The following is a 56,356-nucleotide window of genomic DNA, read 5'->3' on the forward strand; positions in this document are numbered from 1 at the left end:
GGTGAGGCCCGCGAATGAAGATCGCCATCGCCAACGATATGCCCCTGGCCGTCGAAGCCATGCGCCGCGCCCTGGCCGGCGACGCCCAGTACGAACTGATTTGGGTAGCTGAAAACGGTGAACAAGCCGTGCAACGCTGCCAGGAAGCGCTCCCGGATCTGCTCCTGATGGACATGCAGATGCCCGGTATGGACGGCGTGGAAGCGACCCGCCGGATCATGCAGGAGACCCCCTGCGCCATTCTCATCGTCACCTCCGACGTCGAGCGCAACATGACCCAGGTGTTCGATGCCATGGGCGCTGGCGCACTGGACGTGGTCGCCGTGCCATCGCTCGGCCCGCAGCAGACGCCCGACTCGGCGACGCTGCGGCGCAAGATTCACAACATCTCCTGGATGGTCGGGCACAAGACCTCGCACTCGGCAAAGGCCGCGCCCTTGCGCCAGACGGGGAATCGCGGCAACCGCCTGGTAGCCATCGGTGCCTCGGCGGGTGGCCCGGCCTCACTGGTGGAGTTGCTGCGGGAAATTCCTGCGGACTTCGCCGCCAGCATCGTCCTGGTTCAGCATGTCGACGAAGTGTTCGCCACCGGCATGGCGCAGTGGTTGGCCAGCGAGTCGCACATGCCCGTGCGCCTGGCGCGCGATGGCGAAACGCTGAAACCGGGCGCCGTGCTGCTGGCCGGCACCAACAATCACCTCTACCTGACCCAGCAGGGGCATCTGGAATATCGCCGCGAGCCTCTCGACCAGATCTATCGTCCCTCTATCGATGTATTCTTCGAAAGTGTGGCCAACCACTGGCAGGGTCACGCCGTCGGCGTGCTGCTGACGGGCATGGGCCGCGATGGCGCACGCGGCCTGAAGCAGATGCGCGAGCGAGGTTTTCATACCATTGCGCAGGATGAAGCCAGCAGCGCAGTCTATGGTATGCCCAAGGCTGCCGTGGCAATCGAGGCCGCAGCCGAAGTATTGCCGCTGAACCGAATCGCGGCACGCCTGGTCGAGCGACTGGGCCGAACTCATTCACATATTGGCGGAGACAGGTAATGCAGCGGCCCCAAGGGAGTCCCCCTAACCAGTACCGACAGCACGAGCAGCAGATGATGGTGCTGCTGGTCGACGATCAGGCCATGATCGGCGAGGCCGTGAGACGGGCACTGAGCGCAGAGAGCGACATCGACTTCCACTTCTGCTCCGACCCACAGCAAGCCCTGAGCCTGGCGCAACAGATCAAGCCGACGGTGATCCTGCAGGATCTGATCATGCCCGGCTTCGATGGCCTCGACCTGCTCGTGCAATACCGCAACGCCCCCAGCTTGCGCGAAGTGCCGATCATCGTGCTGTCAAGCAAGGAGGATCCTCAGGTCAAGAGCGCTGCCTTCAGCGCCGGTGCCAACGACTATCTGGTCAAGCTGCCGGATGAAATCGAACTGCTGGCGCGCATCCGTTATCACTCGCGCTCCTACCTCACCCTGCTGCAACGCGATGAGGCCTATCGCGCCCTGCGCGAGAGCCAACAGCAACTGCTCGACACCAACCTGGTACTGCAGCGGCTGATCAAGTCCGACGGCCTTACCGGCCTGGCCAACCGCCGCTACTTCGACGAGTACCTGGAACTCGAATGGAGCCGAGCCCTGCGTGAGCAGAGCGAACTGTCGCTGCTGATGATCGACGTGGACTACTTCAAGGCCTACAACGACCAGAACGGGCACGTCGATGGCGACGACGTCCTGCGCCGCGTGGGCGATACCCTGCGCGCCAGTTGCTCGCGCTCGACCGACCTGGTCGCGCGTTACGGCGGCGAAGAGTTCGCCGTGATCATGCCGAGCACTGCAGCCGGCGGGGCGCGCCTGCAGGCCGAGAAGATTCGCCGCGCCATCGAAGCGCTGGAAATCCCCCACGACCTGCCCAAGCCCGGCTCCTCGATCAGCGTCAGCATCGGCCTGGCTACTTTGCGGCCGTCGATGGGCAGCGAACCGCTGAGCCTGGTGATCAAGGCCGACGAAGGGCTGTACCTGGCCAAACACAGCGGGCGGAACTGCGTCGCTCAGGTCAGCGACGACACCTGATCATGGCAGCGTATAGCTGACCGGTAATCGCCCACATTTCCTGCTGCCCCCACCTGCCCCAGGGCGGGCTGCAGGCCCCGTCCTACCTGGCTTCCAACGCGCCCACTAGAGGTCAAGGCCCACGCCATGGCCTCATGCGCAAGGGCTGCCGATTGACTGAATTAACCAGTTAGTACATTTTCTCGGGCGTTCGTCACAACAACAAGAGACGCCCCCATGACACCCTGCATCCTGGTGCTCAACGGCCCCAACCTGAACCTGCTCGGAACCCGCGAACCGGCCACCTACGGCCACGAGACCCTGGCCGATATCTCCCGCCTGTGCGCCGACACCGCTGCCGAGCACGGCCTGACCATCGAGTTTCGCCAGACCAACCATGAAGGTGAGCTGATCGACTGGATCCACGGTGCACGCGGACGCTGTGCCGGCATTCTGATCAACCCGGCGGCCTGGACACATACCTCGGTAGCCATCCGCGACGCCCTGGTGGCCAGCGAACTGCCGGTGATCGAAGTGCACCTGTCCAACGTGCACAAGCGTGAGCCCTTCCGCCAGCATTCGTTCGTCTCGGCCATCGCGGTCGGGGTGATCTGCGGCCTGGGCAGCCAGGGCTACCGTCTGGGGCTCGAATATTTCGGCCAGTCGCTCAAGGGGTAAGACACATGTCCAGCGTTTCTTCCGGCATCCTCGCCGGTCTCATCGGCCGCGGTATCCAGGCCTCGCGCACGCCGGCCATGCACGAGCGAGAAGGCGACGCCCAGGGCTTGCGCTATCTCTATCGACTGATCGACCTGGATCAACTCGACCTCGATATCGATGCCCTGCCCGCCCTGCTTACCAGCGCCCAGCAAATGGGCTTTACCGGCCTGAACATTACCTTCCCGTGCAAGCAGGCGATCATTCCGTTGCTCGACGAACTGTCTGCCGAGGCCCGTGGCATCGGCGCGGTCAACACCGTGGTGCTCAAGGACGGTAAGCGCGTCGGGCACAACACCGATTGCCTGGGTTTTGCCGAGGGCTTTCGGCGCGGACTGCCCAACGTCAGCCGCCGCCGTGTGGTGCAAATGGGCGCCGGTGGTGCCGGCGCGGCAGTGGCGCACGCGCTGCTGGCAGAAGGTGTCGAGCGCCTGTGCCTGTTCGAGGTGGAGCCCGGCCGCGCTCAGGCGCTGGCGGATAACCTCAACGCCCACTTCGGCGCCGGTCGCGCCGTTGCCGGCGAGGATCTGGCCTGTGAAGTCGCAGCCGCTGACGGCCTGGTCAACACTACGCCCGTGGGCATGGCCAAGCTGCCCGGCACACCGCTGCCGGTGGAGCTGCTGCATGCCGGGTTGTGGGTTGCCGAGATCATCTACTTCCCGCTGGAAACCGAACTGCTCCGTCACGCCCGCGCACTCGGCTGCCGCACGCTGGATGGCGGCACCATGGCGGTGTTCCAGGCAGTCAAGGCGTTCGAGCTGTTCAGTGGCCGTGCCGCCGATGCCGAGCGCATGCAGGCGCACTTCGCCAGTTTCTGAAGCTGTAAACCGACAAGCCTCTGGCCGCAATGCTGCGGCCAGGGGCTTATTTTTGGGTTCTCTGCGGAGTCACAGGGAAAGAGTCTTGATACCGGACTGGCAATACGGTGTTGGTTGTTCTTGTGTCTGTTCCGGATTGCCGCGTTTTTACTGATGTTTCTGGTTTCGCCCTCCCGGGCGAGTGACTTTGCGGGCAAAGTCACCAAACCCTTCCGCCCGTTCATCCGGCCCTCGCTGCGCGAGGGTTCGCTCACTCCATCGCCGTTCCAGAGGCCCGACCGGATGCGGCCCACCGACGGTGGGCCATCCATGGCCCATCGCGGCTCTCGCGACATCCATGTTGCTCGACCTCTTCCACGACGATTCCGTTCGCCCTCCTGGGCGGGCTCTGTACGCGCCTGAACCTGAGGCAACCCAGAAGCTGTTCGGAGTGGTCTAGCAGGAGCAAGAGCAGCCGATGTGGCTACTGAGTTAAACCAATAGTTTCAGGCGCGCGAATGGCCCCTTCAGGAGGGTGAGTGGAATCGTTGCGCAGAGGGGCGAGCGGCATGGATGCCGCGAGATACCGATGGCGGCCCCGCTTAAAGGGCCAGGGACGGCCCTTGTAAGCCGACCCTCGGAGCAGCGATAGAGCGAACGAACCCGGCGAAGCCGGGGCCGGATGTCAGGGCCAAGACTTTTTGCCTTCTTTTGTGGCGTTTGACAAAAGAAGGTCGCCGGGGGGCGAAACGGGAGCTGTCAGCAGAATGCCGATAAGCAGCCTGAACACCGAAAATGACAGCAAATCCACACAAACTTGCCAGTCCAGTATTAACCAAGCAGCCCTCTAAACAACAAAGAACCTCTTCCACGGGACTGGAAATCAGCGCTGGATATAGCGCAGCACCGCATCACAGATCATGGTCTTGTGCCGCTGACGGACGTCCTCGTCCGGCAGGTCGATCTGGAAGATCTCACCAAAGGTATGCCGGTTGGACACGCGATAGAAGCAGAACGAGCTGATCAGCAGGTGCACGTCGAGCACATCGATGCCTGGACGGAACACGCCCTCCTCCTCGCCGCGACGCAAGGTCTTGCCGAGGGTATCGAGCACCACGTTACTCATCTGGCGGATGGCCGGCGACTGCTTGACGTACTCGCCGTAGTGGATGTTCTCGATGCTGACGATACGCACGAAATCGACGTTGTGGTCGTGGTGGTCGAAGGTGAACTCCACCAGTCGACGGATCGCCAGCGCCGGCGGCAGCGACTCCAGATCAAGACGGCTCTCGGTGCCCCGGATATCGCCGTAGAGCTTGACCAGTACCTCGACGTAGAGCTGCTCCTTGCTGCCGAAGTAGTAGTAGATCATCCGCTTCGACGTCGCGGTGCGTTCGGCAATGGCGTCCACACGGGCGCCGGAGAGGCCCTGCTGGACGAACTCGGTGACGGCAGCCTGGAGAATGTTCTCGCGGGTCTTCTCCGGGTTGTTCTTGCGCGCCTTGCGCACGGCCTCGGTGGGCACGCTGGCAAGGCCAATGGCGGCTTCGGTCATACGGCTGTGATCTTTTTATAGGTATGGACAGGGATGAAGTATGGCAGGCCGGCAGATGGCTGGGCAGCGCTGAGACGACACGTCACAGCCTGCCCGCGCTCACAGCCGGGGCCGCTTCAGGCCACCGTTGCGCGCCTTGGCCATGGCCGCCAGGCGCACTGCGACGTTGGCCGCGCCGTAGCCTACGTAACCATTCTTGCGCTGGATGATCTCGAAGAAGAAACGCTCCTCGAACGGTTCGGTATAGACGTGGAACAGCTCGCCGCCCTGAGCGTCACGGTCGTACAGGACGTTGTAATAGGCCAGCTCGCTGAGGAATTCATCGTCGAAGTCGAAGCGCGCGGCCAGGTCGTCGTAGTAGTTCAGCGGAATCTCGAGCAGCGGCACACCGGCCTCCTTGGCCCTGGCCACCTCGGCGAAGATGTCCTCGCAGGAGAAGGCGATATGGTGCACGCCAGAGCCACGGTAGCTGGACAACGCATGAGCGATGGCGGTGTTGCGGTTCTCCGAGATGTTCAGCGGCAGGCGTACCGAACTGCAGCGGCTGCGGATCGCACGGCTCTTCACCAGGCCGTACGGGTCGGGTAGCACCACTTCGTCATCGGCCTCGAAATCCAGCAGGCTCTTGTAGAACAGCACCCAGCTATCGAGCGAATCGGCCGGCAACGCCAGGGCCATATGGTCGATGCGCTGCAGGCCGCCACTGGTCTGCGCGGCTGCATCCAGGCTGAAGTCGGTGTCGTAGAGGCTTTGCCCCTCGGCGCCCTGCTCGACCAGATAGATCAGGCTGCCATCCGGCGCGCGTACCGCCGGCACCTCACGCTCGTTGGGGCCGACCAGGCCACGATAGGGCTGGCCGCGATAGTCGCAGGCGCGTTGCAGAGCCGCCGACTCGTTCTTGACCCGCAGCGCGGTGGCACACAACGACGGGCCGTGCGCCTCGAAGAAGTTGTGCGCGAAGGAATAGGGCTCGGCGTTGAGCACGATATTGATGTCGCCCTGACGCAGCAGGCTGACATCCTTGGAGCGGTGCTGACCGGCGCGGGCGAAACCAAGGCGCTCCAACCAGTTGCCCAAACGGGCACCGACCGCCTCGTCGACGGCGAATTCGAGAAACTCCACCCCTTCGTAGCGGCTGGCAGGCGGTGGCGTGAACAGTACGCCTGGCTCGATGGCGTGGCCTTCCTTCTCCAGGCGCTTGTGGGTCTTCTCTTCGAGATACAGCAGCGAGCGCAGACCATCGGCGGCATTCTGCCGGGTCGGCGCGGCGCGGAAGCCGTCGTTGAAGATTTCCAGCGACAGCGGGCCGCGATACCCCGTGCGCAGGATTGGCGCGAGGAAACCGGCCAGGTCGAACTCGCCCTGCCCCGGGAAGCAGCGGAAGTGGCGGCTCCACTCCAGCACGTCCATGGCCAGGATCGGCGCATCGGCCATCTGCACGAAGAAGATCTTGTCGCCGGGAATCTCGGCGATGGCGCTCGGATCGCCCTTCAGCGAGAGGGTGTGGAAGCTGTCGAGGATCATGCCCACCGCCGGGTGATCCGCCTGGCGTACCAGGTTCCACACCTGCTGGTAGGTATTGACGTGTCGGCCCCAGGCCAGCGCTTCATAACCGATACGCAGGCCCCGTGCGCCGGCACGCTCGCCGAGCAGGCGCAGGTCATCGATGAGGATCTCATCATCGCCCAGGGAGTCGGCGGCGACGTTGCTGCACACCAGCACCAGGTCGGTGCCGAGCTCCTGCATCAGGTCGAACTTGCGCTCGGCGCGGTCGAGGTTGCGCTGCAGGCGGTCACGGCGGCAGCCCTCGAAGTCACGGAACGGCTGGAACAGGGTGATGGCCAGGCCCAGATCGGCGCAGCGCTTGCGAATTTCGCTGGGGCTGCCGTCGTAATAGAGCAGGTCGTTCTCGAAGATCTCCACGCCATCGAAGCCGGCGGCGGCGATGGCTTCGAGCTTCTCGGGCAGGGTACCGCTGAGGGAAACGGTGGCAATTGAACGCTGCATAGACGGACGGCTCCGGGTTGGAACGCGCCGTGGCAGGCTGGTGATGGTTATCCGGCTGTTTCGCAGCCCCTCACGCAGCCGGTTGGTCGGCGCTCATGAATTGTTCGTTACCCGGATTATTGGCAGCACGTCGATACTCGGCAATGCAAAATGGACGAACCGGTTAGTTTTCAGTTCGATAATCGCACACTGCTTATTTTTGCACCGCCTTGCGACTCTGCCATGCAGCAGCCAAACCGCTCAGGCAGATGATCAGAATGCCGATCAGCGCGGTGGAATCGGGCGTGTGCTGGAACACCAGCCAGCCCAGCAGCCCGGCGAAGATGATCTGCACGTAGCCGAACGGAGCCAGCAGTGCCGGCGCCGCATGGCGGAAGGCGTGAGTCAGCAGCAGATGAGCCCCCATACCACAGCCTCCCAACGCCAGCATCATCAGGCCGTGGGTGAGGCTGGGCACTTCCCATACGAATGGCACCAGAAGACTCATCACCAGAGTGTTGACCAGGCCAGCGCAGAAATTGCTGGTAGCGGCGCTGTCCACGCCGCTCAAGCGCCGCGTCAGTATCTGGTAGAGGCTGAAGCAGAGCGCCGCACTGAGCGGCAGTAGCACCGCCGGCGTGAACAGGTTGCCGCCCGGATGAACGATGATCAGCACACCAATGAAACCAATGATCACCGCGACCCACTGCCCCCGACTGACGCGCTCGCCGAGCAGCGGCACCGAAAGCGCCGTCACCAGCAAAGGCGCGAGGAAGATCACCGACGTCGCCTCGGCCAGCGGGATGAACATCAAACCGGAGGTGAACAGCAGGCTGACGCCCAGCAGACACAGCGCCCGCAGCACCTGCAGCCCCGGACGCTTGGTACGCAGTACACGCAACCCCGATTGCGGCAGGAAGATCCCGGCCATCAACAGGGTATGCACCAGATAGCGCGCCCAGACGATGAGGATGATCGGATAGAAACCCGACAGGTACTTGGACATGGTGTCGTGGCTGGCGAATAGAAAGGTCGCCAGCACCATCAGGCCAATGCCCTTGAATGGCTGGTTGGGGCCAGATAGCGGGGTAAGGCTCATGAATTACCTGAGACAGCGCACAGGGCGCGAGATTGATAGCAAGACAACTAACTATACACCCATAGCCTGCTCAGGCGCCTCGGCCAATCGTCCGAAGGCCAGGGCGAATTCATCCGCACTCTGCCAGCACTCTGCGGGTTTTCTCCAGCGCCAGAGACGCTCGCTGCAGGGCACTGACGCCCTGATCCAGCAACTGCCGGGTGGGAATTTCCAGGCTCAGCGGGATGTTCGCCGGCAGGGAGCGCAGCAGCCCATGCAGGTCGCAGTCGCCGTCACCTGGGAAGCGTCGCTCGTTGCGGGCCTGGCGCAGGATTTCGTCCATGTCGTCCGGACGCGGCCCGGCGACGTCGCACAGCTGGGCGTAGCGCAGCCGCGAGGGCGGGATGCTGGCCAGGTCCGCCAGGCGCGAGGCGCTGCGGTCGAAGTGGAAAGCATCGACCAGCACGCAACCATTGGGACGATCCGCCGCCGCGACGATGCGCACGGCCTGGGTCAGATCGCGGGCGTTCGTCCAGGGCATGAACTCCAGGTGCGGGTGCAAGCCATAGTGCAGCGACAGGTCACAGAGCGCGGCGAAATTGTCGGTCAGCCGCGCCTCGTCTGGGTCGTTGCCGGCCACCAGCAGCTCGCTGGCGCCACACTCGGCGCCGACAGCGAGGATCGACTCGAAATCAGCGACGCGGGTGTCCGGCTTCAGGCGCAGGATTTCCACATCGAGCACCCGAACGCCGGTGTCGCGCAGGCGCTGCAGCGTCTGCGCGCGCAAACCGGCATCGGCCACCAGCGGGAAGTGATGCTCCTCGGGCGTGGCCGGCACCAGGCGCAGGCCAACATGGCTGTAGCCGGCGCGGGCGGCGACCTCGACCATCTCCGGCGGCGACAGCTCGAGCACAGTGAGGGCGGCCAGGGAAAGAATTCGTTCGCTCATGGGAAATCTCTCGCTCAAAGAATCTGTGGAGCGCAGGCGCGCCCCGTTTCGGCGGCCTGGCGAATGGCCTCGACCAGCGCCAGGGTGCGCCCAGCATCGGCAGCGCTGACCAGCGGCGCCACCTGGCCACGGGCGACCCGGACGAAGTGTTGCAACTGCAGGCGCAGCGCTTCGTCGGCGTTGAACGCCTCCTGCGTGCGCAGCAGTGGCTGGTGCCAGCCGGCGCCGTCCTCGGCGTACTGCCAGCGCTTGAGCTGGGGAATGCTCAGGGCGCCACGGGTGCCGGCGAGCAGATAGCAGGGCTGGTCGGCCTGCTGCGGGTAGACCGGGTTCTCCCCGGAATCCAGCTCCCAGCTCCAAGGCGCGGCAACCGCATCGGAGCCGGTCAGGCTGCCCAGCGCGCCGTTGTCGAACTGCAGCAGCACGGCGACGCTGTCCTCGTTGGCAAAACCGCGCACGGCATTGCTGGTGATGGCCTGCACCTGGCGCACTTCACCGCATAGGTGACGCAACAGGTCGAGGTCATGGATCAGGTTGGTCAGCAACATGCCGGCACCGGCCTCTCGACGCCAGGGGATGTCGTAGTAGCTGTCGGGCTTTTGCACCTGCCACAGGGCAGTGACGGTAGTCAGTCGCCCCAGCGCGCCCTGCTCGATCAGCTCACGGGCGCGGGCGATCAACGGGTTATGACGGCGATGATGGCCGACCAGCACCTGCACGCCCGTGCGCTCACTGGCCGCGACCAGTTCACGTACTTCATCCAGATGCACGCCCACCGGTTTTTCCAGCAGCACCGGCACACCGGCGGCGAGGCAATCGAGCGCGGTGCTGACATGCAGGGCATTGGGGTTGGCGATGATCACCGCTTCGGGACGAGCCTCATCCAGCATCTGCCGGTAATCAGCGAAGTACGGCACGCCGCATTCAGCCGCGAACTCGGCAGCTTGTGGGCCTGGGTCGGCTATGGCACACAGTTGCGCCTCGGCGAGTGCCTGCAAGTGCTGGTGATGCTGACGGCCCATGACACCGGCGCCGATCAGGGCAATACGCAAGGGGGAAGTCACGCGTGGTTCCTCTTGTTGTCGTGCTCGCGTGGGTGCGCCGAATGCAGCAGGCGCAGACTTTTAATATTTAGAACTCAGTTCCAAAAAATCCGCAAGACGAAAATTCGAGGCGTACGACAGCCCCCAGAAGTTGGCGTGGAGGGCTCACTGAGCGAGCCAAGGCCCGCCGCAACGTCAAATCGCGATTAACAACGCGTGGGAGGGGCTTTATCCGCGAACCTTTTTCGCGGCTAAAGCCCCTCCCACGTTTTTTGTGCTGATTGCTACCCGGCCCGGGCGTTTCGCGGCTGAAGCCGCTCCTACGACAGGGTGGCAGTGTCAGCCGATCAGGCGAACAGCTCGGAGGCGGGACTGGCGGCGGCCAGCTCGGTAGCGGCGGCCAGCAGCTCGGGAGCCAGTTGCTCGATGCGGCTCAATGGCAGGCGCGCGCTGGGCCCGGCGATACTCAGCACGCCGATGGCCCGCCCCTCGAGCGGATGGCGCACCACCGCTGCCAGCGCCGCAGTGCCCAGCGACGAGCTTTCCATGACCCAGGCATAGCCCTGCTGGCGCGCCAGGACCAGACGCTGCAGCAGTTCCTGCTCGTTACGTGGCGCGTTGGGGCCGAACTCGGCCGGATCGGCCACGCCCTGGCGCGCCACCAGCGCCAGCGCCTCGGCATCGCTCATGCTGGCCAGCCAGGCATGCCCGGAAGCGGTGTAGAACAGCGGCGCGTCGCGGCCCATGTCCGGGTCGTAGCGCAGGCCGGAGCGCGCGCCCTGGCTCTTGGCGATCCAGGTCTGCCGCTCGCCTTCGATCACTCCCAGGCGTACCAGCTCGCCACTGCGCTCGGCCAGTCCATCGAGGATCGGCTGCACCACGTCGGCACCGCTGTTGGCCAGGTAGCGAAAACCCAGGGCGACCAGCTTGGTCGACAGGCGATAGCGACTGGTGCGTTCGTCCTGACGTACGTAGCCCAGGCGAATCAGCTCGGCGAGCATGCGATGGGTCGCGCTCTTGGGTATCTCCAACTCATCAGCCAGGGCCTGCAACTGCACGCCGCGAGCATCGCGGGTGAGGCTTTCGAGAAGGCTGAGCGCACGTTCGATCTGACTGCCGGCCATGGGGGAATCCTGAAAAATGTGCGCCGATTCTAAGAGACAAGCGGCCCGCCTGACAGCCCACCCCTCTGGATGCAGGCGAGCAGACGCGCGATACTGCGATGACGGCAGGAATGTACTAACTGGTTCGTTCTTGTTCGTTTATCGAACAAAACCCGATTTGACGAATTGAAATGGCCAGCAGGGTCGGCCCACTATGCCGACACGCCTGAAACGTAGCGCGCTCTGCCAGACACCTTGCGCCGCGTCCACTTCAGCAGCCAATAAATATAAGAAGGTCGATTGCCATGTCTCAGCCCAAGCACTTGCGTGCCCCGGCCACACCAGCGTCCGCTTCGGTCGCTCAGCGCTCCAGCATGAGCGTCCTGCTCGAAGACTGGACCTCCCTGTCATCCTTTGCCGTACCGGTCATGGCACCTGCCGCCATCACCGGCGAGCCCGCGCGCGTCCGTCGCGGCATGCTTGCCCGGCTCCCCTGGGTACGACGCTTCAGCGCCGTCTGACCACCCCGATTCCTTCCCCGCACTCACTCTGTCGGAGCGATAGCATGAACAAGACAGACAAGATGCTGGTCGGCGAGCGCACCTGCTGCGCGCTGCTGCTGGTATTCAGCCTGGCGATCTTCTACCTGGCCTACCAGATTTCCGGCTTCTCCTCGGCCAACTCCCCGGGCGCCTTCCCTCTGGGCGTGGCGCTGGTGATGCTGCTGTCGGCGATCAAGATCACCTTCGAGATGTTTGGCAAGGCCAAACCGGACTGCGACGGCTGGCTCGATGCCTTCCAGCAGTTCCGTCGTCAGCATTTCCCCAAAGCGGTCCTGATCTTTGGTCTGCTGGCCGTGGTCTACCTGGCGGCCATTCACTGGGCCAGTTTCTACGTCAGTACCTTCTTCTTTCTGGTGCTGTCGATCGTCTACCTGCGTGGCGGCAGTCGCGTGCTCAACGCGGTGGTGATCGCCGGCGTGCTGCTGCTCCTGATCTATCTGCTGTTCAGCCTGGCTTTCAGCGTTTACCTGCCATAACGAGGCACCCGAGATGAGCGATAACTTTTCCTACCTGCTGATGGCCTGGAGCGACCCGCAGCTGCTGATGCTGACGGCGCTGGGCACCTTCGCCGGTATCTACATCGGCGCCATCCCCGGGCTGTCGGTGACCATGGCGGTGTCGATCCTGGTGTCCTTCACCTTCTCCTGGGACGTCAACGACGCCCTGGCGCTGATCGTCGGCATCTTCATCGGCGGCGTGTACGGCGGCTCGCGCAGCGCCATCCTCCTGAACATTCCCGGCGCGCCCTCCTCGGTCGCCACCGCGTTCGACGGCTATCCCCTTGCGCAACAAGGTGAAGCCGGGCGCGCCATCGGCCTGAGCACCGTGATGTCGGTGATCGGCGGCCTGGTCGGCACCCTGGTGCTGGCCAGCGCCGCACCGGTGATTGGTGATCTGGCGCTGAAATTCGCCCCGCGTGACTACTTCCTGGTCGCCGCCATCGGCCTGCTGCTGGTGGGCAGCCTGTCCGAAGGTTCGCTGGCAAAGGGCATCTTCGCGGCGGCGCTGGGTGCAGTGATCGGCCTGGTGGGCATGGATCCGGTCACCGCCGAAGGGCGCTTCACCCTCGGGCAGGTCGAGCTGATGGGCGGCATCCACTACGTGGTGCTGATGATTGGTCTGTTCGGTGTCGCCGAAGCCTTCTATCAACTGCACAACCTCGACAGCCCGGCCGTGCGCCAGAAAGTCGACAAGATCCTGCCGTCCTTCGCCATGGTGCTGAAGTTCCTGCCGCTGTCGATCCGCACCTCGCTGATCGGCGTCATCGTCGGCGTGCTGCCCGGCGTGGGTGGCGACATCGCCGCGCTGATGGCCTACGACCATGCCAAACGCACCGTGAAGAACCCGACCAAGCCCTTCGGCAAGGGTGCCTACGAAGGCCTGGTGGCCCCGGAAACCGCCAACAGCGCGGCGGTCGGCGGCGCCTATGTGCCGATGCTGACCCTGGGCATGCCCGGCGACGCGGTAACCGCCGTGATCATCGGTGCCCTGGTGGTGCATGGCCTGAACCCCGGCCCGATGCTGATGGTGGAAAACCCGCACATCTTCTACTTCACCGTCGGCAACCTGCTGCTGGCCAACATTTTCCTGATGGTCTTCGGCCTGATGGGCGTGAAGCTCTTCGCCAAGTTCGTGGAGATGCCCAAGGCCGTGCTGATCCCGCTGATTCTGGTGCTCTGCGTAGTCGGCACCTACTCGATCAACAGCAGCATGACCGAGGTGTACTGGATGCTCGGCTTCGGCGTACTCGGCTACCTGATGAAGATCTTCGGCTTCCAGATGGGCCCGATCATCCTCGGCGCCATCCTCGGCCCGCTGATGGACACCTCGTACCGCCAGGCCATGTCCTCGGCCGGCGACCACCCGCTGGAGCTGCTGCAAGGTCTGGTTACCAGTCCGCTGTCGATGATCCTGACCAGCGGCGTGGTGCTGATCCTGCTGGGCAACACCCCGCTGCTGAAGAAGATCAAGAACAAGTTCAGCCCGGCTTCGGCCCGCAGCTGATCGCCAATTCACCCGGCATGCCCCGGCCTACAGGGGCTCACAACAACAACCGATGGAGAGTCTCCACATGTTCAAATCGCTACTGACCGGCGCCGCCCTCGGCCTCAGCGCCCTCACCATGGCTCTGCCGGCCCATGCCGAATACCCCGAGCGCAGCATCCAGGCAGTCATTCCCTGGGGCGCCGGCGGTGCTACCGACAACGTCATGCGCAGCCTGACCCCGTATGTGGAGAAGGAGCTGGGCGGCAAGTTCATCCTCAACAACCGTCCGGGCGGCACCGCCGTGATCGGCAGCACCTTCGTCAAGACCCAGCGTCCCGACGGCTACACCGTTCTGCTCGGCGCCGAGAACCCGCAGCTGTACAAGGTGCTGAAACTGGCTGACTTCGACTACGCCGACTTCTACCCGGTGAGCATCATCGGCCAGAACGTGGTGGTGATCGCCGCCAACGCCGACGCGCCGTTCAACAACATGGCCGAGTTGCTGGCCGCCGCCAAGGCCAATCCGGACACCCTGCGCATGGGTTCCACCGGCGCCGGTGGCCTGCCGAGCACTGTCAGCGCGATGATCAACGCAGTCGACGAGTTGAAAGTGCGTGAAGTGACCTTCGGCGGCGACGGCCCCGGCATCACCGCGCTGATGGGCAACCACATCGACTTCATGCCGCTGAGCCTGGCCGCCGCGCGCGAGCTGGTACGCAGTGGCAAGCTCAAGGCCCTGGCCGTGTTCGCCACCGAGGAAACCCCGGAGCTGCCGGGCGTGGAGCCGATCACCAAGTCGCTGCCGGCCATCGCCGAGTACCTGCCGTGGGGCCCGTTCTGGGGCGCCTTCGTGCGCAAGGACACCCCGGATGACGTCAAGCAGAAGCTGGTCGAAGCCTATGCCAAGGCCGTGGCCAACCCCGAGTTCCAGGGCTTCCTGAAGAACTTCGGCGCGCAGAGCCTGAACCTCAACGGTGCCGAGGCCGAGGAATTCCTCAAGCGCTGGCAGTCGGTTACCACCTGGTCGATGTACAAGGCCAAGGCCATCGAGATTGCCCCGGACTCGGTCGGCATTCCCAAGCCCTAATCCCTTGCTGATCCGCCGCCGGCCGACCTGAGCCGGCGGCCCCTTACCCCTCGTTTTTTGCGTATCTGCGCACGCGGAGGGGTTCGTGCGCGCTGAACACTCTGTCAACCAAGAGGAACAACAACAATGAAATCCACCCTGACCCATCTGCTACCCAGCGCCCTGGCGCTGGCTGTCATCGCTGCCCTGCCGGTCGGCGCCCAGGCCGCCGGCTTCGTCGACGACGCCAAGGTCTCGCTGAACCTGCGCAACTACTACTTCAACCGCAACTACCTCAACCATTCCGGGCCGCGCCTGAATGGTGACGACCAGTCCCAGGCCGAAGGCTGGACACAGAGCTTCATCCTCGATGCCCGCTCCGGCTTCACCGAAGGCACTGTCGGCTTCGGCCTCGATGTGCTGGGCCTGTACAGCATCAAACTGGACGGCAGCGACACCGTGGCCAACAGCCAGTTGCTGCCGATCCATGACGATGGCAAGCCGGCGGATCAGTTTGGTCGTACCGCCGTCGCCGCCAAGGCGAAAATCTCCAAGACCGAGCTGAAGGTTGGCGAATGGTTCGCCGTGCTGCCAATCCTGCGCGCCGACGATGGTCGCTCGCTGCCGCAGACCTTCAAGGGCGGGCAGATCACCTCCAATGAGATCGACGGCCTGACTCTGTATGGCGGTCGCTTCAACGGCAACAGCCAGCGCAACGATGCCAGCATGGAGCGCATGTCGTTCAGCCTCAGCTCCACCCAGGTATTCAAGTCCAGCGCCTTCGACTTCGCTGGCGGCGAGTATCGCTTCAACGACAACCGCACCATGGTCGGCGCCTGGCGCGCCGAGCTGCAGGACGTGTACCAGCAGAACTACCTGCAACTGACCCACAGCCAACCGGTCGGTGACTGGGTGCTCGGCGCCAACCTCGGCTACTTCAACGGCAAGGAAGATGGCGCGGCCAAGGCCGGCGATCTGGACAACAAGGTCTACCAGGGCAGTTTCTCGGCCAAGACTGGTAACAACACCTTCACCGTGGCGTACCAGAAGCTCAGTGGCGACACCAAGTTCCTGCGCGTCGACGGCGCCAGCGGCGGCAGCCTGGTCAACGATGCCTTCACCGCCAGCTTCGACAACCCCGAAGAGCGCTCCTGGCAGTTGCGTCACGACTACAACTTCGCCGGTCTCGGCATTCCCGGCCTGACCCTGATGAACCGCTACATCAGCGGCGACAACATCAAGACCGCCAGCAATGACGACGCCGAAGAGTGGGGCCGCGAATCCGAGCTGGCCTACACCATTCAGGAAGGCAGCCTGAAGAACCTCAGCGTGCGCTGGCGCAACTCGGACATCCGTCGCGATGTCGGCCAGGATTTCAACGAGAACCGCCTGATCATCAACTACCCGCTGTCCCTGCTGTAAAGGCTGCACCGCTTCACGATTGACTCCAATGTGTTACGGCACCTTTGGCCCGTCCTTGCGACGGGCCTTTTTCTGCCCCGAGTTCGAGGACTTACCGCCATGCGCTGGATTATCGAACGCACCGCCGATCTCAAGGTCGGGCACAAACTGCTGATCGGCTTCTCGCTGGTGATGCTACTGACCCTGGCCGTCGCGTTGGGTGGCTGGCGCACTGCCGCCGATATCCTGCGCCACAACGCGCAGTTCGCCCATGCAGCCGAACTGCAGCAAGGCATCCTGCAATTACGCCTGCTGGAAAAGGATCACCTGCTTGCGCCACAGGCCGGGCATGACCGCCAAGTGCTCGCCGCACGCGACAGTATCGCCACGCAACTCGCACCACTGCACGACGCGGCCCTGCCTGTGGCTGGCCTGCTCAGCGGCATCGATGAATACCGCAAACGCTTCGAGCGTTTGCGCAGCGCGCAGAAGGAAGCCAGCGCCGCGCAGACCGGCATGGCCATTCGCGCCGACGAAGCGCTGATCCAGTTCGACATGGTCACCCAGGATCAATTCAGCCTCCTCCGCGACCAGTTGCTCGACGGTGCAAGCGATACCAGCAACACTCTCGAGCAAGCCGAAGCCGCTGCACGACTGCGCCAGTTGCTGCTGCAGCTGCGCCTGGCCGAAGCAGCCTTCATCAACACCGGTGAAGCGGCACAGGCCGATGACTGGCAACGCCAGTTCGACAGCATGATCGATGCAGCCAAAGCGCTGCACCCAAACCTGGCCAGCCTGCAACAGGCCTCCCTGGACGAGGCCATACGGGCACTGCAGGAATATCGCGACTCATTCGCCCATTACCGTGACAGCCTGGCCAACGAGGCCGCCAGCCGCGTGCAACTGAGCGAGCTGGCGCAAGGCATGCTGCAGCAGGGCAATACGCTGCAACAGCAACAACAACAGGCCATCGCCGCAGAAAACCGCCACGCCCTGCTGCGTTTGGCGCTGCTGACCAGCGCCGCGCTGCTGCTAGCCTTTGGCGCCACGTGGCTGATTCGCCGGCTGATCGTCAGCCCGCTGCAGCAATGCCTGCGCCTGGCCGAACAGGTGGCGGCGGGTGATCTCGGCGGCCTGCACCTCCGTGCCGGGCGCGATGAAGCCGGGCAATTGCTCACAGCCCTGCAACGCATGCGTGAAAACCTGCGCGAGCTGATCGGCCAGATCGACGGCAGCGCCACCCAGATCGCTGCCGCCGCCGAACAGTTGTCCGCCGTGAGTGAACAGACACGCGCCGGTGTCCACGAGCAGAGCCTGGAATCGAACCAGACCGCCAATGCCATGCAGCAGATGGTCAGCAGCGTGCAACAGGTCGCTGGCGACGCCGAACAAGCCTCGCAGGCGGCCCGCCAGGCCGAGCAGCAAAGCCATGATGGCGACCAGCGCGTACGCGAAGTGATCACTCGCATCGAACGCCTGGCCGCTGAAGTGCTCGACACCGGCACCACCGTCGGCCAGGTACAGGCCGAAAGCCTGCGCATCGGCAGCGTGCTGGACGTGATCAAATCGGTCGCCGAGCAGACCAATCTGCTCGCTCTCAACGCCGCCATCGAAGCAGCACGCGCCGGAGAACAGGGTCGCGGCTTCGCCGTGGTCGCCGATGAAGTGCGCGCCCTGGCCCGTCGCACCCAGGACTCCACCCGCGAGATCGAAGCCCTGATCGAAAGCCTGCAGCAACGAGTTCGCCAGGCCGTGACCCAGACCGAGTCCAGCCAGCACCTGAGCCAGGACGCGGTCGCCAGCGTCGAACAGGCCGGGCACAGCCTAACGCGCATCAACCAGGCGGTGGCTGTGATCGAACGGATGAACCAGCAGATTGCCAGCGCCGCCGAGCAACAGAGCGCGGTCGCCATGGAAATCAACCGCAGCCTGGAAAACGTGCGCAGCATCGGTGAGCAGAGCGCCAGCGCCACCGAACAGACCGCCCTGTCCAGCGCTGAACTGGCCAGGCTCGGCGGTGAACTGCAGGAACGTATCGGCCGCTTCCGCAGTTGAGGCAGAACGCTGCATTTCCGTGGGGGCGCTCTAGCTGCGGTAGCTAAACAATCGCGGCTAAAGCCCCTCCCACAGGTAAACACTCGAATCGGCGCCCACGCCTTCAGGCCACCCCGTGGGAGGCGCTTCAGCGGCGACGGCTCTTGAGCCTATCCACAGTGAAACTGATGCCTGCACCATTCCAGCGGCGGCAAAGCGCACGACAAATGGCCGCTAACCGCACGACATCCCAAGCCCTTCTTTCCCACCACCCTTGGCGCCTCCGTGCGCTCAACGTAAAATCCGGAACAATGTTCCAATAAATACAAAATCCGGAGACCTGCCATGCCCCATGCTCAACTCGATTGCGACCTGCTGGTGGTCGGCTCCGGCGCGGCTGGATTGGCCGCTGCCGTCAGCGCTGCGCACCTGGGCAAACGGGTGATCCTGGTGGAGAAGGATGCGGTGCTGGGCGGAGCAACCGCCTGGTCCGGCGGCTGGCTGTGGGCGCCGCGCAACCCGCTGGCCCAGCGCGCGGGCATCGTCGAGGACATCGAGCAGCCGCGCACCTACCTGCGCAACGAACTGGGCGAGCATTATCGCCCCGAGCTGGTGGACGCCTTTCTGCAGAACTGCCCGGACATGGTGGCTTTCTTCGAGCAGCACACCGCACTGCAGTTCGTCGATGGCAACGGCATCCCCGATATGCACGGCGAGACGCCCGGCGCTGCCACCGGCGGCCATCAGGTGATCGCCGCGCCCTACGATGCCCGCGAAGTGCTCGACCTGCTGCCGCGCTTGCGCAAGACGATGCGCGAGACCTCCTTCATGGGCATGCCGATCATGGCCGGCGCCGACCTGGCAGCCTTCCTCAACATGACCCGTTCACCCAAGGCGCTGCTGCACGTCATCCGGCGCTTCACCAGCCACCTCTACCACCTGGCCCGCTATGGCCGCGCCATGCACCTGGTCAACGGTGTGGCGCTGGTCGCCCGTCTGGCGCGCTCGGCGCAGGATCTCGGCGTGCAGATGCTGGAATCCACGCCCGCGCAGCGCCTGATCATCGAGAACGGCAGCGTATGCGGCGCCGTGGTGCTGCATGCCGGCGAGGAAATGACTATCCGCGCCAAGGCCGTCGTGCTCGCGGCGGGCGGTTTTCCCAATGATCCGCAACGGCGCCAGGCGATGTTCCCGCGCGATACCAGCGGCCATGACAACCTCGCCTTACCGCCGCTCAGTTGCTCCGGCGATGGTTTGCGCCTGGGAGAATCAGCCGGAGGGCGTGTAGCCGATGACCTGCGCTCGCCAGTGGCCTGGGCGCCAGTGTCCAAGGTGCCCTACCCCGACGGCAGCGTTGGCCACTTCCCGCACATCATCGACCGCGGCAAGCCCGGCATCATCGGCGTGCTGCAAACCGGCCAGCGCTTCGTCAATGAGGCCGGTGGTTACTACGACTACGTCGACGCCATGCTCAAGGCGATCCCCGAGGATCAGGAAGCCTGCTCCTGGCTGATCTGCGACCACCGCTTCCAGCGCCGTTATGGCCTCGGCTTCGCCCGCCCGGCACCGCTGCCGGTGTCGCCGCATATCCGCAACGGCTACCTCAAGCGCGGCGACACCCTCGAAGAGCTGGCCGTTGCCTGTGGCATCGACCCACTTGGCCTGGTCGCCACCGTCAGCGAATTCAACCGCTACGCGCGCCTTGGTGAAGACCCGCAATTCGGCCGTGGCAGCACGCCCTTCAACCGCCGCAGCGGCGATGCCCAGCACGCCGGCCCCAACCCCTGCGTGGCACCCATCGAGCAAGGCCCGTTCTATGCAGTGAAGGTGCAGCCGGGCTGCTTCGGTACCTTCGCCGGCTTGCGCACTGATGGGCAGGCGCGCGTGCTTGATGACGAAGGCCAACCGATACCCGGGCTGTATGCAGCAGGCACCGATATGGCCAGCCCGCTGGGTGGTCACTACCCCTCGGGCGGCATCAACATTGGGCCAGCGCTGACCTTCGGCTATATCGCCGGACGCCACGCGGCCAAGATCTGAGACTCACCCGCCACGGATGGCGGGCATAAAAAAGCGCCGCCCGAATGCGTGGTTCGGGCAGCGCTGCATTGCTCGTAGGAATCAGTCTTCCAGCGATTCGACGCCCAGCTCGTCCCACACGGCTTCGGCCAGGTGGAAGGTGGCGTTAGCCGCCGGGATGCCGCAGTAGATGGCGCTCTGCATGATCACTTCCTTGATCTCTTCGCGGCTCACCCCGTTGTTCTTCGCCGCACGCAGGTGCAACGTCAGTTCACCCTCGCGGTTCATGCCGATCAGCATGGCGATGGTGATCAGGCTGCGGGTGTGGCGTGGCAGGCCCGGGCGCGTCCAGATATCACCCCAGGCGTGACGGGTGATCATCTCCTGGAACTCTTCGTTGAACGGCGTCAGGTTCTGCAGGCTGCGGTCGACATGGGCATCGCCCAGTACCGCGCGGCGCACCTGCATGCCGGCGTCGTAGCGTTGTTTCTCATCCATCGATCAATCCTCGAAGAAGGCGTGTGCTCAGGCAGTCAGGAAGACCAGCACGCGCTGGCTGAAATCATCGCCAGCCTGCACGTTGGACAGGTGCGCGGCGTGGAACTCCACCAGTTCGGCGCCTGCGATGCGCTCCTGCATGAAGCAGCCATGCTCGACCGTGGTGACCGGATCGCCGCTGCCGCAGACGATCAGCGTCGGCGCCTTGATGTTGCCGAGCTGCTCGCGGTAATCGGCATCACGCACCGCCGCACAGTTGGCTGCGTAGCCTTCGGGCGAAGTCTGCGCCAGCATGCCGACGATGGGCTCGACCTTGTCCAGATTGGACTCGGCGAAGTCGGCGGTGAACCAGCGCGAGATCGACGCATCACGCAGATCACGCATGGCCTGCGCGCCACCGGCCAGCACGGTTTCGATGCGCGGGTTCCACACCTCCGGCGTACCGATCTTGGCGGCGGTGTTGCACAGCACCAGGCGCTCGATGCGCTCGGGCGCGTTGATGCCCAGCCACTGGCCGATCAGGCCACCCATGGACAGGCCGCAGAAATGCGCCTTGGCAATGCCCAGCGCATCGAGCAGGGCCAGCACGTCGCGGCCGTTCTGTTCGATGCTGTACGGGCCCTCGCTCACCAGCGAGGCGCCGTGACCACGGGTGTCGTAGCGCAGCACCTGGAAGTGCTGAGTGAAGGCCGGGATCTGCGCGTCCCACATGTGCAGGTCGGTACCCAGCGAGTTGGACAGCACCAGCACCGGCGCACCAGCCGGGCCTTCGAGTAGGTAGTTCAGGTCGCCATCGGCGAGACGTACGGCAGGCATGGACAACTCCTAAGAGGAAAATTGCGTGTGTTCGGCAACGGCGCGCTCGACCCAGCGGCGGGCCTGGCCCAGGTAATGCGCAGCATCGAGCAGGCGATCCAGCTCGGCAGCAGAAAGTTGTGCGCTGACTTCGGCATTGGCACCGAGCACCACGCGCAGATGAACGCCCTCGCGCACGGCCTGTTTGCAGCACTGCTCGATCAGGTGATGAGCCGCGTCACGGCCGATCTTCTGCGCCAGGGCGATGCTCACCGCCTCGGCCAACACCAGCCCCTGGGTCAGCTCCAGGTTGGCGCGCATGCGCGCGGCATCCACCTCCAGCCCCGGCACCACCAGCAGCGCCTGCTGCAGGGCGCCGGAGACCAGGCAGCACAGCTCCGGCAGGGTGTCCCACTCGGCATGCCACAGACCGAGGCTGCGCTCGTGCTCCTGCGGCATCGCGCTGAACATGGTCGCCACCAGGCCCGGCGCTCGCGTCGCGGCACCGATCAACACCGCGGCGCTGACCGGATTACGCTTGTGCGGCATGGTGGACGAACCGCCCTTGCCCGGCGCCGACGGCTCGAAGACTTCGCCGGCTTCGGTCTGCATCAGCAAGCTGAGGTCGCGACCGAGCTTGCCCAGGCTGCCGGCGATCATCCCCAACAGGCTGGCGAATTCCACCAAACGATCACGCTGGGTATGCCAGGGCTGCTCGGGCAGGGTCAGTTCCAGCTCCTGCGCCAGCGCTCCGCTGACCGACCAGCCGGCATCACCGAGCGCCGCTAGGCTGCCGGAAGCACCGCCGAACTGCAGGCTCAGCAAGCGCGGTTTGAGCTCGCTCAGGCGCTGACGATGGCGGGTCACGGCGCCGAGCACACCGGCCAGCTTCATGCCGAGGGTGACCGGCGTGGCCTGCTGCAGCCAGGTACGCCCGGCCAGCGGGGTGTCGATATGACGCTCGGCCTGCGCCGCCAGGGCATCGGCCAGCTTCGCCAGATCGCTTTCCAGCAGGCCAATGGCCGCGCGCAGTTGCAGCACCAGGCCGCTATCCATGGCGTCCTGGCTGGTGGCGCCGAGGTGCACGTAGCGCTCGGCCTCCGGGTTCGTGGCGGCGATACGCTTGCCCAGCGCCTTGACCAGCGGGATGGCGGAATTACCCGCCGTGGCGATGGCCTGGGCCAGCGCCGGGTAATCGTAGAGCTCGGCCTTGCAGGCCGCCTCGATGGGCGCCACGGCCTCGGCGGGGATCACCCCCACGCGCGCCTCGGCCCGCGCCAGGGCGGCCTCGAAATCGAGCATGCCCTGCACCCGTCCGGCGTCGCAGAAGATCGCGCGCATGGCCGGCGCGGTGAAATAGGCATCGAAAAGTTGGTTGCTCACGCGCGCAACGCTCCTGGGAAAAATGTACGGCTAGTGTGGCATCAACCGGCGGCGCCGCACACGGAGGGTGCCTGTGGGAAGGGCTTTAGCCGCGACGGAATAAAAGCGTCGCCGCTGAAGCGCCTCCCACAAGGTTCACACCCGCTCGATGGCCAGCGCCAGGCCCTGGCCGACGCCCACGCACATGGTCGCCAGGCCGAGTTTGCCGCCGGTCTTTTCCAGGTGATGCACGGCGGTGAGCACCAGGCGGTTGCCGCTCATGCCCAGCGGGTGGCCGAGGGCGATGGCGCCACCGTTCGGGTTGACCTTGGCGCTGTCGTCCGGTAAGCCGAGCTCGCGGGTGACAGCCAGACCCTGGGCCGCGAAGGCCTCGTTCAGCTCGATCACGTCGAACTGCTCGATGCTCAGGTTCAGCCGCGCCAGCAGCTTGCGCACCGCCGGCACCGGGCCAACGCCCATGATGCGTGGCGCCACGCCGCCGCTGGCCATGCCCAGCACCTTGGCACGCGGCTTCAAGCCGTACTTCTGCACCGCTTCGGCAGAGGCCAGGATCATTGCCGAGGCACCATCGTTGAGGCCCGAGGCGTTGCCAGCAGTGACGGTCTTGCCTTCGCCGTTGACCGGCTTGAGCTTGGCCAGGCCTTCAGCCGTGGTGTCGGCACGCGGGTGTTCGTCACGGTCGACGACGATCTCGCCCTTCTTGGTCTTGATCACCACCGGGACGATTTCCTCGGCGTAGTAGCCGCTCTCCTGAGCCGCCGCCGCACGCTGCTGGCTGCGCAGGCCGAAGGCGTCCTGGTCGTCGCGGCTGACGCCGTAGTCCTCGGCGACGTTGTCACCGGTGACCGGCATCGGATCGACGCCGTACTGCGCTTTCATCAGCGGGTTGACGAAGCGCCAACCCAGGGTGGTGTCTTCCAGCTTCTGACCACGACCAAAAGCGCTGTCGGCCTTGCCCATCACGTAGGGCGCGCGGGTCATGGACTCGACGCCAGCGGCGATGGCCAGTTCCATCTCGCCCGTGGCGATGGCGCGGAAGGCAGCACCGACCGCCTCCATGCCCGAGGCACACAGGCGGTTGAGGGTCACGCCCGGCACCGTTTCCGGCAGGCCGGCGAGCAGCAGCGCCATGCGCGCGACGTTGCGGTTGTCCTCGCCGGACTGGTTGGCGCAGCCCATGAACACCTCATCGACCGCCGACCAGTCGACCTGCGGGTTACGCTCGATGAGCGCCTTGAGCGGAATCGCCGCCAGGTCGTCGGCACGCACCGCCGACAGCGCGCCATTGAGGCGGCCAATGGGTGTGCGGATGGCGTCGCAGATGAATACGTCGCGGCTCATTCTTCACCTCCGGCCTGGCCGTGGGCGGCGGCGGTACGCGCTTCCAGGTCACGCAGCGCAGCCAGTTCGGCGGCGGTCGGTGCCTCGGTGGTGCCTACGCTGTCGGCGAAGCGGATCTGCCAGCCGGTATTCTCGATCACCTGCTCGCGGGTCACGCCCGGATGCAGCGAGGTGACGATAAATTCGTTGCTGCCGGCTTCCGGCTCCATGATGCACAGGTCGGTGATGATCGCCACCGGGCCGTCGCCTGGCAGGCCCAGACGCTTGCGATGGTCACCGCCCTCGCCGTGACCGACCGAGGTGATGAAGGCCAGCTTGTCGACGAAGGTGCGATGGCCCTGCTTGAGGATGATCAGCACCTTCTTCGCCGAGCCTGCGATTTCCGGCGCGCCACCGGCGCCTGGCAGGCGCACTTTCGGCGCGTTGTAGTCGCCGATCACGGTGGTGTTGATGTTGCCGTACTTGTCGACCTGAGCCGCGCCGAGGAAGCCGACGTCGATGCGCCCGCCCTGCAGCCAGTAGCGGAAGATTTCGCCGGTCGGCACCACGGTGTCGGCGGTTTCCGCCAGCTCGCCGTCACCGATGGACAGCGGCAGCACGCTCGGCTTGGCGCCAATCGGGCCGGATTCGTAGATCAGCACCACTTCCGGGGCGTGAGTCAGGCGCGCCAGGTTGGCGGCCTTTGACGGCAGGCCGATGCCGACGAAGCAGACGCTGCCATTGCCGAGGCGGCGTGCGGCGGCCACGGTCATCATTTCATTGGTGTTGAACGCGCTCATCACTTGGCCTCCCCATTCACTTTCGCCTGGTACTGCGCAAAATCCTCGGTGCCACGGATGTACTCATCGATCCAGGCGGTGAAGGTGTCGCGGTCGCGGGCAATCGGATCCCAAGCCTGGTAGAAGCGGTTGTCACGCTCGTAATAGCCATGGGCGTAGGACGGATGGGCACCGCCAGGCACCACGCAGACCGCGCTGATGGCCCAGGTCGGCAGCACGCAGGCGTTCATCGGCGCCTCAAGGTCGTCGACGATTTCTTCGACGGTGACGATGCAGCGCTTGGCGGCCAGGGCGGCTTCCTTCTGCACGCCAAGGATGCCCTGGATCAGCACGTTGCCCTTGCGGTCGGCCTTCTGCGCGTGGATCACGGTGACGTCCGGGCGCACGCTGGGGATCGCCGCCAGCTTCTCGCCGCTGAACGGGCACTCGATGAATTTGATGTCCGGGTTGACCTTGACCAGGTCGGAACCCTGGTAGCCACGCAGCACGGCGAACGGCAGGTTGGAGGCACCGGCGACATAGGCGTTGGCCATGGCCGCGTGGCTGTGCTCGCTGATCTCCAGCTTGTGCGGCCAGTGCTTCTCGACCGCGTCGCGCAGGCGGTGCAGCGAACCGACACCGGGGTTACCGCCCCAGGAGAAGGTCAGCTTGCGCGCGCAACCGGCACCGATCAGCAGGTCATAAACCAAGTCCGGGGTCATGCGCACCAGATGCAGGTCTTTCTTGCCCTGGCGGATCAGCTCGTGAGCAGCGGCAGTAGGAATCAGGTGGGTAAAGCCTTCGAGGGCGATGCAATCGCCGTCGTGGACATGGCGCGAAATAGCCTCGCGCAGGGTGATGATGTCGGCCATCGTGGTGTTCTCGTCAGGTGGCAGTTACCGGGTGACTGCCACCTTAAAAAACGACCCGAAGGAGAACAATCCGATAATCGCCATACGGGGCGATTATCGAACGACTTCCATTTTCAGGCTGGACGGAACAGTTGGCTGCTCAACTCGCGACTGGCACTGAGCATCAGCGGCAGAAAGCGCTTCTCCAGCTCGGCAGTCGGTACCCGGCTGGCGTGGGTGCTGATGTTCATCGCGGCCAGCACATGGCCGGCCGAATCGTAGACCGGCACCGCCAGCGAACGCAGGCCCTGCTCCAGCTCCTGATCGACCACGCACCAGCCCTGGTGGCGCACGCGCTGCAGGCATTCCCACAGCGCTTCGGGGGTGTGCAGGGTGCGGCTGGTCTTGGGTTGCAGTTCGGCGTGGGCCAGGTAGTCCTGCAACTGGTCATCGTCCAGCGCAGCCAGCAGGATGCGCCCCATCGATGTGCAGTAGGCCGGCAGGCGGCTGCCGACGCTCAGATCCACCGAAATCAGCCGCTGGGGAATCGCCGAGCGGGCGATGTAGAGCACCTGCTCACCTTCCAGCGTGGCCAGGTTGCAGGCCTCGTGCAGTTGCTCGCTGAGGCGGTCGAGAAACGGCTGCGCGGACACTGCCAGCGGTGTCGAAGACAGGTAGGCATGGCCCAGCGTGAGCACCTTGGGCAGCAGCGAATAGGTGCGCCCGTCGGTGGTGACGTAGCCCAGCTTCATCAGCGTATACAGGCAGCGGCGTACGGCCGCGCGCGGTATCTCGGTGCGGTGGCTGATCTGTGCGATGGTCAGGTGGCGCTTGCGCTCCTGAAAGGCGTTGATCACCGCCAGACCACGGGCCAGGGAGGTCATGAAATTGGGGTCGCCGGCGAACTCTTCGATGCGCTTGGCCGGCGACACGTAGGGAGGTGGCGCCAGGCTGGCAAGGGGCGGACGGGTTTCGCTCATGGAACCTCCGAAGCAGGGCTGACAGCACCTGGCGATTATCGAACCATCGTGCGGTTATCGTAAATAGGCGAAAACAGGTGGCCCGTAAGAGGGGATTCAGTCGCGACTGCCGTAGATTCGAATTGGCTTGTAGATACCCAATAGAAGCTCGCCGCTGAAGCGCCTCCTACAGGCTTCAGCCTGGTAATAATCCCTGCCAGCGCAGCAACGCGAGCACCGCGCTGACGCTGAAGAAGGCCAGCACGGTGCAGGCCACCAGAGCGGCGGCGCAGCGTTCTTCGAGGCCGAAGCGCTGACCGAGGATGGGGAACACGCTCATCATCGGCGCACTGGCGAACAGCAGGCCGGCGACCATCAGTGCCGGATCGACACCCGGCATCAGCCACAACGCGGTGAACATCAGCAACGGATGCAGGATCAGCTTGCCGATGGAGGCCTGCGCCACGTCGGCGGCCATGCCACCGACCTTGAGCCCGTTGAGCGAAGCGCCGATGACGAACAACGCCAACGGCGCCGATGCCCCCGCCAGCATCTCGATCGCCCGCGCCGGTACGACCGGCAGGCGCAGCTCCAGCAGCGACATGCTCAAGCCCAGCACGATGGCGATGATCAGCGGATTGCGCAGCAGGCGCAGCAGCGTTTCGCGCACCACTGCCCACCCCTGCCCGCCCTGGCGGCCCGCCTCGGCGATGGCCAGCGCCAGCGGAATCATCAGCAGGTTCTCCACCAGCATGCCCAGCGCCATGGCCAGCGCGGCCGTATGGCCGATGACCATGGCCGCGATGGGGTAGCCGATGAAACCGCTGTTGGACACCGACATACCCATGGCCAGAATCGCACTGGAAGACAGGCTCTGCCCGCGCCAACGCAGCGTCAGCAGCAGGCCAAAGCCGAACAGGCTCAGCGAGGCCAGGGCATAGGCGCCCAGGTAGGGCCAATTGAGCACTTCGCCCAGGCTGCGCTCGACCAGCGCCTTGAACACCAGCGAGGGCAGCGCGAAGTGGATGACGAAGGTGCCCATGCCACGGGCCTGCTCGCGATTGACCAGGCCGATACGGGCGGACAAAAAGCCCAGGCCGATGATGATGAAGATAGGGGCGGTGATGCTCAGAACAGCCAGCATGCCAGGGGCTCGCGTCGACAAAGATCGGAAGGTGTCATGCCGCACGCTCGAGGCGCAACTGCGCCAGACGACTGCGCGTTCTTGAGAAGTCGCCATGGGCGACGCCCGTGCATAGCTCGTCCAGCGCATGCGTGCTATGCAGCCACAGCTCGCGACCGCTGTCGTAGGCGATGTCGATGAAATTGACCAGGCGCTGCTGCTCATCCAGCGAGCAGCGCGCCAGCACGGGCACTTCACCGAGGACGATGTGGGTGAAGCGCTGGCATAGCTGCAGGTAGTCACTGCTGGCCAGCGGTTGCTGGCACAGCGCGGCAAAATCCAGCCACAGGGTGCGAGCGTCCATGCCGCGCAGTGTCAGGCTGCGGCGCGCCAGCGGCAATTGCACGGTGGCGGGCAGATGCCCCAGGCGCTCCTGCAGACGACTCGTCGGCGCCTGCAGGTAGAGGCCCCAGTGCTGCGTACTGGCCGCGCGATAATCGACACCGGCATCCATTTCCAGCACCAGGCAGCGCTTTTCCAGCAGCGTGGCGAAGGGTTTGAAACGGCTGTGATACAGCGGGTTTGGGCACAACTGCGCCGGCGCGTAGTTGGAGCTGAACAGGAGGATGCAACCGCGCGCGATCAAAGGTTGCAAGAGGCGACCAAGCAGGATCGCATCACCGATGTCGTGCACATGAAATTCGTCGAGGTAGAGCAGGCGCGCTTCGCTGGCCAGCTCATCGGCCACGCGCAACAGCGGGTCGGCGTGCCCAACATGGGTCAGCATGCGTTGCTGCACTTCCTGCAGCAGCGCATGTACGTGAACGCGGCGTTTATGGGCCACGGGTGCGGCCTCGAACAACGCCGCCAGCAACAGGCTCTTGCCGCGTCCGACGCCACCCCAGAGGTACGCGCCAGCCGCCGTTCGCCGCCACCAGGCAGACGGCCGCAAGCGCGCCTGCAGCCAATCGGCCAGACGGACAAGCATGCGCTCTTGGGCGTCATCCAGATGCAGGCCTCGCGCCGCGATCGAGCGTGAGGCCTGCGTGTACAACTCAGAAGTCAAAGAAGACCGTCTCTCCCTCACCCTGGATGCGGATATCAAAGCGATAGGCCGGCTTGCCGTCCACTTCGCAGCGCTTGGCAATCAGCGTCTCGCGGCGCTGCGGCTGCTCGATCAGATTGAGCACCGGATCCTTGGCGTTGGCCTCGGCTTCATCCTCGAAATACAGACGGGTATTGAGGTGGATGTTGATGCCACGGGCGAACAGCGCGACGTTGACGTGCGGCGCCATCGGTACACCGGCGGCGTTTTTCACCACACCCGGCTTGACCGTGTAGGCGAACCACTCGCTGCCGGCATCGAAGGTGGTAGCGGTACGGCCAAAGCCGTTGAAGGCTTTGGACTGGTCGTAATCCTCGTCGTACTGGCCTTGATGATCGGCCTGCCACAGTTCGAGGAAGGCATCGCGCACCAGGTGGCCATTGCCGTCGTAGACGTGGCCAACCAGGACGATGTGCTCACCCGGCGCATCGGCTTTGGCCATCTGGTTCCAGATTTCCTGCTCGCGGGTCGGGTTGCCGGCGGCGGCCAGGGCCAGGCCGATATGCACATAGGGGCCGGCAGTTTGCGAAGGGGTTTCCGGCAGCAATTCAACAGGCATGGTCATCCCTCCTTACTTGTTCTCGAAATGGGTCTGGCGCTGGCCACGCAGCACGATGTCGAAGCGATAGGCCAGGCAATCCATCGGATTGGCCGTACCCATGTCCAGCTTGGCGATCAGCGTCTGCACGGCGTCCGGGTTGGCGATGGACTTGACGATGGGGCACAGCGGGATCAGCGGGTCACCCTCGAAGTACAGCTGGGTGATCAGGCGCGTGGAGATCGACGGGCCACCGATGGAAAAGTGGATGTGCGCCGGACGCCAGTCGTTCGGCCCATTGCGCCACGGATAAGGGCCGGGCTTGATGGTGCGGAAGATATAGCGACCTTCGCTGTCGGTCAGGGCACGGCCGACGCCACCGAAGTTGGGGTCGAGCGGCGCCAGGTAGCGGTCGTTCTTGTGGCGGTAGCGGCCGCCGGCGTTGGCTTGCCACATTTCTACCAGGGTATGCGGGATCGGCTTGCCGTACTGATCCATCACCCGACCGGAAACGATGATGCGCTCGCCGATGGGCAGGCCACCGTTGTTGAAGTTGAGCAGCAGGTCGTTGTCGTGCTCGGCGAACTTCAGGTGCGAGAAGTCCGGACCGGTGGTTTCGGAAACCGACTGCGGGATGCTCACCAGCGCCTGACGCGGCGAGCGGGCGATGGAGGTCTTGTAGTCGGGGGTGAAGGCTTTCGGGTGCCAGTTACGGTCACGAATGACGAAACGGCGATTGTCCTCGGCAGGCATTGCGCACTCCTGTTATGGGTATTGTGGAGTCGCCCCAAGGACATGTTCCTCGGGGCATTGGGCGCAGTCTCGATCAAGGCAGCCTGGCTGAAAATTGAAAAGATGCCGCCAATACATAACCAATAGGTTATGGAAAGACACCTTCCCGGTAGGCCTGCGCCACTTCGCGCAGCACATCGCAGAAGCGCTCGGCAGCCAGCGGCAGGCCCAAAGCGCCATTACGGCAGATGCCCACCGAGCCGCCCGGCTCACGCACATGCAAGTGCAGCTCGATCAGCTCGCCACGCTGAACGTCCAGACAAACCGCATCCTGCGGCGCCACCCACAGCGCATCGCTACACAACACGTAGCGCCGGCTCAGCGCTGGTGACAGGGTTTCCAGACGCTGGCGCGAGGGCGTCACGCCGCACTGCACGAACAGGCTGTCGGCATGCTTGCGGATGGTGGTGCCCGCTGTCGGCAATACCAATGGGTAATCACCCAGCTGTCCGAGCGCTTCGTCACCGACGGCCAGCAGCGGATGGCCCGGACGCACCACCAGGGTCATCGACTCGCTGTACAGGTGTTCGAAGGTCAGGCCCTGGATGTCCGGGCTGTCGGTCATGCGGCCGATCACCAGATCCAGCTCGCCAACGCGCAACTGGCTGAGCAGATAGGCCCCCGGCCCGGTGGCAACACTGACCACCAGCGCCGTATGCCGCTCGTGCAGACGCCGCACCACCTCGGGAATCAGCAGACTTTCGACGGTAGACAGCACGCCGACACGCACCTGCCCGGCCTCGTGTTCGCCGTCGCGCAGGCTGTTCACGCCATCGCGCAACGCCTGCACGCAAGGGCCGGCGTAACGCATGAAGGCCACACCCGCAGCGGTCAGGCTGACGCCCTGTTTGCCCCGTTCGAACAGGCTGGCGTCGAGGATTCCCTCCAGTTCCTTGAGCGTCTTGGAGATCGCCGGCTGGCTCACGGCCAGGGCATCGGCCGCCTTGGCGAAACTGCGCTGGCGAGCGATTTCGAGAAAGCACAGCAGGTGGCGAAACTTGATACGGGTGTCGATGTTCATCAGGGGCACCGGAGGCGGACGCCTGCGATGATGCCGCAAAGCGTCAGCGCCTCACAGTCATGCCTCGCTCAGTAGCCACTTGGCTCAGGGCTGCGCTGCCCACGGGCATGGCATGCGCAGGCCATGGCTTCGTCCTTGAGCAGCCGTCCGCCGGCGACCTTGCGCACGATCCACGGCAGCTTGCTGACCCGGCCACCGCCGAGGCGCGCCAGCACGTAGGCCATCGCGCACTTCTCGAACAACTCGGCGTTGAACAGCAGGCGATTGCGCGTGATGCCGAGCACCAGTAGACGGTCGTCGACCAGGCCGGCATTGCCGCCAGACGCCAGGGCTTCGGCCAACTTCCCGGCTTGCGTGGGTGCCCAGTTGCGCCCCAAGTGCCGGGCCTGTTCATCGAAGATGCCCGGCATCGCTTCGTCCAGCCCCGCCAGTTGCAGGCTCCAGCGCGGGCTCAGCGTCGCTACGGCACCGGCATCCGAGCGGGCCAGGTAGGCCCGGGCGTGCGTGGCGGCGACGCCTGAACCGGGATCGTTCAGGTCGAGGCTGCGCACCACACCACCCGGTTCCAGGATCAGCATTTTGCCCTCGCCAACCAGGCGCATCGACAGTGCATCGCCCTGTCGATTGAGCAGGCCTTTACCACTCAGCCGCGCGGCGGCCTTGATCAGTTCGTCCTGCATGCTCATATCACCATCTTGAACACGTCTTCGAAGCGGTTCAGGGCTTCGTCGACGATCTCGTCGGTATCGGCAGCACTGGTATAGAGACGGCTGCCGGCCAGCGTCACCAGACCATGCGCCATGTAGGCGGCGCCCATTTCTTCCATCATGTGCTTGCGCGGATTCACCTCGCGCATCAGTTGGATCGGGTTACGCACGTTGAGCAGCAGCACGCCGGAGGTCTGCAGGTGCACCACCGAGCCCTGGTTGTAGACGACGTAGGGCAGGCCCAGGCGCTCGATGATCTGCGCCAGCCCGGCGGCCATGCGATCACCCGCCCGACCGGCGATGGCGCAGGCGTTGCGTTTTTCCATTTCCAGCAAGGTGTGATAACCGGCCACGCAGGACAGCGGGTTGGCCGTCAGGGTGCCGCCGACAAAGGCGCGCTTGCCCTGTTTGCCGCCGATACCACCGGCGAGCATCATCATGATGTCGCGGCGCCCGCCGATGCCGCCGGCCATTGGGTAGCCGCCGGTCAGGCACTTGCCGAAGATGGTCAGATCCGGCATCACCCCGAAATAGCCCTGGGCGCCGCCCATGCCGACGCGGAAGCCGCTGACCACTTCATCGAAGATCAGCAGTGCGCCGAACTCGTCGCAGAGCTTGCGCAGGTTGGCATTGAAGTCCTTGTGCGCCGGCCGCGTCCCGCTCTCCGGCCCCAGCGGTTCGACGATGATCGCCGCCGTGCCGCCGCGCAGGCGGTTGAGCCAGAGGCGGCGACGGATGGCCGCCAGGTCGTTGGGGAAGCTTTCCTGGGTGTAACTCGTAGAGCCGCTGGGGATGCCCAGCGCCTCGCGCCGCCCGGTGCCGGGAATGCGCATGCCGAAGACCACCTGATCGCTCCAGCCGTGATAGGCGCCGCCGATCTTGATGATCCACTTCTTGTTGGTATAGGCACGGGCCAGGCGGATGGCGCCCATCACCGACTCGGTACCGGAGGCCAGCATGCGGAACATCTCCACCGAGGGCACGTGCTTGCAGACCAGTTCCGCCAGCTTGACCTCGCACTCGTGCAGCAGCCCCGTGACCGGTCCGCACTCGCGCAGGGTTTCGATCACCTTTTCCTGCACCACCGGGTCATTGCTGCCGAGCAGCGTGGGGCCGCCGGCCTGAAGGAAATCGATATAGCGGTTGCCGTCGATATCTTCCAGGTGAGCGCCCAGGGCATTTTTCATCGCCAGCGGGAAGGGATAGTTGAAGGCCAGGTTGTGCTGGATACCGCCAGGAATGACCTCGGCAGCGCGGCCGGCGAGCTGCTTGGAGGCACGACACTTGTGCTCGAAGTAATCGTGCACCTTCTGCATGTGCTCGCGGCGGATCGGGCGGATCGGTTGCGTGATCAGTGCCTTGAGCCGGGCATCGACGGCTGCAGTGTCGGGCCAGCGCGAGATACCGGAGGTGGCGGGAATCGGGGCAGTGGAAGCGTTCATTGTGGCTGTCCTTTTAGTAGTCGTTGAGGCTGGCGAGGGCGTGTCGGCACAGTGCGTGGTTGGGCTGCGCATGCAGCGCGCGGCAGAACCAGTCGCGCGCCTCCTGCTCCAGCAATTCCATGACCCGCCCGGCCTGCTCCAGGGTGCTGGCGATGCCGATGGCACCGTGGTTGCGCATCAGGTAGGCATTCACATCGGGGCGTACGCGGCGGCCAATCAGCCAGCTCAACAGCCCGGAGCCGGAAGGGCCGTAGGCGCACATCGGCACCTGCCGACCGATCACCTGACGGGCCTCGGCACCGCTGATCGGCAAGGCCCGGCCAAGCAGGGTGAAGGCGCTGGCGATCGGTTGATGGGTATGCAGACTGGCCTGGCAATCGGGGCGCGCCTTGAGCATCCGAGCGTGCAATCCGCTTTCGACTGAGGGTTTGCCGTCACCGGCAAGTTGCTCCAGCGTATCCAGGCGCAGGATGCAGATGTCCGCCGGCGACATGGCGTAGTAATCACTGGCCGAGGGCGTGACGGCGAAGCGCTCGGCGTCGATGCGCAGCGCCAGGTTGCCGCCGATACCGGCGAGAAAGCCCTTGTCGGCCATCGCCACGGCGGTACGCACCACGGTTTCCCTGGCCCGCTGTTCAAGACTCATTGAGCACCTCGATTCAGTTGTGCATAGAAAGGCGCCAGCGCCTTGTGCGCGGCGCGGAAGTTCTCGTAGCTGCAGTCGTAGAGCGCATGCCGGGCGCTGTCCGGCTCGAAGGCGCGGCGGATCGCCACCCGCTCGGGAATGTCGGCAAAGCTCATCGCGCCAATACCGACCCCGGCCAGGAAGGCCGCGCCCCGGGCATTGGCCTGGATCGGCTGCTCGGGCAGGCGCACGGTGACGCCGAGTACGTCGGCGAAGATGCGGCACCAGACCTCCGACTGCCCACCGCCGCCGACCAGGGTGATCGCCTCGGTCGGATGGCCGATGAAGGCTTCGACGGCCTGCATCATCCAGCGCGTATTCAGGGCAACGCCCTCGAGGAAGGCGCGCACCATGTGCTCGCGGGCATGTTCGAGAGTCATGTTCACCAAGCCCGCGCGCAGGTTCGCGTCATCCACCGGGCTGCGCTCGCCCATCAACCAGGGCAGGTACAGCAACCCGCGTGAACCGGCAGGCACGCCGGCGGCGACTTCATCGAGGATGCGATAGACGTCTGGCCCCGCCTCGTTCTGCAGCAGGGCATCCTTGGCGTACAGAATGCGATCCCGCAGGAAGCTCAGGTTGGCCCCGGCGGCCGACTGCATGGCCATCATCAGGTAGCGATCCGGCAGCGCGCAGGGCACGGCGGCGATCTGCCGGAACACGTCGGTTTTCTTCTTCGCCACATGCGCGCCAATCCACGATGAAGTGCCGACGTACAGGTGCAGCGCGTTATCGGCGACCGCACCGGAGCCCAGTGCAGCAGCCGTGTTGTCGACCGCCCCTGCGACCACCGGCAGGCTCGACGACAGGCCAAGGCGCTCGGCCACCGCCGGCAGCAAGGTGCCGATGACCTCCTGGCAGCGCACCAGTTCGGGCAACTGATCGCGCCGCAGCCCAGCCATGCCAAGCAAGCGCTCGTCATAGCGGATGCGGCTCGGGTCGCGGTTGTCGGTGACCCAGTTGCACAGCGCCGAATCGACGGTGGCAGCGAGGCGGCCGGTCAGGCGCAGGTTGATGAAATCGAGCACGTTGAGAAACTTGTCGGTGCGCTCGTACAGCTCCGGCAGCTCATCACGAATGAAGGCGATATGGCCGAAGCTGTCCTTGCCTGACAGCGCCGGCGCGCCGCCGGTCAGGCGCAGCCAGCGCCACAGCTTGAGTGGATCGTAGCCGGCGACTCGCGGCAGCGCGCCGCCAACCCGGCGCCGTACCGCCTGCTGCCCGCGCATGTCCATGTACAGCAGGGCGCGCGCCAGCGGATTGCCCTCGCGATCCGCCGGCAAGGTGCCCTCGCCCTGACAGGAGCAGGCCATCGCCACCACCGCCCGGCGCACGGCGGCATCCCCATCCAGCACCTCTTCGGCACTCTCCAGCAACGCCTGCCACCAGTCTTCCGGGCACTGCTCGACACCGGCGCCCGGCAATACATGGGTGCGCACGGGGCGGAAGGCGAAGCGGGTGACGCGCCCGTCCAGGCTGACCAGCGCCGTCTTGCAACCGGAGCTGCCGAGGTCAACGGCAAGCACCAAAGGATCATCAGAGCTCAAGGCAGCCACCTCATATTTTTTTTCTTTGCTCTTCCCATTTTTTGTCGCCCGGGCTAAAACATAAGCATTGCTCATGTTTTAAGAGGATGTAGGGGTGACCGAAACTTTGTCAAGCGATCCGAAAAAGACCCGCAAACCACGGGTGCCGAAGCAGGAGCGCAGCCAGGCGCGGCTCGAGGCGATTCTCGATACCTCACTGCAACTGATCGCCGCCAATGGCTACGAGGCCGTCTCGATGCGCGAGATCGCCCGCGAATCAGGGCTGCCCATCGCCTCGCTGTACATGTATTTCCCGACCAAGCTGTCGATCGCCAAGGAGGTCTGGCTGCGTTACACCACCGCCATCAACGCGTCCCTGGAAGAGGTGCTCAAGACCGTCAGCGACCCGACCACGCCCGCCGACTCGGGCGCGCTGATCGAACACCTGATCGACCTGATGGTGGGCATCCAGAGCAGCCACCCCGGCTTCGTCGAGATCTGGGGCTGCGTCGCCGCGTCGGCGGAGCTGCGCGAACTCAACCGTGAGGACACCTTCCGCGCCGCGCAGGTGCTGGCGACCACGTTCCGCGTGAGCAATCCGTCGCTCGACGAGGAGCAGGCAGAAGGCCTGGCGCTGGTGCTCACCGAAGGCGCCACAGCGGTCACCAAACTGATCCTGACGCTGCCTGAAGAAGAGCGCCCGGCGCGCATCAGGCAGCTCAAGGACAGCCTTCGACTCATTCACAGCAGCACCGTCGGTTCACTCACCCAACCGGCCGGCTAGCGCCTGGCGTTCGCGCGGGCGCTAGCGCCCGCAAAGCCTCAGGTGTCGGCGGTCATTTCGAGCGCAAGCAGAGGTCACCATGTTGCATAAGAAGAAAAAGATGGCATTGGTTGTGGGGCTTAGCCTTTGTGGGGCAAAGGCGCCAGCTTTCCAGATCGACACCGGGCCGAACGTCACCACCACCCTGGAAAGCGTCGCCGAGTTCACCTCGATCTACCGTACGGGCTCGCCCGAGCACATCGAGCGCGGTGGCGAGAACATCTTCATCAACAACAACGACGGCAGCGAGTACTACGACAAAGGCTTCGTCTCCAACGAGTTCAAGCTGACCTCGGAGCTGCACGTACGCACCCAGCAGGATGGTCTGTTCGTCCGCGGTACCGCCTGGTACGACACCCAGATCATGGACAACGACCCCACCGGTGATGGCTTCGCGACGCACAACACCGACAGCGACGCGCGCTACCCCTCCGACCTGAAGAACCGCTCCGGGCATCGCGCCCGCCTGCTCGACGCCTACCTCTACACCAACCGTTATCTGGGCGAGATGCCGGTGAGCGTGCGACTCGGCCGCCAGGTGCTGAACTGGGGCGAAGGCATCTTCTACGCCGACGGGCTCAACGTGATCAATCCGGTGGATCAGGGCCGCGTGGTGCTGCCCAACGCCAGCTTCAAGGATGCCCTGCTGCCGACCAACATGATCTCGGCCCAACTCGGCCTGACCGATGCGCTCAGTTTCGAGACCTTCTACGGGCTCGAGTGGAAGGGCCATGAAGTGATGCCAACCGGCGCCTTCTTCAACAATCAGGACTATTTCGGCAAAGGCAGCAATGGCGTGCTGATCGACCTGCGCAACCAGTTGGGGCCACTGGCCGAGCTGGTACCGGGGCTGAACGGCGAAAACGGCATCGTCGCCGGCGCTCGCTACGGCCGCGAGCATGACGCACGTGACGACGGCCAGTACGGCTTCGCCCTGCGCTATATGGTCGAGGACTGGAACAACACCGAGTTCAGCCTCTACTACCTCAATTACCACAGCAAGGTGCCGTTCCTGCGCCTGCAGAAGGGCGTGTCCGGCGCTTGCAGCACTGGCAGCGGAGGCCGCTTCGCCGACCTGTGCGGCTTCGCCCAGACGTTCGACCCCACCTCGGTGCCGCTGGTCGATGGCCTGGCCTTTCTCGACAGCAGCCGTTACGACTTCATCTACCCCGAAGACATCCGCCTGTTCGGCTTCAGCGTTTCCGGTACGGTCGGCGACACCAGCCTGGCCGGTGAACTGACCTACCGCCCCAACGCGCCGTTGGAGCCGTCCATGACCTACGAGCTGGAACAACTGGCCGAGGGCGCGCTGACCGCAGGCGGTGCCAGCGGCGTCGGCATCGATCTCGGCGAGTTCGGTGACGGCTCCAACAACGACGGACGCCGCAGCATCGATCTGTACAAGCGCCACGAGCTCTACACCGGCTCGGTATCGGCCATCCACACCTTCGGCCCGACCGCCGGCCTGGACGACCTGACGATGCTGGCCGAAGCGGCCTTCAACCATGTGCCCGGCAGCCTGCTGGATTCGGTCAACTACGCCTATCTGGACTCGTTCGCCTGGGGCTACACGGTGAACTTCACCGGCCTGATCCAGGACGTGCAACCGAACCTCGACCTGATGCCCGCCATCACCTTCCGCCAGGACGTCTCCGGCACCTCGCCGACGATCAACGAAAACTTCGTGCAGGGGCGCAAGTCGGCCACGCTCGAACTCGGCCTCAAGTACAGCGACAGGTTCGGCGGCAAGCTGGCCTACACCTCGTTCTGGGGCGCACGCAAAGACAATTCGCTCATCGATCGCGACCACCTCGCGCTCAATGTCTCTTACTCCTTCTGAGGGCGGAAACAACAATGAATAAGAATGTTCTGTGCGTGAGTGCCCTGCTGTTCGCCATCGGCCTACAGGTGCCGCTGCTCGCTCATGCCAAGGTCAGCGAAGAACGTGCCGCCCAGCTCGGCAACTCGCTCACGCCGTTCGGCGCCGAGCGCCAGGGCGATGCCGCCAAGGGCATCCCCGAATGGACCGGCGGCCTGAAAACGCCACCCGCCGGGTACCAAGGCCCCGGCAGCTTCCATGTCGATCCCTTCGCCGATGAAAAGCCGCTGCGCGTGATCGATGCGCAGAACATGGCCGCAGACGAGAGCAATCTCAGCCCCGGCGTGCAGGCCCTGCTCAAGTCCTTCCCCACTACCTTCAAGATTCCGGTCTACCCCAGCCACCGCAGCGTGGCAGCCCCTGACGACATCTACCAGAACACCCGGCGCAACGCCCTCAATGCCACCCTGGTCGAAGGCGGCAACGGCTTGAGCGGCGCCTACGCCGGCATCCCCTTCCCGATCCCCAACGATGGCCGCGAAGCGATCTGGAACCACATCACCCGTTGGCAGGGCCGCTACATCGACGAGATCGCCAACACCGCGCAGGTCACCACCAGTGGTAGTTATTCGATCATCCGCGAACGCATGCAGATGCTCTCCAACTACTACGACCCCAGCAAGAACGTCGGCACCCTGGAAAACGTGCTGCAGAACTTCATGAGCGAGCTGCTGCCACCGTCACGCGAGGCCGGGCGCAAGCTGCTGGTGCGCGATTTCATCAACCAGGTCGAAGAACCACGGGCAGCCTGGGTCTACACCCCGGGGCAGCGTCGTGTGCGCCGCGCGCCAACCCTGGCCTATGACACGCCCAACGATGGCATCTACGCCGACGATACCGACATGTTCAACGGCGCCACCGACCGCTACGACTGGAAACTGGTCGGCAAGCAGGCCTTGCTCGTGCCCTACCACAACTACGCCATGGAGCAGCCCGGCGTCGCCGCGGAAAAACTGCTCATGCCCGGCCACCTGAACCCGGACTACACGCGCTGGGAGATGCACCGCGTGTGGATCGTCGAAGCCACGCTGCGCTCGGGCCAACGCCACGTGCATGCCAAGCGCCGCTTCTACCTCGACGAGGACAGCTGGTACGCCCTGATGGTGGAGAACTACGACTCGCGCGGCGCGCTCTGGCACGTCAACCTGGCGTTCAGCAAGAACGCCTACGAAGTGCCCACCATCACGCCAGTCAACGTCGTGTACCACGACCTCAACGCCCGCACCTACACCGCCATCGGCCTGCGCAACAGCGAGAAGGCTCCCCGCCAGTTCCTCCTTCCGGCACCGCCTCCTGGCTACTGGACCCCGGCCACGCTGCGCCGCACCGGCACGCAGTGAGGATCGATGCGGCGGGAATGCCTGATTCCCGCCCAGTGACCGGGGCGCAACGCTCCGGTTCTCCCCTGAACGACGCCGAGGCGCCCTGCGACCATGAACGACTCCTCATGCACGGCCATCCCATTGACGGCCGCAACGCCCCTGGCACCGGCCAAGCGGCGCTGGGCCGTGGCTCTGCTCTTTGCCCTGGTGCTCTGCGCCAACCAGACCCAGGTGTGCTTTCTCATCCCGCAGCAGACGCAGATACAACTGCAGTACGGCCTGGGTGAGCTCGCCAGCAGCCTGAGCATCCTGATCATCCCCATTCTCTGCATCCTGCTGTCCGTTCCGGCGGGACGCCTGATCGACCGTGCAGGTTTCAGGCGTGGCATGACGCTGGGCAGTGGCGTACTGGCCCTGTCACTGCCACTGCGCGTCGATGACAGTTTCTTCGGCCTGATGCTCGGGCAGGTGCTCATCGGCATCTCCCAACCCCTGCTGCTCAACGGCATCTCGCGCATGGCAATCGAGTGGTTCGAAGAGCACGAACGCGGAACGGCCATCGGCATCGCCACCGCCGGCCTGTTCCTCGGGCTGGCGATGGGGCTTGCCCTGCCGCCCATGCTGGTGGCGAAGACCGGAATCGCTCAGGGCCTGCTCATCACCGGCCTGGTCGGGCTGCTTCCAGCCGGGCTGCTCTGGCTGTGCAGCGCCAGCGCGCCAACTTACCCGCGTGGAGAATCGGCGCAAACCATGAGCCTGGTGCAACTGTTTCGCTCAACGGGCATGCGCCCGGTATTGCTCACGACCCTGGCTGGATGCGGGCTGTTCAATGCCCTGGCGCTGAGCCTGGAGCCCATGCTGACGGAGCATGGGCTGGGCGCCGAGACGCTCTCGGCGGCAGGAGCACTGATGATCCTCGCCGGTGTGATCGGCTCGCTATTCATCGACTCGCTGGCCCAGCGTGTCGGCGGCAAATTCATCGTGCTCGCGGGCTGCGGCGTGTGCGTCATCCCCATGCTATGTCTGCTCTATTACGCCACGGCGCCCACCTTCGTCCTGCTCTACGCCGCCCTGCTGGGCGCCTGCCAACTACCGGGCTACGCCTTGCTGATCGCCATGTCCGAACAGATCGCCGGCAAGGCACAGGCCGCACAGGCCAACGCGCTCATCACCCTGGCGGGCAACCTGGGAGCAGGTAGCGGCATGGGCCTGGCGGTACTGATCCACGCTGCGCTTGGCCATTGGGCTTATGTGATCGTCTTCCTCACCACTCTGGCAGTGCTGCAGACGCTGATCGTGACGTTGTGTAGATCCATGCGCCGACTCTGAGTGCAGCCGCCTCAAGTATCGGGCATAAAAAAACCGGCCCATTGGGCCGGTCAAACGCAGGGTGTCTGGTTAAGTCATTACTGCAGCGCACGCGGGCGCGCATTGCGCTGTTCAGCGTCAGGCACGGTAGCGCTCTGCAACTGGAAGTCGAACTTCACTTCGGCGAAACGGTTGCCCTGGAAGCCATGGTCACGCGCGGCGGACTCGCTCTCGACGAACTGGATGTCACCGATCAGGCCGTCACGAGTGGCGTAGGCGAAGTCGTCCCACAGGTACTCGTCGCCAGCCAGGTTGATCTGCGTGGTCAGATGACGATAGCCAGGCGCGGAGATGAAGAAGTGGATGTGCGCCGGGCGGTTGCCGTGACGACCGAGCAGGTTGAGCACCTCCTGGGTGGTGCCATCGGGCGGGCAGCCGTAGCCGGACGGCACGATGCTGCGTGCACGATAGCGGCCTTCGCTGTCGGTGACGATGCGGCGGCGCAGGTTGAACTCGCTCTGGCTGGAATCGAAGTAGGAGTAGGTGCCCTTGGTGTTGGCGTGCCACAAATCTACCACCGCGCCAGCCAGCGGCTTGCCGTCGACATCGAAGACCTGGCCATGCAGGTACATCGGCGTGCCCGGGTCGGTGCCATCGTCCATCCGCGCTTCGCCTTCGGACAGCGGCGCGCCAGCCACGTACAGCGGGCCTTCGATGGTGCGCGGGGTGCCGCCAAGCAGGCCGGCCGCCTCGTCCTTGGCATCGAGCAGCAGATCCAGATAGTGCTCCAGACCCAGACCGGCCACCAGCAGGCCGGCTTCGCTGCGCGCGCCCATGCGGTTGAGGTAGTCGACGGCTTTCCAGAACTCCTCGGTGGTGACTTCCATGTCCTCGATGAGACGGATGCTGTCCATCAGGATGCGGTTGACCAGCGCCTTCATGCGCGGGCTGCCCTGTTCGTTGGTGAGACCGCTGACTTCCTTGAAGAAGTTCTGGACGCTTTCGGTATGCGACAGTTTGATGCTCATGATTATTTCCTCATCTTGTTTTTATCGAGTGGAAGATTGATCAGCGATCGTCCTGGTGAATCGAAGAAGGATGACGGCACAGGCCGTTCACCTCGATGTCCATGTAGGGGAACAGCGGCAACTGCATGAGGGTGTCATGCAGCTCCTCGACGCTGCCCAGGTCGAAGACGCTGTAGTTGGCGTAGTGTCCGGCGATGCGCCACAGGTGGCGCCACTTGCCTTCGCGCTGCAGGCGCTGCGCCAGTTCTTTCTCGTCAGCCTTGAGTTTGGCCGCCTGGGCGGGATCCATGTCGACCGGCAACTTCACGGTCATCTTCACGTGGAACAGCATGTTGGCTTTCCTCCTTCGGGCAGGATCAGGAACGGCGGAAGCGCGCCAGGCGCTCTTCGTCGAGGGTCAGGCCGATGCCGGGCAGGCGCGGCACGTGCAACTGGAAGTCACGGTACAGCGGCGGCTCGGTGACGATTTCCTCGGTCAGCAGCAGTGGGCCGAACAGTTCGGTGTCCCAAGCCAGCTTGTTCAGGGTGATGAAAGCATGGGCCGAAGCCAGGGTGCCGACACTGCCTTCGAGCATGGTGCCGCCGTACAGGCCGATGCCGGCCGCCTCGGCAATACTGGCGGTGCGCAGCACGGCGCGCGGGCCGCCGTTCTTGGCGATCTTCAGGGCGAACACCGGGGCAGCGCCGTCGCGCGCCAGATTGAAGGCGTCTTCCACGCACTCGATGGACTCGTCGGCCATGATCGGTGCCGGGCTGGACTGGTTCAGGCGCACCTGGCCGCCACGGTTGTGGCGCGAAATCGGCTGCTCGATCAGGTCGATGCCGTTGTCGCCGAGGATGCGGCAGGCGCGCAGGGCTACCGCTTCGTCCCAGGCCTGGTTGACGTCGACGCGCACGCTGGCGCGCTCGCCGAGGGCCTTTTTGATGGCGATGACGTGGGCCAGATCCTTGTTCACCTCGCCGGCGCCGATCTTCAGTTTGAAGATGCGGTGGCGACGGGCTTCGAGCATCTGCTCACCTTCGGCGATGTCCTTGCGGGTATCGCCGCTGGCCAGGGTCCAGGCCACTTCCAGGCTGTCGCGCACGCGGCCGCCGAGAATCTCGCTGACCGGCAGGCCGAGGCGCTTGCCCTGAGCGTCGAGCAGCGCGGTTTCCACGGCCGAACGGGCGAAGGTGTTGCCCTTCACCACGCGGTCGATGCGCTGCATGCAGGCGTTGATGTTGCTCGCGTCCTGGCCGATCAGCAGCGGCGCGAAGTGACGATCCAGGTTGACCTTGATGCTGTCCGGGCTCTCGTTGCCATAGGACAGGCCACCGATGGTGGTCGCTTCACCGATGCCCTCGATGCCATCGGCGCAGCGCAGGCGCAGGATCACCAGGGTCTGGTTCTGCATGGTGTGCATCGCCAGCTTGTGCGGGCGGATGGTCGGCAGGTCGACGATGATCGCTTCGAGCGACTCGATCGCGGCGTGGCTCATTTCAATACCCATCAGGTTGTTCATGTATGTGATCGGATATTGATCCTGCATTTTGGCAGGTTCCAATATTGATTTTGTCTGCAACAATACCCCACAGGTATCGTCAACCTCGAAGGACAGCCGCTCATGGAGCTTCGCCACCTGCGCTATTTCCAGGCGCTCGCCGAAACCCTCAACTTCACCCGTGCCGCCGAGCGCCTGCACATCGCCCAGCCGCCGCTGAGCCGACAGATCCAGCAGCTCGAGGAGGAACTTGGCGTAGCCCTGCTCGAACGCGGCCGGCCATTACGCCTGACCGAAGCCGGGCGCTTCTTCCACGAACACTCCAGCGCCCTGCTCGAACAACTGGGCAAGGTCTGCGACAGCACCCGACGCATCGGCTCGGGCGAGAAAGCCTGGCTCGGCATCGGCTTCGCCCCGTCCACCCTCTACGGCGTGCTGCCGGAGCTGATCCGTCGCCTGCGCAGCGATGCCGGCCTGGAGCTGGGTCTGTCGGAAATGACCACGCTGCAGCAGGTGGAAGCACTCAAGGCCGGGCGTATCGACGTCGGCTTCGGCCGTATCCATATCGACGATGCAGCCATCTCACAGCAGGTGCTGAGGCTCGACCCGCTGGTGGCCGCCCTGCCCGCCGGGCATGCGCTGCTGCCGGGCCCGGTGAGCCTGGCCGAACTGGCCCGCGAGCCGTTCGTGCTGTACCCGGGCAACCCGCGCCCGAGCTACGCCGATCACGTGCTGACGCTGTTCGCCACGCATGGCCTGCAGATCCGTGTGGCGCAGTGGACGAACGAGCTGCAGACCGCCATCGGTCTGGTCGCCGCCGGTATCGGCATCACCCTGGTGCCGGCCTCGGTGCAGGTGCTGCATCGCGTCGACATCGACTACGCGCCACTGCAGGAAGCGCAAGCCACCTCGCCGATCATCATCAGCCGCCGTATTGGTGACGCCTCGCCAGCCCTGCAGCATTGCCTGGCGCTGGTCGATGAGCTGTCGCGCAGCCGTCAGGACTAACCTGGAACGGCGTCCTGGCCGAAGAAAAAGCCCGTAAGGAGAGACGGGCTGAAAGCACACCTGGAAAAAATCACCTGTACCTACTGCAACGGCGAGAACGCCGCCGGCAGGTAGAGGGTGGAATGCATCTCGCGCAGTTGCGGCCCGGAGTTCTCCGGCGGCCAGACGCCGTCCGCCACCGCGCGAGTGCGTACGTCCAGGCGCTGCTCCTGGCTGGCGTACGGCCAGATGTGCAGATAGCGCGGAGTACGCCCGTCGGTGGCGAAGAACGCCGCGTAGACCTCCGAATAGCCTGCGCCGGTGCGCGGGCCGACGGCCTTTTCCCAACCCGCCATCGTAGGGGCCAAGCCCGAGGGAATCAGGTTGTATTCGCGCAGCTCGTAGAACGGCCCGTGGTGGCCGGGCGCCAGGGGTTCGAGAAAGGGAAACAGCGTGTAGTTTTCCACCTTCATATCGAGCATGAAGGCTTCGATACCGAAGGCATCCGGTGCCTGGAGAAAGCGCTCGCGCTCAGCCTGCCGCGCCGCCTCGTCACGGAAACCGCGCAGCACGGCAATCTGGTTGAGCGGGCCGATTTCGGACGACCAGCAGCCCATCAGTGTGCAGCCATCGCGCGCCTCGGCGAGCGTCTCACGCAGGTGCTTCAGCGCTTCGGCCGGAGTGCGCACGCGCAGGGTGAAAGTGATCAGTTCATAGAGTCGCATGGTCTTCTCGCAGTCTTGGATTGCAAGCGAGGCAGGGTGGGCACTCGGCCCACCCACGAAACCTCAGCACGCCGCGCGCGACTGCTCACCCAGACGGTGATAGGCGCGGTTGAAATACACCAGCCCGTCCTGGCTCTTGCCGTTACGAATACCCAGCACCTCACAGTAGAAGATGGTGTGCGAGCCCACCTCATGCGCCTGGGCGATGCGGCAATCGAAATTGACCAGGGCGTCGTCCAGCAGCGGCGCGCCGCTTTCCAGGGTGCTCCAGCTGGCCTGGGCGAAACGCTGGTCGGAGTCCAGTTCGCGGTTGGCGAACACGCCGGAAATGTCCTTCAGCTCGGCGCTCAGCACGTTCACGCTGAGCACGCCGTTCTGCTTGAAGTGGCCATTGGAGAAAGATGAACGATTCATGCATACCAGCAGCGTCGGCGGCTGGTCGGTGACGCTGCATACGGCCGAGGCGGTAAAGCCCCAGCGCCCGGCTGCACCGTCGGTGGTGATCACTGAAACGGCGCCGCCCAGCAGCGCCATGGCATTACGGAAACCTGTGGTGTCGACCATGATCTTGCCCTCGTCTGTTAACGGCCTGCAGGCCTGCGCTAGATGTCCAGCACCAGTTTTTTCGACTTGGCGCGCGAACAGCAGACCAGGATCTGGTCGTTGGCGGCCTTCTCGTCATCGGTCAGGTAGACGTCGCGGTGATCCGGTTCGCCTTCCAGCACGTCGCACAGACAGGTGCCACAGACGCCCTGCTCGCAGGAGATTTCCACCTTGATGCCGACGGTGGCGAGGGCATCGATGATGGTCTGGCCTTCGGCGACTTGAACGGTCTTGCCGCTGCGCTGCGCAACCACCTCGAAGCTGTCGCCGCTGGCGTCGACTTCCACCTGGAAGTACTCGCGGTGGATGTGTTCCTCGGCGTAACCAGCTTTGCGTGCACCGTCGATGACCCAGTCCATGAAGCCGGACGGGCCGCACACGTAGACATGCACACCGGCGCCTGGCTGGCCGAGCACGGCCGGCAGGTCGAGCTTCTGCGCATCGCCTTCATCATCGAAGTGGGTACGTACGCAGGCGGCGAAATCGGCGCTGGCCAGCTCGTCGAGGAAGGCCGTGCGCTGGCGCGAACGCCCGCAGTAATGCAGCTCGAACGGGCTGTCCTGGGCGGTCAACTGGTGCGCCATGGCGATCATCGGGGTGATGCCGATGCCACCGCCGATAAGGATGGAGCGACTGGCGCCAGCGGCCAGGGGAAACAGGTTGCGCGGCGCGCCGACGCTGACGCTGGCGCCCTCGGTGAGCAGCTCGTGAACTGCCACCGAGCCACCGCGTGAGGCCGGGTCTCGCAGCACGCCCAGGCGGTAGACGCTGGCGTTGGCCGGATCACCGCACAGCGAATACTGGCGCACCAGGCCAGGCTTGAGGTGGATATCGACATGGGCACCGGCCTCGAAGGTCGGCAGATTGCTGCCCGTCGGATCGGCGAGGTCGAGGATTACCACGCCCTCGCCTTGCTCCTGCCGCTTGCGTACCACCAGGTTCAACACTTGCTCAGTCATACCGACCTTCCCGCACCCTTCGAGGTGCTGATTGTTCTCGTTCGTTACAGTCCGCTGCTCGCACGCGCGGCATTCTTTCTTTTGTCCGCTGCGGCCGTTGGGCTGCAGCGGACGGGGTTCAACGCATGAACAGGCCGCCGTTCACATCCCAGGTCGCCCCGGTGGTGAAGTAGGCTTCCGGGCGCGCCAGTTGCACCACCAGGTCACCGAGGAAATCGGCATCGCCGAGGCGCTTCACCGGGATATTGGCCAGCAGCCCGGCCATACGCTCCGGCGGCACCGCCGCATGCACGGCGGGCGACTCGATGGGGCCGGGGGCGATGGCGTTGACCGTCACCCCGGCAGCCGCCAGCTCCTTGGCGAAGATCTTGGTCAGGGTGACGATGGCGCCCTTGGAGGCGGCGTAGTGCGCGCCCGTGGCGGTGCCGCCGTTCTGCCCGGCCAGCGAAGCCATGTTGATGATCCGCCCGTAGCCAGCTTCGGCCATGTGCCCGCCGAACACCTGGCAGCCGAGGAAGATGCTGCGGGTGTTGAGGCTCATGACCTGGTCGAACTCTTCCGGACTGATCTGCATGACCGGCGTGGTGCGGGTCATCGCGGCGCTGTTGACTGCCACGTGCAGCGCGCCCCAGCGGGCCAGCACCGCGGCCAGCGCGACCTCGAAGTCGGCCTTGCTGGCGACGTCGAGTTGCAGCGCCAGGCTGCGCTGACCGCTCGGGTCGAGACGGTCAGCGGCGGCCTGGGCACTTTCCAACGACAGATCGGTGATCACCACCGCGTAACCGGCTGCGAACAGACGGTTGGCGATGGACAAACCGAGGCCCTGTGCGGCGCCGGTGACGAGGGCTACCTGAGTCATGACGGCGTCCTACAGGATGTAGCCGATACCGGCGAGGGTATCGGTGGAGTTGATCAGCTGGATCAGCTTGCGCTGGATCTTGAAGCAGTCGCCGTCGCGCTTGAGCTGGAAGGTGACATCCGCGGTGTAGTGCTTGAGCACGTCCTTGCGGAACTCACGCAGGTTCTGCGCGCAGCGCACGGTGACCACGCCGTCTTCCTCACCGAGTACGCGAAAGCGCGAAAGGCTGCGCACAGTGCGGGCACGTGGGCTGGTGGAGATGGACTCGCCACCGATCAGGCGCTGCACACGCAACTGGCGCATGTGGTGGTCGTCGTAGGCGTAGTTGAGGGTGTTCTCGAAGTCGGTCTCGCTGGGGTCGATCGGGATGATGTAGGTACCCTTGTCGGCCCACAGGTTCAGCCAGGCGTCGAAGTCGCCGTGGTCGAGCATGTCCGCTTCCTGCCAGATGAAGGCGCTGACGTGGTTGAGCAGTTCAAGATTCATATTCGTTCTCTTCAAATAGGTGCGTGACGGGCCCCTCTCACCCACGCGGGCAGAGAGGCGCGGCGGCTCAGGCCGACATCATCTTTTTCCATTGCTGGTAGGCCGCGCGCATGCCGGTCTCGGCGCTCACGTCGCTGACCAGACCGTCCTCGCTCGGCTTCTCGCCGGGCAGGCCGCGGTTGAGCATGATCCACAGGTCGCTGCCGGCCTGGGCGCCCTTCTGTACGCGCTCCCAGGCCTCGGAGTCGTCCGGGGTGCCGAAGCCCATCGGGCCCTGGAAGTGCTCGTGCAGGCGCAGGCGGTAGCGGTTGGCCACGGCCGGGCCGCCGTCCATGGTGATCACCGCGTGGTGGATTTCGGTCTCGTTCACCGAGACCGGCTGCAGCACGCGGAAGAAGGCCATGGAGCAGGCGACGTTGGGGAACAGGTTGAGGTTGAAGCCCGAGCCGCCGACGGCGCGGACGATGCGTCGTACCTGCTGCTCCTCGATGCCTTCGTCACGCAGCTCCTGGGCCAGCGCCTCGAAGCGCTCGGGGATCGGCTTGTCGAGGTCGGCTTCCAGATCCACCAGGTCGGGGATCATCACCATCACGCTGTGGCCGTTGCCAAGATCCTCGACGTAGCCCGGGCCTTCGACGAAATCGAACAGCTCCAGGGTCTGCTCGTCCACCGAGGACAGGAACGACTTGTGCACCAGCGGGAAGTGGTAAGCGTCGGTGGTGTTCTCCAGCTGGATCTTCCAGTTGCCGGGGAAACGGAAACGATGCTCACCGGAGACCTTCACGCCGTAACCGGCGCCCTGCTTCATGAACAGGTCGATCCACTTCTTGGCCGCGCCGAGGAAGTCTTCCAGCGGCTCGATGTCGTCCTTGAAAGTGGCGAAGATCATGCCGTTGTATTGCTCGACGCGCAGGCTCACCAGTGGCAACTCGCCCTTGTCCAGGCAGTCGGCGTAGCTCTCCGGGTGCGGCACGCCGCGCAGGCTGCCGTCGAGCGCGTAGCTCCAGCCGTGGTAGGGGCAGACGAAGCTGTTGGTCTTGCCCTTCTTGTGCTCGCAGACGGTGGCGCCACGGTGGCGGCAGCGGTTGAGCAGCACGTGCACGTCCTTCTTGCGGTCACGCACGACGATTACCGGCTGCTTGCCGATGTAGGTGCTCTTGTAGCTGCCGTTGTCGGGAATCTCGCTGGCGTGCGCCACCCACACCCAGGTGCTGTAGAAGACCTTTTCCAGCTCTTCGTCGAAGATGCGCGCATCGGTGTACAGGGAGGTGTGCACGCGGTCGTGCAGCACCAGGTCGGCCGGCGAGCTGGCCAGGTTCACGGTTTCGATCAGGTTGGTCACGGTCACTCCTCGTCGGCATCAGGTGCCGACTCACAATTTCTTTTGCTCGCCTTGCCCGAAAATCGGAGCTTCGGCTAGCGCCATCTTCGTAGGGTGGGCTTGCGCCCACGTTTGGCCTTTCTGCGGTGGGCTGAAGCCCACCCTACGTCTTGCCCGGCACGGGCAGGTGGGCATCGCTGTTCCACGCCTCGACCGGGCGGCCGAACAGGTTCTCGGTCTGGAAGTGCGCCATGCGCCAGGTGCCCTCCTCCTCACGAAAACGCACCGTCAGGCGCGCCGCGTTGAGGTGCGAGGCACCGCTGGCGAAGGTGGAGGTCTGCAGCATCACCCAGCTGCCATTGGCCTCGTCGCCCTCCACGCGGATCAGCTCCGAGCAGAGGAAGTGCACGTTGAGGGCGAAGTGCGCCGGCTCGGTCATGTAGCCGGCGAACATCGCGCGGATCGCCTCGCGCCCCCGGTAGCCGCCGAAGCTCTTGGCGTACTTGGCCCCCTTGCCTTCCCAGATGGCGTCGGCGGTGAACAGCCCGGCCAGCTCGTCCAGCGGGGTGCGTGCATCGAGTGCATCGCACAGCACCATGTAGCGATTCATGCAGGCACGCACGGCGTTCTCGCTTTCCAGCTGGTGCAGGCGGGCTTCGAGGGATCGGCTCATGGCTCAGGCACGCTGGATGATCAGTTCGCGGCCGGTACGCGCTTCCACCTTGCAGTAGCGCCACAGCTTGTACGGGCCGGTGCCCACGGCGGTGGTGCGGAACAGGTTGCAGGCGGCGTGCACCGTCTCGATGTCCGGCACGTCGGCCAGCAGGTAGGTGGTCCAGGGGTAGCCGGTACTGGGGCCGACCATGCTCTGGTCGTCGTCCATGTTGCCGAACACCGTCACGCCGGGCAGGTCATGGATACCGTTCCACATGGCGCTGAACGCCGCCCAGACTTCCAGTTGCTCTTCACGCGGGGCGTCGAAGAAGTTCTGGTTGATGCCCATGCAGAACAGCACGCGCAAGGCTTTTTTCTCAGTCATCACAGTCACCGCTATTCAAGTTGTCGATTACAGGTAGCCAGGCATCGGCTTGCCGCCAAAGAAGATCGCGCCGGCGTTCTGGTAGGTCATGTCACCCATGAAGGCGTGCTGGGTGACCACCTGGGCATCGTTGACGAAGCGCGCCAGCGGGCTGTGGCGGTAAACGCCGGTCATGCCCGAGAGCATCTGCGCGGTGCGCGCCACCTCGGCGGCTACACGGGTGGCATGGGTCGAGGACAGGCGCAGCAGGTTGGTCTGCTCGACGCTCACTGCATCGCCGGCCAGCACGCTGGCCCAGGCGTTTTCCATGGCTTCGTAGAACCAGGCGCGGGCAGCGCGCAGCTCGGCTTCGGCCTTGGCCATCTGCATCTGCGCCAGCGGGCGGTCGGCCAGGGCCGGCGCGCCGGTGACGGAGAAACGGCCGCTGGCCATGTCGGCCAGGTAGTCCAGCGCGGCGCGGGCGACACCCAGACCGACCACGGACAGCACCTGGGTGGCGAAGGACAGCGACGGATAGCGGAACAGCGGCTCATCGAGGTTGGCCGGGCCACCACGGACGAAGGTCCACTCCTCGGCCACTTCGACGCCATCGAGCACCAGGTCATGGCTGCCGGTGCCGACCAGGCCGACCACGTCCCAGGTGTCCTCGATGCCGACCTTCTCCCGCGGCATCACGGCCAGACGCGGCAGCGACAGGGTTTCACCGACCTTGGGGCTGATGCCCACGCCGATCAGGTCGGCGCCCATGCAGCCACTGGAGAACTTCCAGCGTCCGCGCACCTTGAAACCACCTTCGATGGTCTCCGCCGGCTGCGGCGGGAAGATGCCGGCGGCGAACACCACGTCCGGACCATTGGCGTACACCTTGTCCAGCGTCGCCAGCGGCAGCGCAGCCAGGTACACCGGGTTCATGCCGAAGCTGGCGACCCAGCCGGCGGAACCATCGGCTGCGGAGACATCCTCCACCATCTCGCAGAACTCCATGGGGCTGCGCTGCTCGCCGCCGAAGCGGGTCGGCACCAGGGCGCGGTAGACGCCGAGCTCCTTGAAACGCGCGATCACGTCATGGGAGATGTAACGCTGCTGATCGAACTCCTCACGGCGGGCGCGCTCGCGGATATCGGCCAGCAGCGTCTGAAAGGCTTCGTTCGCGGTGATCGGGGCAAGGCGCTGGTGTTCCAGCTGGCTTAGGGAAGACATGGGCTTCTCCAGGATGGGCACGGTTATTGTTCGAGGCGCTGCAACAGCTCGCGGGCGACTGCCAGGAGCAGTTCGTCCGCGCCTTTGGCGGCGACCAGTTGTAGTCCTACCGGCAATTTCGAAGCGCCCTCGAAAGGGATGCTCAATGCCGGGTGGCCAGTCAGGTTGAAAGGGCGTACGAAAGCGGTCATGCCAATGGCCGCACGGGTATCGGCGGCGTCTGCGACGAGCGCCGGGTAATCCGGCATGGTCGGCAGGGCGAGAATCGGGCACTGCGCCAGGGCGGCATCCACCTCGGCGGTGAAGGCGGCGCGGCAGCGTTCGGCGTCAGCCAGAGCGTCGTCGCGGGTGTCGCGTGCAGCCAGCAGCCGGCCAGCAACATCGGCGCCGACCAGGCCGGTTTCCACCAAGTGCCCGCAGGCATTCCAGGTCTCGCGGTTGATCACCGCCAGGCCAGCGTCGTAGGCCGCCTGCATGCCGGACAGCGGCATCTCACACAATTCGAAATCCGCCGCTTCGAGCACGGCATCCAGAGCGGCCTGCACCTCGGGCTGAGCCTGCACAGGCACCACGCCGATGCGCACACCGTCGACATCCGGCAGCGCCTTGAAGGAAGGATCGATGGCCTTCATCGCCGCGATCAGCATCTCGATATTGGCAGCGAAGGGGCCGACGCAATCCAGTGAAGTCTGCTCCGGCATCACCCCGGCGCGACTGACGCGGCCGAAGGTGGGCTTGAGGCCGAACACACCGCAACAAGCGGCGGGAATGCGCACCGAACCACCGGTGTCGGTGCCCAGGGAGAAATCACACAGGCCGGCAGCCACCGCAGCGGCCGAGCCACTGGAAGAGCCACCTGGGATACGACCGGGATAGCGCGGATTCTCAGCCGTACCCGTCCAGGCATTGAGGCCGGTGGTGCCGAAGGCCAGCTCGTGCAGGCTGGTTTTGCCGATTAGCTGGCAACCGGCGTCGAGCAATGCCTGAACCACATCGGCATGCCGCTCGGCATCCGGCGCATGTTCGAGCGCACGGCTGGAGGCTCGGGTGGGATGACCGGCCACATCGATGGTGTCCTTCACCATCACGCGGGGGCCTTGCCCGCCGAGACTCAGCTTCTCGACCACTATCGCCATCTGCTTCACCCATCACCGTTCTTGTTGGAAGCGCGAGCCGCCTCAGAGGAGCGAATCGCGTAAATCCAGAATCGGAAGAATTACGTGAATTGTCAATTGAATTATCAACCAGAAAACAGTGGGTAGATTCGGTGCATTTTTGACACGCACGACACCTTTATCGTGCAGTTTGGTAACAAACAAAACCGGTAATATTCACGCTTATTTTTTATTAAATTATTTAAAATCAACAATTTAATTACGATATAAGAATAAATATCACTTACCAGCGTCGCTCTCTGCGCTTCTCCTCACACTGCTTCACTGGCCGATAACCGCACAGAAATTGCAGATTCAAGCAGCCAAATAAATCCAATAAATAGACCCATTTTTAATCATGAAAACATGAAAAAACTGCCTGAAATTCCCCATTTAAAAGCTTCTCCAGCCCTTGCTGAATCAGCCATTAGCCGCTGAGCGACACACCTTCCATCCCGTTGTTATCAGGCCGTTCCCGGCGCGCCAGGCCTCGTGCCCAATCGCCCCAGGAATAGGCGTGCCTCACCTGGGTGCACACCTTTCTGGCATGGGAGGTGCAAAACCGGTTGTGTCTGAGGGGTGCCACAGGCAGTCCCTCAAGGCGCCAGAACGACAAGACGACGACCTGATCGCCACCTGAAGCTCCAGGTCATCCCACGGCCCGCCTGGCCACAGTCAAGGAGTCGTGCCATGCACACTGCCAGCAACACCCCAACCGGCTTCGATGAGCCGCCCATTTCGCGGCTTGATCCGCAGGGCACCCTGCTCACGTGCAATGCCGCCTACCAGCACATGTGTGGCTATGCCGAACATGAGCTGATCGGCAAACCCCACGAACTGATCAACGATCCGCACATGCCGGCGCTCTTGCTCGACAGCATGTGGCGCGCACTGCGCGCCGGTGTGCCGTGGACAGCACCGGTGATGATCCGCCACAAGCAGGGCAATCTGGCCTGGCGCACGCTCTATGTGGTGCCGCTACTCGACGACGGCAAACTGTCAGCGCTGGGTACCGTCTACCAGCCCCTCGAGCCCGCGCAGGCGCGCCAGGCAGAACGCCTGTATGCACGCCTGGCGCGTGGTATGGCGCCATGGAGCCCGCTACAACGCCTTGGCGAACTGCTGCTCGGCCACGGCCTGCAACTGGCCCTCGGCCTGGGCCTGGCACTGGTCATCCTGCTGACGTACCTGCCAGCCACTCTGGGCCTGCCACTGCTGCTGATGCTGGGCCTTGCCGGGCTGCAACCGGCACTGCGCCAACGCCAACTGACTCGTGCCCTGCTCGCCCAGCATGCGCAGGCCTACAGCGACCCGTTGCTGACGCCGCTGCACGCTGACCAGCCCGGGCCGACCAGCCTGCTGGCCATGGCTCTGAACAGCCAACGCGCGCGGATGAGTACGGTGATGTCACGCATCTGCATCAATAGCGTGGTGCTGCGCCAGCAGGCGCAGACCTCGGCCGACGTGGTGGAGCGCTCGGTCGAGCAACTGGATCGTCAGGTGCTCGAAACCGAGCAGACCGCTGCCGCGATCAACCAGATGAGCGCCACCATCCAGGAGCTCTCGCGCAACCTGCAGTACACGGCGCAAGCGGCGCAGAATGCTGACCAGCTAGCCCGCGACGGCGAGCATCAGGCGGTCGACAGCCAGCGCTCGGCCCAGGACATGCACACGGCCGTCAGCGAGATCGGCCGGGCGGTCGGCAACCTGGCTGCGGCCATCGAGTCCATCGGCGGCGTCGCCCAGGTGATCCAGAGCATTGCCGAACAAACCAACCTGCTGGCCCTCAACGCCGCCATCGAGGCCGCCCGCGCTGGCGAGTCCGGGCGTGGCTTCGCGGTGGTGGCCGACGAAGTGCGCAGCCTCGCCTCGCGTACCCGTGACTCGACCGAGGACATCCAGCGCTCCATCGCCAGCCTGCGCCACGACAGTAGTACGGCCCTGAGCACCGCCCAGCGTGGCGAACAGGCCGCACAACGCGCCAGCCAGGATGTGGAACAGTCGCGCCAGGCCCTGACGCGCATCTGCAACGAAGTCGCACAGATCAGCGGCATGAGCCTGCAGATGGCCGCCGCCATCGAGCAGCAAGGCCAGGTGGCAGAGCAGATTAACCAGCAGATCACGGCGATTGCCGACCTGACCGAACGCACCAGCCAGGAAGCCAGCCGCAGCAACGCGATCAGCCAGGCGCTGCATCAACTGGCCGAATCGCAATTGGGTCTGGCCCGGCGCTTCATCCAGGGCTGAGGTCAGGATGGCAGCCACGGACAAGAACTTGACCGGCAGGATCAAGCGACGCTGGGCGCAGGCGGGTTGAATAGGGCTCGGAGCACTGGCCAGCACCAGCCTCCGTCATCCAGCCCAGGAGGTTCTCGATGAAGTGCCTGCTCGCCCTGCTGTTCCTGCTCGCCAGCGCTGCCCAGGCTGGCGAGGTGCTGCGCATCTATGGCTGGAAGGACTACATCGATCCGCAAGTGCTCGGCGATTTCCAGGCACAGACGGGCGTCACGGTCGATTACCAGGCGTTCACCACCTCGGACGAACTGATCGCGGCACTGGCCGCCGACACCGACTATGACCTGGTGATGCCCAGCCATTTCATGCTCGAACGCCTGATCGCCGAAGGCCGGCTGGCACCACTGGATACCGCTCGCCTGCAACATTACGCCAGCCTCGATCCCTGGCTGCTGTCGACCCTGGCGGGCATTCCCGCCGCCAACCGGCACACCGCCCCCTACCTGTGGGGCTCCATCGGTCTGGTACTCGATCCGCAGCAGGCTCAGGCGCATTACACCGGCGCACTGCCCAACAGCTGGCGCCTGCTGTTCGAACCGGATCAGACAGCGCAACTGAGCCGCTGTGGCCTGGGCATGCTGGACGCAGCCGAGGAAACCAGTTCGCTACTGCTCAACTACCGGGGGCGTCGCCTGTCTGCCAGCAGCGACAGGCAAATCCTCCGCCAGATGCAGAAACTGGAACCTATCGCACCGATGCTGCGCACACTGGACAACTGGGCCTTCGTCGACGAATTGATCGCCGGCCGCCTATGCCTGGCCATGGCCTGGAGCGGCCACGCGGTGCGCGCCATGGAAGGTAATCCAAGGCTGCGCTATCAGATTCCAGACGAGGGCGCAGCGATCACCATCGACACCCTGGCGATCCCCACTCACGCGGCTCATCCGGAACTGGCCTACCGCCTGATCGACTTTCTCATCGACCCGCCGGTGGCCGTCCGCAATGCCCGCGCCACCCGCTTCTATGCGCCGCTGCCCAGTGCTTCGCCAATCATGCAGGCCTTCGCCGCCGAGCAT

54 protein-coding genes and 1 pseudogene (2 of these 55 running past the window's edge) are annotated in these 56,356 nt (G+C 64.6%); 20 read left to right on the plus strand and 35 right to left on the minus strand.

All coding sequences use genetic code 11. The features are described from left to right. The 5 genes from ACODS1_RS06035 to ACODS1_RS06055 all read left to right on the plus strand — a co-directional run. Window positions 1-18 carry the 3' portion of a hybrid sensor histidine kinase/response regulator gene (locus ACODS1_RS06035; protein WP_489084939.1) on the plus strand. 2,220 nt of this gene lie to the left of the window's left edge, so 18 of the gene's 2,238 nt are visible here — the last part of the coding sequence; its start codon lies beyond the left edge, outside the window; it ends in the stop codon at window positions 16-18. Next, the gene (locus ACODS1_RS06040; RefSeq protein WP_489084940.1) at window positions 15-1,049 is read left to right on the plus strand and encodes a chemotaxis response regulator protein-glutamate methylesterase; all 1,035 of its coding nucleotides are present in this window, start codon (window positions 15-17) and stop codon (window positions 1,047-1,049) included. The genes ACODS1_RS06035 and ACODS1_RS06040 overlap by 4 nt, the downstream gene beginning before the upstream one ends. Further along, window positions 1,049-2,071, plus strand: a complete 1,023-nt coding sequence (locus tag ACODS1_RS06045; RefSeq protein WP_489084941.1) for a diguanylate cyclase — start codon at window positions 1,049-1,051, stop codon at window positions 2,069-2,071. Before ACODS1_RS06040 ends, ACODS1_RS06045 begins: the two co-directional genes overlap by 1 nt. A 216-nt stretch (window positions 2,072-2,287) precedes the next feature. Next, entirely contained in the window at window positions 2,288-2,728 is a 441-nt protein-coding gene (aroQ, locus tag ACODS1_RS06050; RefSeq protein ID WP_322980266.1) for a type II 3-dehydroquinate dehydratase, read from the plus strand. 5 nt (window positions 2,729-2,733) lie between these two features. Further along, a complete protein-coding gene (locus tag ACODS1_RS06055; RefSeq protein WP_489084942.1) occupies window positions 2,734-3,585 on the plus strand; it encodes a shikimate dehydrogenase in 852 nt (283 codons plus the stop codon). Between the two features lie 862 nt (window positions 3,586-4,447). On the opposite strand, the gene ACODS1_RS06060 is transcribed toward ACODS1_RS06055, so the two are convergent. From ACODS1_RS06060 to ACODS1_RS06085, 6 genes are all read right to left on the minus strand, one after another. Continuing rightward, window positions 4,448-5,119 (minus strand): TetR/AcrR family transcriptional regulator, encoded by a 672-nt coding sequence (locus ACODS1_RS06060; protein WP_489084943.1) that lies wholly within the window; start codon window positions 5,117-5,119, stop codon window positions 4,448-4,450. Window positions 5,120-5,218: 99 nt separating this feature from the next. Then, a complete protein-coding gene (gene quiC, locus ACODS1_RS06065; protein WP_489084944.1) occupies window positions 5,219-7,126 on the minus strand; it encodes a 3-dehydroshikimate dehydratase QuiC in 1,908 nt (635 codons plus the stop codon). Between the two features lie 193 nt (window positions 7,127-7,319). Beyond that, entirely contained in the window at window positions 7,320-8,204 is an 885-nt protein-coding gene (locus tag ACODS1_RS06070; RefSeq protein ID WP_489084945.1) for a DMT family transporter, read from the minus strand. A 109-nt stretch (window positions 8,205-8,313) separates the two neighbouring features. Further along, window positions 8,314-9,132 carry a sugar phosphate isomerase/epimerase family protein gene (locus tag ACODS1_RS06075; RefSeq protein WP_489084946.1) on the minus strand — a complete coding sequence of 273 codons (819 nt, stop codon included), beginning with the start codon at window positions 9,130-9,132 and terminating at the stop codon, window positions 8,314-8,316. A gap of 14 nt (window positions 9,133-9,146) precedes the next feature. After that, window positions 9,147-10,196 carry a Gfo/Idh/MocA family protein gene (locus ACODS1_RS06080; RefSeq protein ID WP_489084947.1) on the minus strand — a complete coding sequence of 350 codons (1,050 nt, stop codon included), beginning with the start codon at window positions 10,194-10,196 and terminating at the stop codon, window positions 9,147-9,149. Between the two features lie 326 nt (window positions 10,197-10,522). Then, window positions 10,523-11,299, minus strand: coding sequence for an IclR family transcriptional regulator (locus tag ACODS1_RS06085; protein ID WP_489084948.1), 777 nt, complete (start codon window positions 11,297-11,299; stop codon window positions 10,523-10,525). Window positions 11,300-11,583: 284 nt separating this feature from the next. On the opposite strand from ACODS1_RS06085, the gene ACODS1_RS06090 reads away from it, so the two are divergent. The 8 genes and pseudogenes from ACODS1_RS06090 (at window position 11,584) to ACODS1_RS06125 (ending at window position 20,368) form a co-directional block, all read left to right on the plus strand. Beyond that, complete coding sequence (locus tag ACODS1_RS06090; RefSeq protein ID WP_489084949.1) at window positions 11,584-11,799, plus strand: hypothetical protein; 216 nt, start codon at window positions 11,584-11,586, stop codon at window positions 11,797-11,799. A gap of 44 nt (window positions 11,800-11,843) precedes the next feature. Further along, on the plus strand, window positions 11,844-12,317 hold the full coding sequence (locus ACODS1_RS06095; RefSeq protein ID WP_322980276.1) for a tripartite tricarboxylate transporter TctB family protein: 474 nt from the start codon (window positions 11,844-11,846) through the stop codon (window positions 12,315-12,317). A 13-nt stretch (window positions 12,318-12,330) separates the two neighbouring features. Next, entirely contained in the window at window positions 12,331-13,845 is a 1,515-nt protein-coding gene (locus tag ACODS1_RS06100) for a tripartite tricarboxylate transporter permease (protein ID WP_322980277.1), read from the plus strand. Between the two features lie 67 nt (window positions 13,846-13,912). Beyond that, on the plus strand, window positions 13,913-14,914 hold the full coding sequence (locus tag ACODS1_RS06105; RefSeq protein WP_017362024.1) for a tripartite tricarboxylate transporter substrate binding protein: 1,002 nt from the start codon (window positions 13,913-13,915) through the stop codon (window positions 14,912-14,914). 126 nt (window positions 14,915-15,040) lie between these two features. Continuing rightward, on the plus strand, window positions 15,041-16,315 hold the full coding sequence (locus ACODS1_RS06110) for an OprD family porin (RefSeq protein WP_489084950.1): 1,275 nt from the start codon (window positions 15,041-15,043) through the stop codon (window positions 16,313-16,315). A 171-nt stretch (window positions 16,316-16,486) separates the two neighbouring features. After that, a pseudogene (locus ACODS1_RS06115) lies at window positions 16,487-17,494 on the plus strand (methyl-accepting chemotaxis protein); the annotation flags it as partial. After that, complete coding sequence (locus tag ACODS1_RS06120) at window positions 17,486-18,349, plus strand: methyl-accepting chemotaxis protein (protein ID WP_489085017.1); 864 nt, start codon at window positions 17,486-17,488, stop codon at window positions 18,347-18,349. The pseudogene ACODS1_RS06115 and the gene ACODS1_RS06120, both read left to right, overlap by 9 nt. A 324-nt stretch (window positions 18,350-18,673) precedes the next feature. After that, window positions 18,674-20,368, plus strand: coding sequence for an FAD-dependent oxidoreductase (locus tag ACODS1_RS06125; RefSeq protein ID WP_489084951.1), 1,695 nt, complete (start codon window positions 18,674-18,676; stop codon window positions 20,366-20,368). Between the two features lie 81 nt (window positions 20,369-20,449). Here the strand turns inward: ACODS1_RS06125 and pcaC are convergent, their stop codons facing one another. The 16 genes from pcaC to ACODS1_RS06205 all read right to left on the minus strand — a co-directional run bounded on the left by pcaC (window position 20,450) and on the right by ACODS1_RS06205 (window position 35,901). Next, window positions 20,450-20,845, minus strand: coding sequence for a 4-carboxymuconolactone decarboxylase (gene pcaC, locus ACODS1_RS06130; protein WP_322980281.1), 396 nt, complete (start codon window positions 20,843-20,845; stop codon window positions 20,450-20,452). 27 nt (window positions 20,846-20,872) lie between these two features. Further along, window positions 20,873-21,661 (minus strand): 3-oxoadipate enol-lactonase, encoded by a 789-nt coding sequence (gene pcaD, locus ACODS1_RS06135; RefSeq protein ID WP_489084952.1) that lies wholly within the window; start codon window positions 21,659-21,661, stop codon window positions 20,873-20,875. 9 nt (window positions 21,662-21,670) lie between these two features. After that, complete coding sequence (locus ACODS1_RS06140) at window positions 21,671-23,023, minus strand: 3-carboxy-cis,cis-muconate cycloisomerase (protein ID WP_489084953.1); 1,353 nt, start codon at window positions 23,021-23,023, stop codon at window positions 21,671-21,673. Between the two features lie 135 nt (window positions 23,024-23,158). Next, window positions 23,159-24,364 (minus strand): 3-oxoadipyl-CoA thiolase, encoded by a 1,206-nt coding sequence (gene pcaF / locus ACODS1_RS06145; protein ID WP_489084954.1) that lies wholly within the window; start codon window positions 24,362-24,364, stop codon window positions 23,159-23,161. Continuing rightward, complete coding sequence (locus ACODS1_RS06150) at window positions 24,361-25,143, minus strand: CoA-transferase subunit beta (protein ID WP_489084955.1); 783 nt, start codon at window positions 25,141-25,143, stop codon at window positions 24,361-24,363. Before ACODS1_RS06150 ends, pcaF begins: the two co-directional genes overlap by 4 nt. Continuing rightward, entirely contained in the window at window positions 25,143-25,994 is an 852-nt protein-coding gene (locus ACODS1_RS06155; RefSeq protein ID WP_489084956.1) for a CoA transferase subunit A, read from the minus strand. Before ACODS1_RS06155 ends, ACODS1_RS06150 begins: the two co-directional genes overlap by 1 nt. Window positions 25,995-26,107: 113 nt before the next feature. Beyond that, entirely contained in the window at window positions 26,108-26,953 is an 846-nt protein-coding gene (locus ACODS1_RS06160) for an IclR family transcriptional regulator (protein ID WP_489084957.1), read from the minus strand. Between the two features lie 175 nt (window positions 26,954-27,128). Next, entirely contained in the window at window positions 27,129-28,076 is a 948-nt protein-coding gene (locus ACODS1_RS06165; protein WP_489084958.1) for an AEC family transporter, read from the minus strand. A 34-nt stretch (window positions 28,077-28,110) separates the two neighbouring features. Beyond that, window positions 28,111-29,142 carry a cell division protein ZapE gene (zapE, locus tag ACODS1_RS06170; RefSeq protein ID WP_489084959.1) on the minus strand — a complete coding sequence of 344 codons (1,032 nt, stop codon included), beginning with the start codon at window positions 29,140-29,142 and terminating at the stop codon, window positions 28,111-28,113. Then, complete coding sequence (gene pcaG, locus ACODS1_RS06175; RefSeq protein WP_489084960.1) at window positions 29,111-29,719, minus strand: protocatechuate 3,4-dioxygenase subunit alpha; 609 nt, start codon at window positions 29,717-29,719, stop codon at window positions 29,111-29,113. Before pcaG ends, zapE begins: the two co-directional genes overlap by 32 nt. Before the next feature lie 12 nt (window positions 29,720-29,731). Continuing rightward, a complete protein-coding gene (gene pcaH, locus ACODS1_RS06180) occupies window positions 29,732-30,451 on the minus strand; it encodes a protocatechuate 3,4-dioxygenase subunit beta (protein WP_489084961.1) in 720 nt (239 codons plus the stop codon). Window positions 30,452-30,578: 127 nt separating this feature from the next. After that, window positions 30,579-31,511 (minus strand): pca operon transcription factor PcaQ, encoded by a 933-nt coding sequence (gene pcaQ / locus ACODS1_RS06185; protein ID WP_489084962.1) that lies wholly within the window; start codon window positions 31,509-31,511, stop codon window positions 30,579-30,581. 68 nt (window positions 31,512-31,579) lie between these two features. Then, window positions 31,580-32,197, minus strand: a complete 618-nt coding sequence (locus ACODS1_RS06190; RefSeq protein ID WP_489084963.1) for a hypothetical protein — start codon at window positions 32,195-32,197, stop codon at window positions 31,580-31,582. Beyond that, window positions 32,194-33,660: an aspartate aminotransferase family protein gene (locus ACODS1_RS06195; RefSeq protein WP_489084964.1), complete on the minus strand. Its 1,467-nt coding sequence runs from the start codon at window positions 33,658-33,660 to the stop codon at window positions 32,194-32,196. The genes ACODS1_RS06190 and ACODS1_RS06195 overlap by 4 nt, the downstream gene beginning before the upstream one ends. Window positions 33,661-33,673: 13 nt before the next feature. Next, window positions 33,674-34,306 carry a class II aldolase/adducin family protein gene (locus tag ACODS1_RS06200; protein ID WP_489084965.1) on the minus strand — a complete coding sequence of 211 codons (633 nt, stop codon included), beginning with the start codon at window positions 34,304-34,306 and terminating at the stop codon, window positions 33,674-33,676. Further along, window positions 34,303-35,901, minus strand: a complete 1,599-nt coding sequence (locus ACODS1_RS06205) for a xylulokinase (protein WP_489084966.1) — start codon at window positions 35,899-35,901, stop codon at window positions 34,303-34,305. The genes ACODS1_RS06200 and ACODS1_RS06205 overlap by 4 nt, the downstream gene beginning before the upstream one ends. Before the next feature lie 85 nt (window positions 35,902-35,986). Here ACODS1_RS06205 and ACODS1_RS06210 point away from each other — a divergent pair, with 85 nt between their 5' ends. From ACODS1_RS06210 to ACODS1_RS06225, 4 genes are all read left to right on the plus strand, one after another. Next, window positions 35,987-36,655, plus strand: a complete 669-nt coding sequence (locus ACODS1_RS06210; RefSeq protein ID WP_489084967.1) for a TetR/AcrR family transcriptional regulator — start codon at window positions 35,987-35,989, stop codon at window positions 36,653-36,655. Window positions 36,656-36,755: 100 nt separating this feature from the next. Beyond that, on the plus strand, window positions 36,756-38,534 hold the full coding sequence (locus ACODS1_RS06215; RefSeq protein WP_489084968.1) for a DUF1302 domain-containing protein: 1,779 nt from the start codon (window positions 36,756-36,758) through the stop codon (window positions 38,532-38,534). Window positions 38,535-38,548: 14 nt separating this feature from the next. Beyond that, window positions 38,549-39,913, plus strand: coding sequence for a DUF1329 domain-containing protein (locus ACODS1_RS06220; protein WP_489084969.1), 1,365 nt, complete (start codon window positions 38,549-38,551; stop codon window positions 39,911-39,913). Between the two features lie 93 nt (window positions 39,914-40,006). Beyond that, entirely contained in the window at window positions 40,007-41,224 is a 1,218-nt protein-coding gene (locus ACODS1_RS06225; RefSeq protein WP_489084970.1) for an MFS transporter, read from the plus strand. Window positions 41,225-41,301: 77 nt separating this feature from the next. Here the strand turns inward: ACODS1_RS06225 and catA are convergent, their stop codons facing one another. From catA to ACODS1_RS06240, 3 genes are read right to left on the minus strand one after another with little or no spacing between them, the layout of a single operon-like run. Then, window positions 41,302-42,231 carry a catechol 1,2-dioxygenase gene (gene catA / locus ACODS1_RS06230; RefSeq protein WP_489084971.1) on the minus strand — a complete coding sequence of 310 codons (930 nt, stop codon included), beginning with the start codon at window positions 42,229-42,231 and terminating at the stop codon, window positions 41,302-41,304. 40 nt (window positions 42,232-42,271) lie between these two features. Then, window positions 42,272-42,562, minus strand: coding sequence for a muconolactone Delta-isomerase (gene catC, locus ACODS1_RS06235; RefSeq protein ID WP_013717261.1), 291 nt, complete (start codon window positions 42,560-42,562; stop codon window positions 42,272-42,274). 25 nt (window positions 42,563-42,587) lie between these two features. After that, the gene (locus tag ACODS1_RS06240) at window positions 42,588-43,709 is read right to left on the minus strand and encodes a muconate cycloisomerase family protein (RefSeq protein ID WP_489085018.1); all 1,122 of its coding nucleotides are present in this window, start codon (window positions 43,707-43,709) and stop codon (window positions 42,588-42,590) included. Window positions 43,710-43,835: 126 nt separating this feature from the next. Between ACODS1_RS06240 and ACODS1_RS06245 the strand changes: the two genes are divergently transcribed. Continuing rightward, window positions 43,836-44,720, plus strand: a complete 885-nt coding sequence (locus ACODS1_RS06245) for a LysR family transcriptional regulator (protein WP_489084972.1) — start codon at window positions 43,836-43,838, stop codon at window positions 44,718-44,720. 80 nt (window positions 44,721-44,800) lie between these two features. On the opposite strand, the gene ACODS1_RS06250 is transcribed toward ACODS1_RS06245, so the two are convergent. From ACODS1_RS06250 to ACODS1_RS06295, 10 genes are all read right to left on the minus strand, one after another. After that, window positions 44,801-45,424, minus strand: coding sequence for an NIPSNAP family protein (locus ACODS1_RS06250; protein ID WP_489084973.1), 624 nt, complete (start codon window positions 45,422-45,424; stop codon window positions 44,801-44,803). A 63-nt stretch (window positions 45,425-45,487) separates the two neighbouring features. Next, the gene (locus tag ACODS1_RS06255; RefSeq protein ID WP_489084974.1) at window positions 45,488-45,988 is read right to left on the minus strand and encodes a flavin reductase; all 501 of its coding nucleotides are present in this window, start codon (window positions 45,986-45,988) and stop codon (window positions 45,488-45,490) included. 38 nt (window positions 45,989-46,026) lie between these two features. Beyond that, the gene (locus ACODS1_RS06260; protein ID WP_489084975.1) at window positions 46,027-46,986 is read right to left on the minus strand and encodes a PDR/VanB family oxidoreductase; all 960 of its coding nucleotides are present in this window, start codon (window positions 46,984-46,986) and stop codon (window positions 46,027-46,029) included. Between the two features lie 118 nt (window positions 46,987-47,104). Beyond that, a complete protein-coding gene (locus tag ACODS1_RS06265) occupies window positions 47,105-47,845 on the minus strand; it encodes an SDR family NAD(P)-dependent oxidoreductase (protein ID WP_489084976.1) in 741 nt (246 codons plus the stop codon). Between the two features lie 9 nt (window positions 47,846-47,854). Further along, complete coding sequence (locus ACODS1_RS06270; protein WP_489084977.1) at window positions 47,855-48,331, minus strand: aromatic-ring-hydroxylating dioxygenase subunit beta; 477 nt, start codon at window positions 48,329-48,331, stop codon at window positions 47,855-47,857. Between the two features lie 67 nt (window positions 48,332-48,398). Continuing rightward, the gene (locus ACODS1_RS06275) at window positions 48,399-49,673 is read right to left on the minus strand and encodes an aromatic ring-hydroxylating oxygenase subunit alpha (RefSeq protein ID WP_017362058.1); all 1,275 of its coding nucleotides are present in this window, start codon (window positions 49,671-49,673) and stop codon (window positions 48,399-48,401) included. Window positions 49,674-49,815: 142 nt separating this feature from the next. After that, the gene (locus tag ACODS1_RS06280) at window positions 49,816-50,325 is read right to left on the minus strand and encodes a nuclear transport factor 2 family protein (protein ID WP_489084978.1); all 510 of its coding nucleotides are present in this window, start codon (window positions 50,323-50,325) and stop codon (window positions 49,816-49,818) included. A gap of 3 nt (window positions 50,326-50,328) precedes the next feature. Next, window positions 50,329-50,691 carry an IacB protein gene (locus ACODS1_RS06285; RefSeq protein WP_106738706.1) on the minus strand — a complete coding sequence of 121 codons (363 nt, stop codon included), beginning with the start codon at window positions 50,689-50,691 and terminating at the stop codon, window positions 50,329-50,331. Window positions 50,692-50,718: 27 nt separating this feature from the next. Continuing rightward, on the minus strand, window positions 50,719-51,891 hold the full coding sequence (locus tag ACODS1_RS06290) for an acyl-CoA dehydrogenase family protein (protein ID WP_489084979.1): 1,173 nt from the start codon (window positions 51,889-51,891) through the stop codon (window positions 50,719-50,721). A gap of 23 nt (window positions 51,892-51,914) precedes the next feature. Next, a complete protein-coding gene (locus tag ACODS1_RS06295; RefSeq protein ID WP_489084980.1) occupies window positions 51,915-53,027 on the minus strand; it encodes an amidase in 1,113 nt (370 codons plus the stop codon). 708 nt (window positions 53,028-53,735) lie between these two features. Between ACODS1_RS06295 and ACODS1_RS06300 the strand changes: the two genes are divergently transcribed. Further along, window positions 53,736-55,292: a methyl-accepting chemotaxis protein gene (locus ACODS1_RS06300; RefSeq protein WP_489084981.1), complete on the plus strand. Its 1,557-nt coding sequence runs from the start codon at window positions 53,736-53,738 to the stop codon at window positions 55,290-55,292. A 128-nt stretch (window positions 55,293-55,420) separates the two neighbouring features. Further along, window positions 55,421-56,356 carry the 5' portion of an extracellular solute-binding protein gene (locus ACODS1_RS06305; RefSeq protein ID WP_489084982.1) on the plus strand. It continues 120 nt past the right edge of the window, so 936 of the gene's 1,056 nt are visible here — the first part of the coding sequence; the start codon lies at window positions 55,421-55,423; its stop codon lies off the right edge, out of view.

This window comes from Pseudomonas sp. FG29, from assembly GCF_057809355.1.

Coding starts and splice junctions, on each gene's coding strand:
- ACODS1_RS06040 (WP_489084940.1), top strand. CDS start 15: ATGAAGATCGCCATCGCCAACGATATGCCCCTGGCCGTCGAAGCCATG.
- ACODS1_RS06045 (WP_489084941.1), top strand. CDS start 1,049: ATGCAGCGGCCCCAAGGGAGTCCCCCTAACCAGTACCGACAGCACGAG.
- aroQ (WP_322980266.1), top strand. CDS start 2,288: ATGACACCCTGCATCCTGGTGCTCAACGGCCCCAACCTGAACCTGCTC.
- ACODS1_RS06055 (WP_489084942.1), top strand. CDS start 2,734: ATGTCCAGCGTTTCTTCCGGCATCCTCGCCGGTCTCATCGGCCGCGGT.
- ACODS1_RS06060 (WP_489084943.1), bottom strand. CDS start 5,119: ATGACCGAAGCCGCCATTGGCCTTGCCAGCGTGCCCACCGAGGCCGTG.
- quiC (WP_489084944.1), bottom strand. CDS start 7,126: ATGCAGCGTTCAATTGCCACCGTTTCCCTCAGCGGTACCCTGCCCGAG.
- ACODS1_RS06070 (WP_489084945.1), bottom strand. CDS start 8,204: ATGAGCCTTACCCCGCTATCTGGCCCCAACCAGCCATTCAAGGGCATT.
- ACODS1_RS06075 (WP_489084946.1), bottom strand. CDS start 9,132: ATGAGCGAACGAATTCTTTCCCTGGCCGCCCTCACTGTGCTCGAGCTG.
- ACODS1_RS06085 (WP_489084948.1), bottom strand. CDS start 11,299: ATGGCCGGCAGTCAGATCGAACGTGCGCTCAGCCTTCTCGAAAGCCTC.
- ACODS1_RS06090 (WP_489084949.1), top strand. CDS start 11,584: ATGTCTCAGCCCAAGCACTTGCGTGCCCCGGCCACACCAGCGTCCGCT.
- ACODS1_RS06095 (WP_322980276.1), top strand. CDS start 11,844: ATGAACAAGACAGACAAGATGCTGGTCGGCGAGCGCACCTGCTGCGCG.
- ACODS1_RS06100 (WP_322980277.1), top strand. CDS start 12,331: ATGAGCGATAACTTTTCCTACCTGCTGATGGCCTGGAGCGACCCGCAG.
- ACODS1_RS06105 (WP_017362024.1), top strand. CDS start 13,913: ATGTTCAAATCGCTACTGACCGGCGCCGCCCTCGGCCTCAGCGCCCTC.
- ACODS1_RS06110 (WP_489084950.1), top strand. CDS start 15,041: ATGAAATCCACCCTGACCCATCTGCTACCCAGCGCCCTGGCGCTGGCT.
- ACODS1_RS06120 (WP_489085017.1), top strand. CDS start 17,486: ATGCGTGAAAACCTGCGCGAGCTGATCGGCCAGATCGACGGCAGCGCC.
- ACODS1_RS06125 (WP_489084951.1), top strand. CDS start 18,674: ATGCCCCATGCTCAACTCGATTGCGACCTGCTGGTGGTCGGCTCCGGC.
- pcaC (WP_322980281.1), bottom strand. CDS start 20,845: ATGGATGAGAAACAACGCTACGACGCCGGCATGCAGGTGCGCCGCGCG.
- pcaD (WP_489084952.1), bottom strand. CDS start 21,661: ATGCCTGCCGTACGTCTCGCCGATGGCGACCTGAACTACCTACTCGAA.
- pcaF (WP_489084954.1), bottom strand. CDS start 24,364: ATGAGCCGCGACGTATTCATCTGCGACGCCATCCGCACACCCATTGGC.
- ACODS1_RS06150 (WP_489084955.1), bottom strand. CDS start 25,143: ATGAGCGCGTTCAACACCAATGAAATGATGACCGTGGCCGCCGCACGC.
- ACODS1_RS06155 (WP_489084956.1), bottom strand. CDS start 25,994: ATGGCCGACATCATCACCCTGCGCGAGGCTATTTCGCGCCATGTCCAC.
- ACODS1_RS06160 (WP_489084957.1), bottom strand. CDS start 26,953: ATGAGCGAAACCCGTCCGCCCCTTGCCAGCCTGGCGCCACCTCCCTAC.
- ACODS1_RS06165 (WP_489084958.1), bottom strand. CDS start 28,076: ATGCTGGCTGTTCTGAGCATCACCGCCCCTATCTTCATCATCATCGGC.
- pcaG (WP_489084960.1), bottom strand. CDS start 29,719: ATGCCTGTTGAATTGCTGCCGGAAACCCCTTCGCAAACTGCCGGCCCC.
- pcaH (WP_489084961.1), bottom strand. CDS start 30,451: ATGCCTGCCGAGGACAATCGCCGTTTCGTCATTCGTGACCGTAACTGG.
- pcaQ (WP_489084962.1), bottom strand. CDS start 31,511: ATGAACATCGACACCCGTATCAAGTTTCGCCACCTGCTGTGCTTTCTC.
- ACODS1_RS06190 (WP_489084963.1), bottom strand. CDS start 32,197: ATGAGCATGCAGGACGAACTGATCAAGGCCGCCGCGCGGCTGAGTGGT.
- ACODS1_RS06195 (WP_489084964.1), bottom strand. CDS start 33,660: ATGAACGCTTCCACTGCCCCGATTCCCGCCACCTCCGGTATCTCGCGC.
- ACODS1_RS06200 (WP_489084965.1), bottom strand. CDS start 34,306: ATGAGTCTTGAACAGCGGGCCAGGGAAACCGTGGTGCGTACCGCCGTG.
- ACODS1_RS06215 (WP_489084968.1), top strand. CDS start 36,756: ATGGCATTGGTTGTGGGGCTTAGCCTTTGTGGGGCAAAGGCGCCAGCT.
- ACODS1_RS06220 (WP_489084969.1), top strand. CDS start 38,549: ATGAATAAGAATGTTCTGTGCGTGAGTGCCCTGCTGTTCGCCATCGGC.
- ACODS1_RS06225 (WP_489084970.1), top strand. CDS start 40,007: ATGAACGACTCCTCATGCACGGCCATCCCATTGACGGCCGCAACGCCC.
- catA (WP_489084971.1), bottom strand. CDS start 42,231: ATGAGCATCAAACTGTCGCATACCGAAAGCGTCCAGAACTTCTTCAAG.
- catC (WP_013717261.1), bottom strand. CDS start 42,562: ATGCTGTTCCACGTGAAGATGACCGTGAAGTTGCCGGTCGACATGGAT.
- ACODS1_RS06240 (WP_489085018.1), bottom strand. CDS start 43,709: ATGAGCCACGCCGCGATCGAGTCGCTCGAAGCGATCATCGTCGACCTG.
- ACODS1_RS06245 (WP_489084972.1), top strand. CDS start 43,836: ATGGAGCTTCGCCACCTGCGCTATTTCCAGGCGCTCGCCGAAACCCTC.
- ACODS1_RS06250 (WP_489084973.1), bottom strand. CDS start 45,424: ATGCGACTCTATGAACTGATCACTTTCACCCTGCGCGTGCGCACTCCG.
- ACODS1_RS06255 (WP_489084974.1), bottom strand. CDS start 45,988: ATGGTCGACACCACAGGTTTCCGTAATGCCATGGCGCTGCTGGGCGGC.
- ACODS1_RS06260 (WP_489084975.1), bottom strand. CDS start 46,986: ATGACTGAGCAAGTGTTGAACCTGGTGGTACGCAAGCGGCAGGAGCAA.
- ACODS1_RS06265 (WP_489084976.1), bottom strand. CDS start 47,845: ATGACTCAGGTAGCCCTCGTCACCGGCGCCGCACAGGGCCTCGGTTTG.
- ACODS1_RS06270 (WP_489084977.1), bottom strand. CDS start 48,331: ATGAATCTTGAACTGCTCAACCACGTCAGCGCCTTCATCTGGCAGGAA.
- ACODS1_RS06280 (WP_489084978.1), bottom strand. CDS start 50,325: ATGAGCCGATCCCTCGAAGCCCGCCTGCACCAGCTGGAAAGCGAGAAC.
- ACODS1_RS06285 (WP_106738706.1), bottom strand. CDS start 50,691: ATGACTGAGAAAAAAGCCTTGCGCGTGCTGTTCTGCATGGGCATCAAC.
- ACODS1_RS06290 (WP_489084979.1), bottom strand. CDS start 51,891: ATGTCTTCCCTAAGCCAGCTGGAACACCAGCGCCTTGCCCCGATCACC.
- ACODS1_RS06295 (WP_489084980.1), bottom strand. CDS start 53,027: ATGGCGATAGTGGTCGAGAAGCTGAGTCTCGGCGGGCAAGGCCCCCGC.
- ACODS1_RS06300 (WP_489084981.1), top strand. CDS start 53,736: ATGCACACTGCCAGCAACACCCCAACCGGCTTCGATGAGCCGCCCATT.